This is a genomic window from Uliginosibacterium sp. 31-16 (assembly GCF_030730865.1).
Lineage (GTDB): Bacteria > Pseudomonadota > Gammaproteobacteria > Burkholderiales > Rhodocyclaceae > Uliginosibacterium.
On sequence record NZ_JAVALZ010000001.1, the window covers coordinates 573,251 to 630,921 of the forward strand.

General features: G+C 60.7%; 47 protein-coding genes and 1 riboswitch (1 of these 48 cut by a window edge). Of the genes, 19 read left to right on the forward strand and 28 right to left on the reverse strand.

Features of this window, described 5'->3' with window-relative positions; all coding sequences use genetic code 11:
- Window positions 1-16: 16 nt before the first annotated feature.
- Window positions 17-105: riboswitch (S-adenosyl-L-homocysteine riboswitch) on the reverse strand.
- Between the two features lie 322 nt (window positions 106-427).
- Window positions 428-910 carry an outer membrane protein assembly factor BamE gene (gene bamE, locus Q9Q94_RS02680; RefSeq protein WP_305978474.1) on the reverse strand — a complete coding sequence of 161 codons (483 nt, stop codon included), beginning with the start codon at window positions 908-910 and terminating at the stop codon, window positions 428-430.
- 235 nt (window positions 911-1,145) lie between these two features.
- Here bamE and Q9Q94_RS02685 point away from each other — a divergent pair, with 235 nt between their 5' ends.
- The 5 genes from Q9Q94_RS02685 to Q9Q94_RS02705 all read left to right on the forward strand — a co-directional run bounded on the left by Q9Q94_RS02685 (window position 1,146) and on the right by Q9Q94_RS02705 (window position 6,034).
- On the forward strand, window positions 1,146-2,258 hold the full coding sequence (locus Q9Q94_RS02685) for a branched-chain amino acid ABC transporter substrate-binding protein (protein ID WP_305978475.1): 1,113 nt from the start codon (window positions 1,146-1,148) through the stop codon (window positions 2,256-2,258).
- Window positions 2,259-2,397: 139 nt separating this feature from the next.
- Window positions 2,398-3,399: a branched-chain amino acid ABC transporter permease gene (locus Q9Q94_RS02690; RefSeq protein WP_305978476.1), complete on the forward strand. Its 1,002-nt coding sequence runs from the start codon at window positions 2,398-2,400 to the stop codon at window positions 3,397-3,399.
- Between the two features lie 37 nt (window positions 3,400-3,436).
- Window positions 3,437-4,537, forward strand: a complete 1,101-nt coding sequence (locus Q9Q94_RS02695; RefSeq protein ID WP_305978477.1) for an ABC transporter ATP-binding protein — start codon at window positions 3,437-3,439, stop codon at window positions 4,535-4,537.
- Window positions 4,534-5,307 carry an ABC transporter ATP-binding protein gene (locus Q9Q94_RS02700; RefSeq protein ID WP_305978478.1) on the forward strand — a complete coding sequence of 258 codons (774 nt, stop codon included), beginning with the start codon at window positions 4,534-4,536 and terminating at the stop codon, window positions 5,305-5,307. Before Q9Q94_RS02695 ends, Q9Q94_RS02700 begins: the two co-directional genes overlap by 4 nt.
- A complete protein-coding gene (locus Q9Q94_RS02705; RefSeq protein ID WP_305978479.1) occupies window positions 5,297-6,034 on the forward strand; it encodes an ABC transporter ATP-binding protein in 738 nt (245 codons plus the stop codon). The genes Q9Q94_RS02700 and Q9Q94_RS02705 overlap by 11 nt, the downstream gene beginning before the upstream one ends.
- Window positions 6,035-6,214: 180 nt before the next feature.
- Here Q9Q94_RS02705 and Q9Q94_RS02710 read toward each other — a convergent pair whose 3' ends face one another.
- The 5 genes from Q9Q94_RS02710 to Q9Q94_RS02730 are packed head-to-tail and all read right to left on the reverse strand — an operon-like array spanning window position 6,215 to window position 12,921.
- Window positions 6,215-7,222, reverse strand: a complete 1,008-nt coding sequence (locus Q9Q94_RS02710; protein WP_305978480.1) for a hypothetical protein — start codon at window positions 7,220-7,222, stop codon at window positions 6,215-6,217.
- A gap of 26 nt (window positions 7,223-7,248) precedes the next feature.
- On the reverse strand, window positions 7,249-8,883 hold the full coding sequence (locus Q9Q94_RS02715; protein WP_305978481.1) for a S8 family serine peptidase: 1,635 nt from the start codon (window positions 8,881-8,883) through the stop codon (window positions 7,249-7,251).
- Window positions 8,880-9,482: a sigma-70 family RNA polymerase sigma factor gene (locus Q9Q94_RS02720; RefSeq protein WP_305978482.1), complete on the reverse strand. Its 603-nt coding sequence runs from the start codon at window positions 9,480-9,482 to the stop codon at window positions 8,880-8,882. Before Q9Q94_RS02720 ends, Q9Q94_RS02715 begins: the two co-directional genes overlap by 4 nt.
- Before the next feature lie 8 nt (window positions 9,483-9,490).
- A complete protein-coding gene (locus Q9Q94_RS02725) occupies window positions 9,491-10,000 on the reverse strand; it encodes a hypothetical protein (RefSeq protein WP_305978483.1) in 510 nt (169 codons plus the stop codon).
- Window positions 10,001-10,056: 56 nt separating this feature from the next.
- Window positions 10,057-12,921 (reverse strand): caspase family protein, encoded by a 2,865-nt coding sequence (locus Q9Q94_RS02730; protein ID WP_305978484.1) that lies wholly within the window; start codon window positions 12,919-12,921, stop codon window positions 10,057-10,059.
- Window positions 12,922-13,231: 310 nt separating this feature from the next.
- On the opposite strand from Q9Q94_RS02730, the gene Q9Q94_RS02735 reads away from it, so the two are divergent.
- Entirely contained in the window at window positions 13,232-14,440 is a 1,209-nt protein-coding gene (locus Q9Q94_RS02735) for a glycosyltransferase (protein ID WP_305978485.1), read from the forward strand.
- Between the two features lie 133 nt (window positions 14,441-14,573).
- Here Q9Q94_RS02735 and Q9Q94_RS02740 read toward each other — a convergent pair whose 3' ends face one another.
- On the reverse strand, window positions 14,574-15,086 hold the full coding sequence (locus Q9Q94_RS02740) for a hypothetical protein (protein WP_305978486.1): 513 nt from the start codon (window positions 15,084-15,086) through the stop codon (window positions 14,574-14,576).
- 114 nt (window positions 15,087-15,200) lie between these two features.
- Between Q9Q94_RS02740 and Q9Q94_RS02745 the strand changes: the two genes are divergently transcribed.
- Both Q9Q94_RS02745 and Q9Q94_RS02750 read left to right on the forward strand, forming a co-directional pair.
- Window positions 15,201-16,391 carry a class I SAM-dependent rRNA methyltransferase gene (locus tag Q9Q94_RS02745; RefSeq protein ID WP_305978487.1) on the forward strand — a complete coding sequence of 397 codons (1,191 nt, stop codon included), beginning with the start codon at window positions 15,201-15,203 and terminating at the stop codon, window positions 16,389-16,391.
- 80 nt (window positions 16,392-16,471) lie between these two features.
- Window positions 16,472-17,530, forward strand: a complete 1,059-nt coding sequence (locus Q9Q94_RS02750) for a glycosyltransferase (RefSeq protein ID WP_305978488.1) — start codon at window positions 16,472-16,474, stop codon at window positions 17,528-17,530.
- A 102-nt stretch (window positions 17,531-17,632) separates the two neighbouring features.
- On the opposite strand, the gene Q9Q94_RS02755 is transcribed toward Q9Q94_RS02750, so the two are convergent.
- Both Q9Q94_RS02755 and Q9Q94_RS02760 read right to left on the reverse strand, forming a co-directional pair.
- Complete coding sequence (locus Q9Q94_RS02755) at window positions 17,633-18,688, reverse strand: glycosyltransferase family 9 protein (RefSeq protein ID WP_305978489.1); 1,056 nt, start codon at window positions 18,686-18,688, stop codon at window positions 17,633-17,635.
- The gene (locus Q9Q94_RS02760) at window positions 18,685-20,049 is read right to left on the reverse strand and encodes an O-antigen ligase (RefSeq protein ID WP_305978490.1); all 1,365 of its coding nucleotides are present in this window, start codon (window positions 20,047-20,049) and stop codon (window positions 18,685-18,687) included. Before Q9Q94_RS02760 ends, Q9Q94_RS02755 begins: the two co-directional genes overlap by 4 nt.
- 165 nt (window positions 20,050-20,214) lie before the next feature.
- Here Q9Q94_RS02760 and Q9Q94_RS02765 point away from each other — a divergent pair, with 165 nt between their 5' ends.
- The 7 genes from Q9Q94_RS02765 to Q9Q94_RS02795 all read left to right on the forward strand — a co-directional run bounded on the left by Q9Q94_RS02765 (window position 20,215) and on the right by Q9Q94_RS02795 (window position 26,666).
- Window positions 20,215-21,360: a glycosyltransferase family 4 protein gene (locus tag Q9Q94_RS02765; protein ID WP_305978491.1), complete on the forward strand. Its 1,146-nt coding sequence runs from the start codon at window positions 20,215-20,217 to the stop codon at window positions 21,358-21,360.
- Between the two features lie 79 nt (window positions 21,361-21,439).
- Window positions 21,440-21,808, forward strand: coding sequence for a diacylglycerol kinase (locus tag Q9Q94_RS02770; RefSeq protein ID WP_305978492.1), 369 nt, complete (start codon window positions 21,440-21,442; stop codon window positions 21,806-21,808).
- 127 nt (window positions 21,809-21,935) lie between these two features.
- Window positions 21,936-23,141, forward strand: coding sequence for a glycosyltransferase family 1 protein (locus tag Q9Q94_RS02775; protein ID WP_305978493.1), 1,206 nt, complete (start codon window positions 21,936-21,938; stop codon window positions 23,139-23,141).
- A 223-nt stretch (window positions 23,142-23,364) separates the two neighbouring features.
- Window positions 23,365-24,300: a carbohydrate kinase family protein gene (locus tag Q9Q94_RS02780; protein WP_305978494.1), complete on the forward strand. Its 936-nt coding sequence runs from the start codon at window positions 23,365-23,367 to the stop codon at window positions 24,298-24,300.
- 14 nt (window positions 24,301-24,314) lie between these two features.
- Window positions 24,315-24,875 (forward strand): hypothetical protein, encoded by a 561-nt coding sequence (locus Q9Q94_RS02785; protein WP_305978495.1) that lies wholly within the window; start codon window positions 24,315-24,317, stop codon window positions 24,873-24,875.
- Between the two features lie 130 nt (window positions 24,876-25,005).
- Window positions 25,006-25,764, forward strand: a complete 759-nt coding sequence (locus Q9Q94_RS02790) for a GNAT family N-acetyltransferase (protein WP_305978496.1) — start codon at window positions 25,006-25,008, stop codon at window positions 25,762-25,764.
- A gap of 74 nt (window positions 25,765-25,838) precedes the next feature.
- Window positions 25,839-26,666, forward strand: coding sequence for a 1-acyl-sn-glycerol-3-phosphate acyltransferase (locus tag Q9Q94_RS02795; RefSeq protein ID WP_305978497.1), 828 nt, complete (start codon window positions 25,839-25,841; stop codon window positions 26,664-26,666).
- A gap of 132 nt (window positions 26,667-26,798) precedes the next feature.
- On the opposite strand, the gene Q9Q94_RS02800 is transcribed toward Q9Q94_RS02795, so the two are convergent.
- Window positions 26,799-28,436, reverse strand: a complete 1,638-nt coding sequence (locus tag Q9Q94_RS02800; RefSeq protein WP_305978498.1) for a methyl-accepting chemotaxis protein — start codon at window positions 28,434-28,436, stop codon at window positions 26,799-26,801.
- Between the two features lie 391 nt (window positions 28,437-28,827).
- Between Q9Q94_RS02800 and Q9Q94_RS02805 the strand changes: the two genes are divergently transcribed.
- Together Q9Q94_RS02805 and Q9Q94_RS02810 are read left to right on the forward strand one after the other, a co-directional pair.
- The gene (locus tag Q9Q94_RS02805; RefSeq protein WP_305978499.1) at window positions 28,828-30,084 is read left to right on the forward strand and encodes a D-amino acid dehydrogenase; all 1,257 of its coding nucleotides are present in this window, start codon (window positions 28,828-28,830) and stop codon (window positions 30,082-30,084) included.
- Entirely contained in the window at window positions 30,081-30,413 is a 333-nt protein-coding gene (locus Q9Q94_RS02810) for a TfoX/Sxy family protein (protein ID WP_305978500.1), read from the forward strand. The genes Q9Q94_RS02805 and Q9Q94_RS02810 overlap by 4 nt, the downstream gene beginning before the upstream one ends.
- A gap of 301 nt (window positions 30,414-30,714) precedes the next feature.
- Here Q9Q94_RS02810 and Q9Q94_RS02815 read toward each other — a convergent pair whose 3' ends face one another.
- The 18 genes from Q9Q94_RS02815 to Q9Q94_RS02900 all read right to left on the reverse strand — a co-directional run bounded on the left by Q9Q94_RS02815 (window position 30,715) and on the right by Q9Q94_RS02900 (window position 56,418).
- A complete protein-coding gene (locus Q9Q94_RS02815; RefSeq protein WP_305978501.1) occupies window positions 30,715-31,548 on the reverse strand; it encodes an NAD(P)-dependent oxidoreductase in 834 nt (277 codons plus the stop codon).
- Window positions 31,535-32,500 carry a glycosyltransferase family 2 protein gene (locus Q9Q94_RS02820; RefSeq protein WP_305978502.1) on the reverse strand — a complete coding sequence of 322 codons (966 nt, stop codon included), beginning with the start codon at window positions 32,498-32,500 and terminating at the stop codon, window positions 31,535-31,537. Before Q9Q94_RS02820 ends, Q9Q94_RS02815 begins: the two co-directional genes overlap by 14 nt.
- Window positions 32,501-32,520: 20 nt before the next feature.
- Entirely contained in the window at window positions 32,521-33,495 is a 975-nt protein-coding gene (locus Q9Q94_RS02825) for a glycosyltransferase family 2 protein (protein WP_305978503.1), read from the reverse strand.
- Window positions 33,496-33,885: 390 nt separating this feature from the next.
- Window positions 33,886-34,227 (reverse strand): EamA family transporter, encoded by a 342-nt coding sequence (locus tag Q9Q94_RS02830; protein ID WP_305978504.1) that lies wholly within the window; start codon window positions 34,225-34,227, stop codon window positions 33,886-33,888.
- A 3-nt stretch (window positions 34,228-34,230) separates the two neighbouring features.
- Complete coding sequence (locus tag Q9Q94_RS02835; protein ID WP_305978505.1) at window positions 34,231-34,935, reverse strand: bifunctional 2-polyprenyl-6-hydroxyphenol methylase/3-demethylubiquinol 3-O-methyltransferase UbiG; 705 nt, start codon at window positions 34,933-34,935, stop codon at window positions 34,231-34,233.
- Window positions 34,936-34,943: 8 nt separating this feature from the next.
- The gene (locus Q9Q94_RS02840) at window positions 34,944-35,918 is read right to left on the reverse strand and encodes a glycosyltransferase family 2 protein (RefSeq protein ID WP_305978506.1); all 975 of its coding nucleotides are present in this window, start codon (window positions 35,916-35,918) and stop codon (window positions 34,944-34,946) included.
- Window positions 35,919-36,318: 400 nt separating this feature from the next.
- On the reverse strand, window positions 36,319-39,045 hold the full coding sequence (locus Q9Q94_RS02845) for a hypothetical protein (protein ID WP_305978507.1): 2,727 nt from the start codon (window positions 39,043-39,045) through the stop codon (window positions 36,319-36,321).
- Between the two features lie 247 nt (window positions 39,046-39,292).
- On the reverse strand, window positions 39,293-40,030 hold the full coding sequence (locus Q9Q94_RS02850; protein WP_305978508.1) for a class I SAM-dependent methyltransferase: 738 nt from the start codon (window positions 40,028-40,030) through the stop codon (window positions 39,293-39,295).
- A gap of 102 nt (window positions 40,031-40,132) precedes the next feature.
- Window positions 40,133-41,113, reverse strand: a complete 981-nt coding sequence (locus Q9Q94_RS02855; protein ID WP_305978509.1) for an NAD-dependent epimerase/dehydratase family protein — start codon at window positions 41,111-41,113, stop codon at window positions 40,133-40,135.
- A gap of 39 nt (window positions 41,114-41,152) precedes the next feature.
- A complete protein-coding gene (locus Q9Q94_RS02860) occupies window positions 41,153-43,390 on the reverse strand; it encodes a glycosyltransferase (RefSeq protein ID WP_305978510.1) in 2,238 nt (745 codons plus the stop codon).
- Between the two features lie 35 nt (window positions 43,391-43,425).
- On the reverse strand, window positions 43,426-48,807 hold the full coding sequence (locus tag Q9Q94_RS02865; protein ID WP_305978511.1) for a glycoside hydrolase family 99-like domain-containing protein: 5,382 nt from the start codon (window positions 48,805-48,807) through the stop codon (window positions 43,426-43,428).
- A gap of 22 nt (window positions 48,808-48,829) precedes the next feature.
- Window positions 48,830-49,510 carry a class I SAM-dependent methyltransferase gene (locus Q9Q94_RS02870; protein WP_305978512.1) on the reverse strand — a complete coding sequence of 227 codons (681 nt, stop codon included), beginning with the start codon at window positions 49,508-49,510 and terminating at the stop codon, window positions 48,830-48,832.
- Window positions 49,500-50,918 (reverse strand): ABC transporter ATP-binding protein, encoded by a 1,419-nt coding sequence (locus Q9Q94_RS02875; RefSeq protein ID WP_305978513.1) that lies wholly within the window; start codon window positions 50,916-50,918, stop codon window positions 49,500-49,502. The genes Q9Q94_RS02870 and Q9Q94_RS02875 overlap by 11 nt, the downstream gene beginning before the upstream one ends.
- Window positions 50,908-51,696: an ABC transporter permease gene (locus Q9Q94_RS02880; protein ID WP_305979470.1), complete on the reverse strand. Its 789-nt coding sequence runs from the start codon at window positions 51,694-51,696 to the stop codon at window positions 50,908-50,910. The genes Q9Q94_RS02875 and Q9Q94_RS02880 overlap by 11 nt, the downstream gene beginning before the upstream one ends.
- Window positions 51,697-52,333: 637 nt before the next feature.
- Window positions 52,334-52,531: a DNA gyrase inhibitor YacG gene (locus tag Q9Q94_RS02885; RefSeq protein WP_305978514.1), complete on the reverse strand. Its 198-nt coding sequence runs from the start codon at window positions 52,529-52,531 to the stop codon at window positions 52,334-52,336.
- 28 nt (window positions 52,532-52,559) lie between these two features.
- A complete protein-coding gene (locus Q9Q94_RS02890) occupies window positions 52,560-54,284 on the reverse strand; it encodes a diguanylate cyclase domain-containing protein (protein WP_305978515.1) in 1,725 nt (574 codons plus the stop codon).
- Window positions 54,285-54,295: 11 nt separating this feature from the next.
- Complete coding sequence (argA, locus tag Q9Q94_RS02895; protein ID WP_305979471.1) at window positions 54,296-55,624, reverse strand: amino-acid N-acetyltransferase; 1,329 nt, start codon at window positions 55,622-55,624, stop codon at window positions 54,296-54,298.
- Window positions 55,625-55,695: 71 nt separating this feature from the next.
- Window positions 55,696-56,418, reverse strand: a complete 723-nt coding sequence (locus Q9Q94_RS02900; RefSeq protein WP_305978516.1) for a 16S rRNA (uracil(1498)-N(3))-methyltransferase — start codon at window positions 56,416-56,418, stop codon at window positions 55,696-55,698.
- Between the two features lie 94 nt (window positions 56,419-56,512).
- Between Q9Q94_RS02900 and Q9Q94_RS02905 the strand changes: the two genes are divergently transcribed.
- A complete protein-coding gene (locus Q9Q94_RS02905; protein ID WP_305978517.1) occupies window positions 56,513-57,310 on the forward strand; it encodes an inositol monophosphatase in 798 nt (265 codons plus the stop codon).
- Window positions 57,310-57,671 carry the beginning of a phosphoribulokinase gene (locus Q9Q94_RS02910; protein WP_305978518.1) on the forward strand. The gene runs 514 nt beyond the window's last position, so only the first 362 of its 876 coding nucleotides appear in the window; its start codon is at window positions 57,310-57,312; its stop codon lies beyond the right edge, outside the window. Before Q9Q94_RS02905 ends, Q9Q94_RS02910 begins: the two co-directional genes overlap by 1 nt.

Sequence of the window (57,671 nt, forward strand, 5' to 3'; positions counted from 1 at the left end):
CGCACGATATCTGCTGAAGCGGTGAGCGCCGTTGAATCTGGCCTGAGCAAACCCAGGTTCCGAGCCTGGGGTCGTGGGAATGACCTCGCAGCGCTCCTCGGAAGCCGTGATTATAGCGATTTATCCCGGCCAGGCCAGTCTGGCCGGCAGACTAGGGCGTGTTCATAGTAGGCGAGGGGTTGCGCGTGCACGAAATGGCGGCGTGGCAAGGCACAGTGACGAAGACAGGGTGGCCCCCTGACGAGGAGCTGTAACGCGGCCAGGGCGTCATTTCCTGCGCGCCCTCCGGGTTGAGGCATGGAGCCCGCGCTACGGCGTTACGCTTCTTGTACGGGGGAACCACCCCGTACTGCGGCGCGTGCCTTGTCCCGCAAGCTCCATGCCTCAACGCAATCCCCTCGCCTACTGTGAACACGCCCTAGACAGATCAGGAATGCCTGCGCAGCAGGATCCGGCTGCGCCCGACCCCCAGAACAGTGCCCCCCGCACCAAACTGGACATCCAGCTGGCGCACGGGAGGGTGCACGGCATCCAGCGGCCAATGCCAGGTTTCCACACCCTCGGCATCCAGCGCCGCATCCACATACGCTGGACGTCCCAGCAACTGGCGCACCTGATCACGGGTCATACCACCCCGCAAAGCCGCCACGCTTTCCTCTGTCAGAACCTGGCGCAGACTGATCAGCACACCGTCCGGGCCGATCCGGGCCATGAAGTTCTCATAGCCTGGCGGCACCCGGGCGAATTCCATCAGCAATGCGCCGTTATCACCCGCCCAGACCATGCTGGGCTGCCCCATCTGCGCCAGCACTTGCGGCAGCGCGCTCTTGCCCGGTTCAAGCACCCCGGACGATGGAGCGCAGGCACCGAGCACCCCGGAGAGCAGCAGGACAAAACAACAGCGTTTCATGATGAAGGAGGCCGGGAAGATGCGATGCAGCGTGCCTGAGCGTACGGGAGGAGTACATTGCGGTTATCCCGCCCTGCTCTGGCTCGGATTTTGCATTACTTTGCCATCTCCCACGGTGGCCATACGCCACCGTAGACCAGGTGGAGATTTCCGTAACATCCGCCTTCAGGAGTAGCCCGACCGGCGCGCGCAACGCACCGGATTTCATCTATCGCATCTTGCGGAGACATATCCAATGAAGAAGACTTTGATTGCTGTAGCAGTGCTGGGGCTGATGGCTGGAACTGTCCAAGCCCAGGAAGTCGTCGTGAAGATTGGTCACGTAGGCCCCCTGACAGGCAACATCGCTCACCTTGGCAAGGATAACGAAAACGGCGCACGCTTGGCTGTTGAGGAATACAACGCCAAAGGCGTCAGCATCGGTGGCAAGAAGGTAAAGTTCGAGCTGATCGGCGAAGATGATGCCGCCGATCCGAAAACCGGCAACATCGTGGCTCAGCGCATCGTCGATGCCGGGGTAAAGGGCGTGGTCGGCCACCTGAATTCGGGCACCACCATCCCGGCTTCACGCATTTATAACAGCGCCGGCATTCCGATGATTTCTCCCTCGTCGACCAATGTGACGCTGACCCAACAGGGCTTCCCCTACATCTTCCGCACCATGGCCAACGACGCGCAGCAAGGCAGCGTGATTGGCAAATACGCAGCCACCAAGCTGGGCAAGAAGGTCGCGATCATCGATGACCGCACCGCCTATGGCCAGGGGCTGGCTGACGAAGTCGAAAAGGGTGTGAAGGCCAATGGCGGCACAGTCAGTTCGCGCGAATTCACCAACAATCAGGCCACTGATTTTTCGGCCATCCTCACCAAGATCAAGGCACAGAACCCGGACGTGATCGTGTACACCGGCATGGACGCCCAAGGCGGCCCGATGCTCAAGCAGATCAAGCAACTGGGCATCAAGACCAGGTTCGTGACCGGTGACGGCGGCTGCACGCCGGAATTCATCAAGCTGGCGGGAGACTCGATCAGCGATGCGGCGTACTGCACCCAGGCGGGCCTGCCGCTGGACCAGATAGCGGACAAGGGCTTCAAGGATCGTTTCAAGAAACGCTTTGGCGCCGACGTGCAGATCTACGCACCGTATGCCTACGATGCCGCCGCTGCGCTCATCGAAGGCATGAAGGCCGCCAACTCGTCGGATCCCGCCAAATACCTGCCGGCACTGAAGAAGGTGCAGTTCAAGGGCGTCACGGGCGAAGTGGCCTTTGACGACAAGGGTGACACGAAGTTTGGCGCCATCACCATGTACCAGTTCAAGGCAGGCAACTGGGTCGCCCTGAAGTAAGGCCCGGGCAGCACAGAACGGGGCGCGCCTGAACCTGCGCCCCGTTTTTTGTGCAGTGCACTCTTGATCCAGGTTGTTGACCGCCTTGTTCGCCCCCCGGACAATCCGCCACCTTAACGCTTTCGTACCCCCGCAAACCATGGAAACCTTGCTCCAACAGATCGTCAATGGCCTCGTCGTCGGCAGCGTGTATGCGCTGGTCGCGCTGGGCTACACCATGGTCTACGGCATCCTCGGCCTGATCAACTTCGCCCACGGCGACGTGCTGATGGTCGGCGCCCTGGTGGCGCTGCAGGTCATTGTCTTCGTCCAGAAAACCTGGCCGGCACTGGGCACCATCCCCACGCTGCTGATCGGGCTCAGTGCTGCCATGATCGTGTGCATGGCCCTGGGCTACATCATCGAGCGGACCGCCTACCGGCGCCTGCGCAATGCTCCCCGGCTGGCTCCGCTCATCACCGCGATTGGCGTCTCCTTCCTGTTGCAGACCCTGGCCATGATCATCTGGGGCCGCAACTACCACAGCTTCCCGCAACTGATCTCCACGGCGCCACTGCAGCCGGTGGATGGCGTATTCATCACCCCGGTGCAGATCATCATCCTGATCAGCTCGGCCCTGCTGATGGTGGCGCTGATCCTGCTGGTCAACAAGACCCGGCTGGGGCGAGCCATGCGCGCCACGGCCGAGAATCACCGGGTTGCCAGCCTGATGGGCGTGGATACCAACAAGATCATCGCCATCACCTTCATCATCGGTTCTGGGCTGGCGGCCATTGCTGGCGTGATGTTCTCCTCGAACTACGGGGTGGCGCACTACGCGATGGGCTTCACCCCGGGCATCAAGGCCTTTACCGCGGCAGTACTGGGCGGGATCGGCAATCTGGGTGGAGCCATGGTCGGCGGCATCGTGCTCGGGCTGGTGGAATCCATCGGCGCAGGCTATCTGGGCTCGGCCACCGATCTGTGCCACCTGCCGCTGTGGGCCCAATCGGCCTCACTGCAGGCGACCTGCGCCAACGGGGGTAGTTTTGAGCTGCTCTCCAGCAATTATCAGGACATTTTCGCCTTTGTCATTCTCGGCATTGTGCTGATTTTCCGCCCCACCGGCCTGCTCGGCGAGCGGGTTTCCGACCGTGCATGACGCGGTTGGCCGAGACGAATTTTTCCGGAAGACATAAATGAACGAACTCGCCGTAGCAATCCCCTGGCTGGGCAGCCGCAACCCGAAGGCCGCGCGCAGCGTGGTGCTGGCGCTGATGCTGATTGCCCCGCTGATTGCCGCCCTGTGTGGCAACACCTGGGTGCGCATTCTCGACTTTGCGCTGCTCTATGTAATGCTGGCTCTGGGCCTGAATCTTGTCGTCGGTTTTGCCGGCCTGCTTGATCTGGGCTACATCGCCTTCTATGCCGTGGGCGCCTACACCTGGGCCTTCCTCGCCTCGCCGCACTTTGGCCTGCACCTGCCGTTCTGGCTGGTGCTGCCTGCCGGCGCCGGTTTTGCGGCACTGGCCGGGCTGATCCTCGGCGCCCCCGTGCTGCGTTTGCGTGGCGACTATCTCGCCATCGTGACGCTGGGCTTTGGTGAGATCGTGCGCATCTTCATGAACAACCTGAACTACCCGATCAACATCACCAACGGGCCGCAGGGCGTGAACATGCTGGACTCGCTGAACCTGTTCGGCTGGGATGTTTCGCGCCACATCCCGATCACCGACAACTTCAAGATCAACTCGCTGGTGATGTTCTACTACGTGTTCCTGCTCTTCGTGGTCGGCTCGGTCATCGTCATCCGCCGCCTGCAGGTTTCGCGCATCGGCCGCGGCTGGGCAGCCATCCGTGATGACGAACTGGCCGCCAAGGCCATCGGCATCAACACCCGCAACATGAAACTGCTGGCCTTTGCCATGGGCGCCACTTTCGGCGGCGTAGCCGGCGGTCTGTTCGGCAGCTTCCAGGGCTTCGTGTCGCCGGAATCCTTCTCGCTGATGGAGTCCATTGCGATCCTGACCATGGTGGTGTTCGGTGGCATGGGCAATCTGGGGGGCGTAATCATCGGAGCGATAGCCCTGTCGCTGCTGCCGGAAATCCTGCGCAGCGTGGCCTTGCCGGTGCAGCATGCGATCTTCGGCCATGTGATCCTTGACCCCGAAGTGCTGCGCATGCTGCTGCTGTCGCTGGCCATGATCCTCATGATGCTGATCCGCCCGGCTGGCATGCTGCCCGCCCACGCACGCTACTCACGCCCGGAATTGGCCTCTGCCGGAAAGGGCAAGCAATGAGCATCACCCTTCTCGAAACCCAGAACATCAGTAAACGTTTCGGCGGACTGCAAGCCCTCACCGATGTGTCACTGACCATCAAGAAGGGCGAAATCTACGGCCTGATCGGCCCGAATGGCGCCGGCAAGACCACCTTCTTCAATGTGCTGACTGGCGCCTATACGCCGAATGGTGGCGAATTCATCTTTGCCGGCTCGGAGCTGCCCACCGGTACCCCGCACGTGGTGGTGGAGCGCGGCATCGCGCGCACCTTCCAGAACATCCGCCTGTTCCGCGAAATGACCGCGCTGGAGAACGTGATGGCGGGCCACCACCTGCGCTCGGATTCGAGCCTGTGGGGCATCCTCACCCAGAACCGTCACACCCGCGAGGAAGAGCGCCTAATTACCGAGCGTGCCTTCGAGATGCTGCGCTATGTCGGCATCGAGCATCACGCCACGACCCTGTCGCGCAATCTGTCCTACGGCGACCAGCGCCGTCTGGAAATCGCCCGCGCGCTGGCCACCGAGCCACAGCTGCTGGCGCTGGATGAGCCGGCTGCGGGCATGAATGCCACCGAGACCGCGCAGCTGCGCGAGCTGATCTCGACGATCCGCCACGATGGCGTGACCGTGCTGTTGATCGAACACGATGTAAAACTGGTGATGGGCCTGTGCGACCGCGTCGCCGTACTGAATTTCGGCAAGAAGATCGCCGAAGACGTGCCGGCCGTGGTGCAGAAGAACCCCGATGTGATCGAAGCCTATCTGGGAAGCAGCCATGCCCACTGAAATCAAAGCACCCATTCTGCGTCTGCACGACGTGCAGATCGCCTACGGCCAGATCCAGGCCGTCAAGGGCATCGCCCTCGACGTCTATGCCGGCGAACTCGTCTGCCTAATCGGTGCCAACGGTGCCGGCAAGACCACGACCCTGAACGCCATCTCCGGCACTCTGCCCATCCGCGGCGGCAGCCTGCAATTCCAGGGGCAGGACATCACCTCCCTGCCCGCCCACCTGCGCCTGCGCGCGGGCATCGCGCTGGTGCCGGAAGGTCGCGGCATCTTCACCCGCCTGTCGGTGGAAGAGAACCTGCGCATGGGCGCTTACACCCGCGACGACAAGGACGGCATCGAGGCCGATCTGGAGCGTGTCTACACCATGCTGCCGCGCGTCAAAGAACGTCTGGCGCAAGTCGCCGGCACCCTCTCCGGTGGCGAGCAGCAGATGGTCGCGATCGGCCGCGCTTTGCTGTCGCGCCCCAAACTGCTGCTGCTGGACGAACCTTCGATGGGGCTGGCTCCACTGGTGGTGGAAAAGATTTTCGAAGTCGTGCAGACCGTGGTGAAGGAAGGCATGAGTATCCTGCTGGTCGAGCAGAACGCCAATCTCGCCCTTGAGTTCTCGCAGCGTGGCTACGTCATGGACGGCGGCAAGATCACCCTGGCCGGCAGCGGCGAGGATCTGCTGAACGATCCGAAAGTGCGCAGCGCCTATCTGGGCGAAGAAGCGGCCTGAGCGGCATCTGTTCTGGCAATACCCGAAGAGCCGCTCCCGGCGGACCTCTTCGGGCACCACGCCTGAAGAAGGCCGCCACGAGCGGCTGTCCAGCATGGCCGCCTCAAGACCGCCACCACACGCGGCTTGCGGGCACACGACAAGCGAGCCGGTCGCCCCACAGCAGTTGCTCAGTTTCGCCTACTTCGTTGCCTCATCCGGCGCCAGGGGCTGCTTGAAATCCACGAACACCAGGTCGTCGTCCACCGCGTACAGGCGACATTCGCCCCCATGGTTGATCTTCGTGCACGCGGCCAGCGCTTCGGCATACGGGCGCAGGGACTGGGCCGTCCGATAGGAACAGCCAGCACTACTGCTGATGGCAAAGGCTCGCGGGCTGTCAAAGCGCAGGAACTCCGCGTACAGCCTGTTGCAACCGTCACTCACCTTCGTGCCGGGCGCATCACTGACGCGCCCCTCCACCGCCTTCGGCCGGGCCATGTCGGGCCGCTCCTTGAGCACTTCGCCGTCACGGAACAGTTCGGCACTGGTGATGATGCCCAGTTGCAGGGCGTCCGTATCGGTCACCGCCTCACAGTAAGGCACGGTCTGGCGCTCCCCCCAGCAATGCATCACCGAGCCTTTGGATGTTCTGGCGGCCGGATGAAAGATCATCTTACTTTCCGTCGCCGGACTCGTACTCTGCAGCAGCGGCTGGTGCTGCGGACGCGTCTGTGGATACGACAGCTTCGAGTGATTGCGCCACCAGTCCATCAGGTTCGACCACGATTCACCACGATCCTCGCCTGCCGTATCCGGGAACTCGCCCGCGGCAATGGTCAGGCGCACATACGTGGCCTCGGGGCGGGTTTCACCGCTGAACAGGCGTTCCTTGCCCGCCATGAACATCATCGGGCACACCAGACCGGCGCAAACCCCATGCACCACGGTTCTCACCCCGGCTTTCTCGATGATGCCGGCCAGCTCGCGCCCCCGGCTCCAGCCACCGCCACTCGGGCCGCGCAGGATCACGGTCTGGATCTCCGGAGTCAGCGCCTCCCGCAGGCGTGCTTCATCCCCGCTCGCATAGGCGCTGTGAATGATCATCACCCCCGAGCGCTTGAAGAAAACCATCGCCTCGGCCGGCCCCGCGAACAAGGCACACACCAGCAACAGCAGCCCCATCAATCCCGACAGTCCCGTGTTCATGCGGCCTCCCCTCCTGATCACTGCACTCATCTTGTCATCCCCTCTTTTTCTGCACCGGCCGCGCCTGGCACCCGCCTGCTCCGGGTCAGATCCAGCACACCCCAGCGGGCCGAGGCATCGTCAGCCGGTCTTGCCGCCTGACGCAGTACCTGACGCAAAGCCTCGCCCTGCAAGGCCGGATCAGCCCCCAGCAAGAGCGCGGCAAACCCTGTCACGAGCGGTGCCGCCGCCGAAGTCCCGATGAACCCGCTGACAGGAATCTGCGCCAGCAACTCCGGTTTGGCACGCCCGTCTTCGGTCGGCCCCCGGGCGCTGAAGGGCGCACTGCCCAATCCGTCCGGAGCCGCCGCCCCGACCGTCACGGCCGCCGCAGCGGTGCCCGGCGAGCCCAGACTGCCTTCGCGCTGGAAAGGCCGCATGCGTGCGGCTCCCTGCACGAAAACATGCACATCGCCCGGTGCGGCCAGGCGGGTTGCCCGCAGCCCCAGCAGGTAATGGCCGGGCTGCAGAACGCGCCCCAGCACTTCAACCGGGCGCACCGCACCAGCCGCTTGGACGGTATCGGCTTGCGCCAGCAGTTCGCTGCGGCCATCCGCCGCAACGGCATACAGAAACACATCCAGATCGGCCGCCGAACCGTTCCAGGGCGTCCAGTTCAGATCAATGCTGACGGGCCCGGCCTGGGTCACCTCAAACACCAGCAGATCGCCCTGTCCTGCCACGCCGCCATCCACCCAGCCATTGCGATTGGTGTCCGCAATCCGCCCGCGCCAATGCTGCTGCGCATGATTGCCCGCCGCCACGATGGTGGTGTGTCCTTGTCGTGCCAACCGGGCAATCATCTGGTCCAGTGGCGCCGAGCCATCCAGCGCCGACAGATAGCCACTGGCTGAAATGTTGATGAGCTGTGCGCCCTGCGCCGCCAGCCACTGTGCAGCGGCCAGCACCTGACCTTCACCGGCATTGCGGCCATCACCCACGCTGGCCAGCAGAAGTGAGGCTTCAGGGGCCATCTGCTGGATCAGGCGTGCGCATTCGATGCCGTGAGCGGAGCCCTCGAATACGCTAGCGCCGGGCTTGCCGGCACGCTGTGCCAAAGGCGGCGCGAGGCCTGCCGCGGCATAGCCGGCAAAACCGAAATCGATGATTCCGACACGCACCCCGCGCCCGTTGCGGGCACGTTGCTGCAGCGCCAGCAGGGCCTCAGGCAAGGCAGCAGGCTCCGCCCCGCCCTCCCGGTTCAGCGCCTGCCCGCTGAGAACCGCCTGGGCTTCGATCAGACGGATGCCTTTGCCGGTGCGTGCCAGACGCTCAATCTGGTTGGCGGGCAGACTGGCATACACCATCTTGCCCTGCTGCACCTCCAGCATCCCTCCCATGCGCTGCAGCTCAGCCAGCCATGCCGGCTTCGCCTCGCCTTGCAAGGTAATCCGCACGGCTAGCGGCTCTGCCGCCAGCGCGCCGGTGTATTGGTCCAGAATCTCGGTCAGAGCGGAGCTGACACGCGGCAAAGCCCGGAGCGGCGCACGGCGCAGCAGCGGAGCAGGCGCCTCGATGCTGCGCGCGGCCTGCAATACCGCATCCGGCACCGGCCATGAGGCCTCCTGCCCCCAGGCCAGCGTGCCAAGCAGCACCAGCACGCATGCAATCACGCACTTCATGCCGGAGCCTCGCCCGCGGTGGCCAGTCCGAGCAGGCTTTCGCGGATCTTGCGCACGCCATAGCGCAGACGGCTCTTCACGGTTTCGCGACTGGTTTCGGTGAGATGCGCAATTTCTTCCAGCGTGAGTTCGCCTTCAAAATGCAGCAGCACGGCCTCCCGCTGCGGCCCCGGCAGCGCCTCGATGGCGTCGATCAGGCAGGCGGCATTTTCGCGGCGCAAAGCATGCACTTCGGGCTGCCAGGTTGCCGCTGCGGCGACCTGCAAGGCCTCGCCGGTTTCATCCTCTTCAAGACTCTGCTCGATCCCGGCCAGCTTGCCATGACTGCGCAGGTAGTCGATGACCCGGTTCTGCACGATGCGATACAGCCAGGTCGTGAAGCGTGCACTGACGACGTAGCTCTCCGCCGCCGCGATGATCTTCATCCAGATTTCCTGACACAGCTCTTCTGCCACGCCGGCATGGCGACATTGCCGCAGCGTCATCCGGTATACCGCATTCTTGTGGCGGGTATACAGGAGCTCGAATGCGGCAAAATCACCGGCGCTGAAGGCCAGCATCAGAGTCTCATCGCTCAGTTCCGCGGGGGAAGGAGTCACTGCCGTCCTCATCTGGGCGCCACGCCGGGCAAGCCTGCCAGGGTTGCCGCACAACCAGCCTGCCCAAGTCGCGCAATCTCATCCTGCAGGGCCTGGGCAGAGGCCGTCTCCGGCGTCACACGCAGTCGGCAGGGATCTGTCGCCTGCGTGCTGGCAGGAGCTTGCGCCGGTACTTGCAGCACGGGCAAGGGCGACACATCACCCTGCACCGCGGGCTCGCTCAGGCTTGCCGGCTGCAACAGGTTGGCGTCTGCACCGGTCTGCCCGCGCAAACCGCTCACGTTCATGACCACCAGCAGCAATCCGCTCACCGCCAGCCAGGCGCCACCGATGCGCCAGAAACGCTGTCGCCGGGAATGCTCACGTGCCGCCAGACGCCGGTCGGAGTGCACCCGGGCGGCCGCCAGAACCCGCGCATCCAGCGCCGCCGGACTTCCCACGGCCCGGCACGCCTCCCGATACTGCGCAGCAAATGGAGGCAGTTCAGGGATTTCAGCTTCTGCAGGTTCAACAGCCATGATGCTTCTTTCGTAAGTGCTCTTGCCGGTTCAACGCAGCGTAACGGTCAATGGGGTCAGGGTGTCGCAGGCGGCAGCACGGCAACCGGGAAGTCCGGCACCCCCTGCGGAATGATCGTGACCGGCGTCTGCTTGCCCCCGGTCAGTGCCTTGACTCGCTCGGAGACATAGAAATCCAGCATCTTGTGGGTGATGCGCCCGGTCTTCTGGAAGTCTGCCGCGCCGTTGAGTCCTTCGACCAGCGCCTTGGTGAACGCGCCGTTGCCCCAATCCCGATTCTCCAGCGAATACTGCCGGCCAGTGGAGGCCGAAAATACGATGACACCGTTCTCGGCACTGGCCAGTTCGTTGATCATTGCCGCCATGTCACCGACCCCGGCGCGGCGTGCGCTCCCCAGCACGCTGCCGGCATGGCAGGTGTCGATGAAGAACAGCGCCTTGCCCGGCAAGGCCGCCAGGGTGTTGCGGATTTCGTGATAGATCACCGCGCTGCGCTTGAGGCGCTCCGGGTCGCCTCCCCAAGGCAGGAAGTAGTAGGTGCCATCGTTGTCCGTCACGCCATGACCGGCGAGGAACATCACGCCCACATCTCGGTGCGTGACCTGTCGACGCAGCCATTCAAGGCCATCGAGGATTTCATCGCGCGTAGCCTTTTCATCACTGATCGCCCGCACCTCGACATCCCGGTAAAGCACACCACTTCCGCGCTTGAGGGCCGTCACGAAATCGCGTGCATCCTTGGCCGCAAAATCGAGTTTGAGGGCCGCCTGCGGATAGGCCGAAATACCAACGGCCAGCACGTAAAGCTTGGGGCGAACGGTCTGCTGTGCCCAGGACGGCTCCTGCCAGCGCACCTGCACCGGCGCAGGTGTGGACACGCCATTACGGTTCTCGGCAAACACCAGGATTTCGCTGTCATGCCGCGGCACCGGCACATCGATTTCGTGGATCAGCTCCGGTGTGCGCCCGCTCAGGGTATCGAAACGTGGCAGGGCCACCTCCACCGCCTGCCCCGCCACGCGTACACGCAAACCGGTAGGCGGCGCATCGCCGAGCGAACGGATCGCCAGCCGCAGATGGACCACCGGCAAGGAGGTTTCAACCTGCCGTCCCGGCTCCAGAATGGCGACCACCGGCGGCGCAATCTGCTCGATGCTGGTCGCCGCCGGCGCAACCGGCGGCGTCGGATTCAGAGCCCGCTCAACCTGATCAGCGCGCCGGAATTTGTCGCGAAAGCGGCTGGCCGGGAAAAAATCCGGGGCCACATCACCTTGCGTCGTCAGCAGCCAGCCGAACAGGTTCTCACCCCCTTCACTGGCCTTGTAGTACCCGGCGGGCGTCCACATCACCCAGCGACTGCCATCGGAATGCGGAAACAGGCGCAGCACTTCACGCCCGTCACGCGCCCGCAACCAGTGCAGGGTGCCATCACCATTGGCCGAAACCACCCATTGCCCATCGCCAGACCAGGCTACCTGACGGATCGGGCCAGGAACCGTATTGCTCCACAGGCGCTTGCCCTCGGCATCAAAACTGTACAGACGGGTGTCCGTTCCGATCACCACACGCTGACCATCCTCGCTGACCGCTGCCGCGCGCGCCTCCTCCTGATCAAACAAGGCCAGCGGCTGGCCGTTGAATACCGGCCGGTTCTCGCCGCGCCACTCACCACGCAGACCTGCAACACTGCTGCGTACTTTCTGCAAGTCTGCCGGCAGCTGATCCAGCCGCCCCGCCACCAAGTCAAAGGCCGTCGGTGCAGCACCGGCCTTGAGCGCGATCGCCACCTGGCGTCCATCAGGCGAAACCTGCAAGCCTCCAGCACGGAAATCGGTCAATGGGGAGCGGCGCTCGCCCAGAGTTTTCCCCTCGGCTGACAGCAGCAGCCAGGTCTGATCCATGCCTGCCACCGCCAGGCGCCCATCCGGCAGAGCCTGCAAGGCCACCACGGTATTCGCCGAGGCCGGGATATCGGCAAATCCGCCACGCCCGCCGTGCTCCCAGCAGCGGAGCATGCTGCGCCCGCTGCGCATCCAGCGCCCGCCCGCGCACAGCCGGCCGCCATCGGCCGACCAGGTCACATTCTGCAGATTGCTGGGATCCTGCTTGCTGCGCCGCTCGGCACCCTCGCTATTGGGCACCCAGGCAGTCAGCAGATCCGCAGCCTGCAGCACATACACCATCGCCGTATCCATGAAACCGACGGCAACATGGCGTCCATCCGGCGAGAAGCGCAGATGACCAGGCCGGGCTCCGCCAGGAATCTGGCGCAGGCTGTCACGCTGCAGGCCGCTGTCGGTAAGCCGGTAACGCCGCACCCGGCCGTCCAGACTGGCAGAGGCCAACTGACTGCTGTCCGGGCTGAAATCCAGCCCCGTCACCGTGCCACGATAATCCGCATCGGCCGCAAACCAGGCCCCGCTGCGCATGTCGAACAGCAGCACCCCCCCTTTGGCATTGAGGCCCGCCGCCAGATAGCGACCATCCGGCGACCAGGCCAGCGTCTCCACACCCTGTTCCAGACCGGGTAGAACCTGCTGCAAGCGCGCCGTGCTGCGTTCGAAGATGTAGATGGAGTAGTGTTTTGCCGCCGAAAAACTGCGCCCGGTCAGGCCAGCCAATGCAATCCGCTCGCCGTCCGGCGAGATCGCCACGGCGCGCAAGGCCCCCTCGGTGCCTTCGCGCGCAGGCACCCGCAGGACTGACAGCAAGCGGCTGTCCTCGAGATTCCAGACCCGCGCCGACTTGTCCTCGCCAGCAGTCACCAGCCAGCGCCCCTCGGCATCGGCCGCCGCATCAACAATGCGCGCGCTGTGCATGCTCGCTTCGAGCATCAGTTGGGGCAGCACCTCGGCGCGGCCGAACGGCAGGCCCCCCAGACACAGACAACTCAGCAGGAACAGACGCAGAAAACGGGGCATGGGCAGGGATGACGGTCAGACAAGCACTCGGCGGAACAACGCGAAAACTGTATTGCCGGGGGTCAGGCACCGGAAGAAATTCCGGTGTTTTCGAGAACATCGCAAGGATGTGTAAAGGCCCATACTGCGGCGCAATAAACTGTGATGTAATTCACGCTTTTCTCGTTTCTGGCTAACCCCGCTCACGCTTTCACAGCGTTCAATCGGGCAAGAGCACGCCAGAAAGCACGCCTTTGCTGACTACTATTATTACATCCCCCCCAAGCGTTGCCACCACCTCGGGCCAGAAATCCGGCCAGTGGGAGCACATATGAAAATAGGTCTGCTGATTGACTCCATGATCGGTGGCGGCGCCGAGCGCGTCTCGCTGAATCTGGCCGAAGGCTTCCTGCGTCAGGGTCATGAGCCGCACCTCATTCTTCTGCGCGACCAGATTCAGCATGCCCTGCCGGCAGATCTGCCGGTGCACGCCCTGTCAGGAAGCGAGGCCCCCAGCCGCCATCGTCTGCTCAACAAGCTGCAGATGGCCTGGCGCCTTCGCACGCTGGTCAAGCGTCTGGAGGCAGACGGCGAGCCTTTCGCCTTCTTCATTTCCAGCGCGGAAGAGATGGATCACCTCTCGGCCCTGGCGGGCCTGCACGACGTGTACATCCGCTATCGCAATTCGATGGTCGAGTTCTATCGCAACAAGCTGGCCAGCCGGACAGGCATCAAACGCCTGTTTCGCCGCCTGAAATGGGGCCTGATCCTGCGTCTGTTCTACGACAGGCGACGCCTGATCACGGTCGCCAAGGCACTGCAGCAAGAGATCGTCGGGCAGATGGGGCTGCAGCCTGCCAGCATTGCCACGATCTACAACCCCTTTGATTTCGAGAGCATCCGGGCCCAGGGCGCTGCCTACCCCGTGCCGCTGACCGAGCCCTACGTGGTTTACGCCGCGCGCTTCACGCCGCGCAAGCGTCAGGATCTGTTGCTGCGCGCCTTTGCCCGCAGCCATACACGTCACACGCACAAGCTGGTCCTGCTCGGCGATACCTACAGCCAGCATGAACGCGGCTGGTATGAACAGTTGCTGGCCCTGATCGAGGAACTGGGTCTGCAGGATCGCGTGGTGCTGCCCGGCTTCCAGACCAATCCCTATCCGTGGATCAGGCATGCCGCCCTGTTCGCCATGTCTTCCGACAGCGAAGGCCTGCCGACAGTATTGATCGAAGCACTGATTCTCGGCACACCGGTCGTGAGTACCGATTGCCCGACCGGCCCGCGCGAAATCATGACCGGCGAGCTGGCACGCTTCCTGTGCCCGCGCGACAACCCAGCGGATCTGGCAGATCGCATCGATGCTGCGCTGACCAGTTACCCGGAAATCTCCGACGCGCTGCTGCGCCGCTTTCACTGCGACTACGCCATCAGCCGCTATCTGCAGCACTGCAGCAAGGGCCCGCTACCGCCCGCAAAGCAGGGCCGGGTGCGCGGTATTCCTGGCGGCACACTGATTCCGCCGTATCACCCGCGTTAAATCCTGCCCATCTGCTGAAGAAGCGCCTCCCGCCTGCCTCTGCAGACACCCTGCGGTGAGAGGGCCGCGGGGCGCGGCTCTCCAGACATGCCACACGGAAAGGCCGTCACAGTGCGGCTTTCCAGGCAGGCGTTCAAATCCCTGCGGCGGGCAGGTCGGCGTTGCCCATCACGCACATCCAGGTCATCTGCAGCACGCGGGCATCAGCACTGGCCCGATGGCGCTCAACCTGCAGGCTTTGCTGCACATCGTCGCGGATGTCCTTCCAGCGGCGGGCTTCGATTTCAGGGGTGATCCGTGCCAGATGATCCACCCGATAGGTCGGTGGCACCCGGGCCGCCTCATGCAGGGTGGCCAGCCAGGCGTAGTCATGCGCCCAGGAGTCGGAATAGACGGTCTGGCCATGCAGCAGCGCGTTCAGCCGGATCGCCACCGACAGTGGCGGCAGCCCGTGCTGCGCAAGGGCTTCACGGCTGATCCCGTGCATCGCCTCAGCCGCAGGGTCCCAGTGCGTCCACTCCGCCACCGGCTGGATCAGGGCGCAGTAGCTGCGGCCATCGGCCAGTACGCAACCAATCTCGATGGGGTAACTGCCAGCACCGAAGCCGGAGGCTTCCACATCGATGATGGCAGGCGGCTGGAGCATGAGATTCGCGTTCAGAAAAGGGTGGCAGATGATTGCATGAGGCGGAACACTACCCCCATCAGTGTTTTCCGCTACGATTCGCACCCTTCCAGACACATTCCCCGGACCCCGATCATGGCCGAACTGATTCTCGCCCCCGGCAAGGAGCGCTCCGTGATGCGCCGCCATCCGTGGATCTTCGCCGGCTCGGTAGCCAAGCTGGCGGGCCGATCCAAACCGGGCGACACCGTCGAGGTATACAACGAGCGCGGCCAGCTGATGGGCCGTGCGGCCTACTCGCCGGAATCGCAGATCCGCGCGCGGATGTGGAGCTTCGATGCGGACGAATCCATCGACCACGGCTTCTTCAAGCGCCGCGTGGCGGCCTGCGTGGCGCGCCGCGCCGCCCATCCACATCTCGCCCAACAGGACGGTGTACGCCTGATCCACGGCGAGTCCGACGGTCTGCCCGGCGTGATCGCCGACCGCTTTGGCCCGGTCGTGGTGCTGCAACTGACCAGCGCGGGCGGCGAGAAGTGGCGGGACGCCATCATCGCCGGCCTCGTCCAGGCCACCGGCTGCGAGTGTGTATACGAACGCTCGGATTCCGACGTACGCAAGCTCGAAGGCTTGGAACCGCGCAGCGGCGTGGCTTACGGCACATTGCCTGAGGGCGCGCTGACCATCGTGGAAAACGGCGTACGCATGGAAGTCGACGTGGTGAGCGGCCACAAGACCGGCTTCTACCTCGACCAGCGCGACAACCGCCTGCTCACCGGCGAGCTGAGCCGTGGCCGCAGTGTGCTCAACTGTTTCTGCTACACCGCCGGTTTCTCGCTGCAGGCACTGGCGGGCGGCGCGACCAGCACCCTGTCCATCGACTCCTCCGGCCCGGCGCTGGAAGCCGCCAGGCGCAACCTCGCCCTGAATCCGCAACTCGACGCCGGCCGCGCCGAATGGCGCGAAGACGACGTGTTCGAAGCCCTGCGCGCGCTGCGCAAGGAAGAACGCAAGTTCGACCTGATCATCCTCGACCCGCCCAAGTTCGCGCCCTCGGCGGCCCACGCCCAGCGCGCCGCCCGCGCCTACAAGGACATCAACATCCTCGGCTTCCGCCTGCTCAACCCGGGCGGCATCCTGATGACCTACTCCTGCTCCGGCGGCATCGGCCAGGAGCTGTTTCAGCAGATCGTCGCCGGCTCGGCCGTGGATGCCGGCGTCGATGCGCGCATCATCCATCGCCTCTCGGCCGGACCGGATCATCCGATCGGCCTCGCGGTGCCGGAAGGCGAATACCTCAAGGGTCTGGCTTGCCAGATTGATTGAAAACGAAGAGCGGGAAGCCGGAAAAACATCGCACAACGTACCCGCTCCAGCACCTCACTCACCACGCCTCATACTTCCCCATGTCCCAACCCACGATCCTCATCAGCTTCCCCTTTGTAGAAGGTGGTGGTGCCTGGCACATCCCCCTGGGTGGCGCCTGCGTTGAAGCACTGAAAGGTCTCGGCTTCAATGTCGGGATGTTCAATCCGGTCGTCGAGGCCAGGCGCGGCTTCGGCTGGAAGATGCTGGAGCGCAGCGCCGTACTCGGTGGTCGGCTGATCGGCCGCTCGAAGGCAGACACCAAGTCGCGCCTGCCCTGGCTGGAGGAAGCACAACGCTTCGACGGACTGATAGCCAAAGCACATGCGCTGCGCCCGGACTATCTGCTGGTAATCAGTACCTTCACCTATCCGCAACGCGTTCTGGAAGCCTTGCGGCAGGAGGCTGGCGTGAAGAAAACCATCGGCTGGTGCGTAGAGGGGCCGACCTGGATCGGCAAACCCAATCGCGAAGCCGAACTCTACGACCACTACTTCTGCATCCACCGCAGCGGCATCACTAATCCGAAAATTCGGTACCTGCCGGCGCTGGGCTTCGATGCCTCGGCCTACTCCCGGCTTGAAGGCCAGGCCAAGATGCACGATCTGGTTTTCGTCGGACGCGAAAAGAAGCGCCGGGTGGAATGGCTAATGCCCCTGCGAGAGCTGAGCCTGAAGGTGTACGGACCGGAGTGGGGCCACACTCCGCTGGCCGCACATCAGGTGTCGGAAGGGGTCTTCGGACACGAGCTGAACCTGCTCTACAACCAGGCGAAAATCGTGCTCAACGTCTCCGCCTGGGAAAATGGCGGCACCGGCGGCAGCGCGCTGAACCTGCGCATCTTCGACGTACCGGCCACCGGCAGCCTGCTGCTGACTGACTACGCGCCGGGCATCGAGGAATATCTGGAGCCGGACAAGGAAGTGGTGGTCGCCCATTCGCCCGCAGAAATGCGCGACAAGGCCCTGTATTACCTCGCCCATGACGCCGAACGCGAGCGCATTGCGCGCGCTGGCTGGGAAAAAGTGCGGCAGCTGGAAACCTATCCGCAGAAAATGCGCCGCCTGCTGGAAGCCTGCAATATCCCTCTGCCGGGCTGAGAGCCGCATCTGGCGGGCTTCTTCAGCCCCTCGTCAGAGAGAAGCGCTCCCCGCCTTAGTTTCCAGACAGGCACGCCTGAAATCAAGGCGGGAAGCGGCTCTTCAGCCTGCCCGCCGCGCGGAAATTGCCGGCCATAGCGCATCGAGCGCGGCCAGAGCCTCGGCACAACTCACGTCCGCCACCTCTCGCGACGCCGGTTGCATGACGCGATGCTCCACGCCCCAAGGACGCCAGGTGGTGACATCGGACTGGCCGAAGAAGCAGGCGATCGGCAAACCGAGCGCGGCACCGATGTGCATGGCGCCGCCGTCGCTGCAGAGCATGCCCTCGCACACCGAGAGGCCGCCGATCAGCTCCTGCAGATGGCTGGTAGGCCAGGGCAGCAAGGGGAAATCCGCAGGCAGGCCGGCACGGATGGCGGCCGCCTTGCGGTCGTCGCCGGGATGCATCGGGTTGTGCTCGTCGCCGGGTGACCAGAACAGCATGAATTGCACGTCGCGCTGCGCGGCGAGCGTCTTGAGCACTTCGATAAAATGCTCCACCGGCCAGCGCTGGCTGGGCTTGCGCGCGCTGATATGCACGGCGAGCGTGGGGCGCGTGGCGTACCAGGTCTGGGCCTGCAACAGATCGCATGCGCGCTGTTGCTCGGCCGGATCGGGCCGCAGGACTTCCGGCCCGGCCGGCGGCTGGATATCCAGCGGAGCCAGCAAGCTGAAGAGATGCTCCACCTCGTGCCCGCTGCGCGGCTTGGGCTCGGTGACACGCAGGTCGATCAAATCCGCCCCTGCGACACTGGCGTCGTAAAAGCCGAGCACGTGCTGTGCGCCGATCAGTTTCGCGAGCCGCAGCGGGCGCTTCAGGCACCCCCCATTGGCCAGCACGATCAGGTCGTAGCGGGTGCGGCGCAATTGCCACATCAGGCGCAGGCGTCGCCAGGTCACCCCGATCAGGCTTTCGTCCGCGGCACGATGCTTGGCCTTGGTGTAGGCGCAGGCGAGGTTCAGATCCGGGTTGTGCGCCACCACCGGCAGGTTGTAGCTGTTGACCAGCGCATCGATCTGCGCGGCAGGGTAACGCAGGCGCAGCGCCCGGATCAGCGGGGTGGTGCACACCAGATCGCCAATGTTGTCGCGACGGATGACAAGGATGCGCTTCACGCTTTGGACTCCTGATGGTCGGCCATGCTGGCGGCGCACAGCAGACCGATGACGAACATGGCCTGTTCCAGCATGTGATCCCGCACGATACCATCCACAGCGGCACGCAGCAGGTAGCTCAGCGTGAAGATCGCCAGCGCCAGCCCGGCCGGATCACGCGTGGCGCGCCAGCGCCGCCAGCCATGCAGGCTCAGCCACAGCAGCGCGCCAATGAACATCACACCGCCGGGAATGCCGGTGGCCATGGTGAAATCGAACAGGCCGGCGTGGGCGTGGCCGGTAGCGGTATTGTCAGCACCGTAGTGCTTCATCAGCGCTCGCCGGAATGCGTTGCGGTCATAACCCGTACCCAGCGGGTATTCGGCGATCATGCTGCACACGCCCTTGATCCAGGCGATCCGGTTATAGGCGGAATGATCCACCGGCACGCCCTGCGCATTCACCGGGCGCGGGTTCTTCACCTGATCAATCCACCAGGTGTTGTGCTCGGTATCCCAGGCGATGCGCGCCGAATCGGCAAAATTCGTCCAGCGCTGATCCAGCGCCAGATTCGCTGCCATGGCCCCGGCCACCAGTGCCAGCACCAGTGTCGCCAGAGCTCCGCGACGCAGGCGCTGCCGCCGGGTCGCCGAAGCCCCGATGAGCGCCACAATCGCCAGGCCGACTTCCACGGCCATGACCGGCAGGGCATTGCGGGTCATGGTTGCCACGGTCAAGGCGATGCAGGCCAGCACGCTCACCCACAGCCAGCGTGTGGCCAGAGGCAGCAGGCGCACGCCACCGGCAAAGCGCGCCACGCCATCGGCGAGCAACAGCGCCAGCAAACCGGTGCCGAGATAACTCACCATGTCGCGCGACCCAACCCGGGTTGCCGCCTGCATGACGGTCACCAGCGGCTGCGACCAGTCCTTCAGCAGCACATTCAGGATCAGGTGCAGCGCCCAGGCCGCGGCCACCCCGAGCAGCCAGAACCGCCAGCGCGCCGCCGGCCTGGCCGATCGCGGCGCGCACACCAGCGCGAGCCCCAGCAGCAGGCAGAGCATGGCCTTGAACCACTGCACGGACTCATACCAGGCACGCCCGGCATCCCATGCAAAAAACAGGTTGTGCAGCACGATCCAGAGCGTCAGCATGCCCAGCAGCAGGATCGCTCCATGGCCGAACTCGCGGCGCAGTGCCGGCAGGTCGAGGCGGATGAACGGCAGCATGCTGATCAGCAGCAGCAGCAAGCCATGGCGCAAGGCGATGGTGCCGGTGACCGACCAGACGAACATCAGGGCCGCTTCAAGCAGTGCGGCGCCAAGAAGCAGGCGCCGTTCAGAAGCGCTCAGAGCAGAGAGAAACGACTGAAGACTGGACATGGATACTTGCCGGAAAAGACCGGCATACACAGGAAGGGCGCCAGTATACGCGCAATCCCGACGCGCCCGCGGCACGCCCCGGGCGACGCGATAACAGGTAGCATGCGGGCGCAAGCGGACAGTGCTCATGCCTGTCCGGCAGCCGAATCCTGATGTGAGGCCCTGATGAAAGCAGTCACCTATACCCCCCACGGCGCATTGCCGGATCTGCGCGGTTTCGCCCCGGCCATCGTGGCGGCGGAGATCTCGAAACGCCTGGGCTTCACCCGCAACATCCACGTCACGGCGCGCGAGGCCGGTCTGGGCGAATTTGATCTGCATCCGGAACTGGGCGAGATCCGCCGGATTGCCGAAGGAGCGGCTTACACCCGCATGCGCAAGACCTTCCGCTTCGATCCACAGCCACTGCACGCGCGGCTTGCGCGCCTCTGCCAGGCGAACGAGATCGATCTCGTCCACGCACATCAGATCGAATTCCCGGTGGCAGATTTCCGTCGCCGTGTCGGCCGCGAAATGCCGGTCGTCATCCACGCCCATTCGGTGCGCAGCTGGAGCCCGGAACTGGGGCTGGCGGATCGCTACATCGCGGTGTCGTCGTTCACCCGCGAAAGCCTGATCGAACGCGGCTTCCCGGCCGAGCGCATCGAGGTGATCCCGAACGGTGCCGACACCGACCTGTTCTCGCCGGCCGACCCCACCACGCGCAACGGCCTGCGGATCGCGCTGGGCATCCCGGCGGAGAGCTTTGTGGTCGCTTATGTGGGACGCAAGCAGGCCTCCAAGGGCTTTGTGACCTTCCTGCAGGCCCTGCAGAATCTGGCCGCCCGCGGCCTGCAGGTGCAGGGCGTGTGTGCCGGCCCGACCCCGGCTGACACCCTGAAGGAAGAAGGCTATGCCGAACGCGAAGTGTTGCGCCGCAAGCTGATTGCCGACGGCCTGCTCATCGACCTGCCCGCCCTGCCGCATCACCAGCTGGTGAACGTCTATCGGGTGGCCGACGTGCTGCTGTTCGCCACCCGCTTCAAGGGCGAGCAACACCCGCTGGTGCTGATCGAGGGGCTGGCTACGGGCTGCGCCGTGATCACTTCGCGGCTCGCCGGCATCACCGAAACCGTGACGGACCGGGAACACGCCCTGCTGCTGGACGATGCCAGCGACGCACAGGAAGCCGCAACGCGGATTCTCGACATCGCCGCCCACCCGCAGCAGTACGCGGCCATGCGCGCCGCCGGCCGTGAGCAGGCCCGCAAGCGCTACGACTGGCGCACGATTGCCGGGCAGGTCGAAAAGATCTACTTCGCCCTGGCCTGAAGCAGACGGCCACCACCCGATTCACGTCGCTGCAATATCGACCCGCGATACTTGAACGTTACCCTCCACTGGTGCCCTCATGGAAAGTCCCTTCAAAGGCAAGACCGGCCTCGTCCGCATCTGGAACGCTTTCAACTATTCACTGGCCGGCCTGCGCGCCGCCTTGCAGCATGAGGATGCATTCCGCCAGGAAGTCCTGCTGGCCATTGTGCTGCTGCCGATTGCGGTGCTCTACCCGCACTCCGGCGTCGAGAAAGCCCTGCTGATCGCCTGCGTGCTGCTGGTCCTGATCGTCGAGCTGCTCAACTCGGCCGTGGAAGCCGTGGTCGACCGCGTTTCGCTGGAGCGCCATGAGCTGGCCAAGCGCGCCAAGGACATCGGCAGCGCCGCCGTGCTGCTCACCCTGATCAATCTGGCCGCCGTCTGGGGGCTGATCTTTTTCGGCTGAAAGCCGGCGCAGCGAGTCGTCACACGCCTGTCATGCGGCAGGCGCAGCATCCCGGCGCAGCGGGCTCCGGTGAGTCCGCACAGACCTTCACCGAGGGCCTTTGTCGATGGACACGCCGCGCTTGCTCATGCAGACCCTTGCCCCGGCGCGCCGCCAGCTGCGCATCGCGCTGGTCACCGAAACCTATCCGCCCGAAGTCAATGGCGTGGCGATGACCACTGGCCGCGTGGTGGATGGCTTGCTCGCGCTGGGCCATGAGGTTCACCTGATCCGCCCGCGGCAGAGCGCCGCAGAGCAGCCCGCACACGGCGGCAGCTTCGAGGAGATGCTGGCGCGCGGCATTCCGATCCCGAAATACGAGCATCTGAAGATGGGCATGCCGGCCCGTCAGGCCTTGATCCGGGCCTGGACAGCACGCCGGCCGGATGTCGTGCAGGTTGTCACCGAAGGGCCGCTGGGCTGGTCTGCCGTGGCGGCGGCGCGCAAGCTGAAGCTGCCGGTGATCACCGAATTCCACACCAATTTCCACAGCTACACGCGTTACTACGGCGTGGGCTGGCTCAAGCAGCCGCTGGCCGCCTGGTTGCGGCGCTTCCACAACAAGGGCGACCTGTGCCTTGCCCCCACCGAATCCTTGCGTGCCGAGCTGCAAGGCATCGGCTACAGCAAGGTTGAGGTCGTCGCCCGCGGCGTGGACACCCAGCTCTTCAACCCGCAACGCCGCAGCGCGGCCCTGCGCCAGAGCTGGGGCGCCAGCGACGATACGCTGGTCTGCGCCATCGTCAGCCGCCTCGCCCCGGAGAAGAATCTGGAGCTGGGCATCCGTGCCTTCGAGGCCATCCGCGCCCGGCGCCCCGATGCACGCCTTATCTTCGTCGGTGATGGCCCGGCCCGTGCACCGCTGCAGGCCCGCTACCCCGAACACGTCTATGCCGGCATGCGCAACGGTGAAGACCTGGCGGCGCACTACGCATCGGCCGATTGCTTCATTTTCCCCAGCCTCACCGAGACCTTCGGCAACGTGATCACCGAGGCGCTGGCCAGCGGCCTGCCGGTGCTCGGTTTCAATTACGCCGCGGCGGCCGAACTGCTCAGCGACGGCCACAACGGCCTGCTGGTGCCCTATGGCGACGAAGCTGCTTTCATCGAAGCCGCCAGTGGCCTGGTCCAGACCCCGCAACTGCTCGCCGCCATGCAGGCCCGGGCCCGCACCAGCGTGCTGCAGATCGACTGGCAGGCGGTCGTGCACCGCCTAGTCTGTGTGCTGGAACAGACTCTCAGCGCACACGAAAACCGGGTCAAGCTGCGCAACGATCTGCTGACGCAGGAATAGAGCCCGACAGCCTGCCCGGGGCATCCCCGGGAGCCGCTCCTGACGGGTCTTTCCAGCACGCCAGCCGCGAAAGCCAATACTGGCGGACCTGTGCAGCCGGATGGCCCGCTCAGGCCCGCCACATGCGCCTCTTCAGGCATGCCAACCCGGATCTCATAAGCCGGCCCGGTGCCCGCCCCCTCGGCTACAATGCCGGCTTCCCCAATTCATCCGGTTTCCGACCATGTCAGTTCTGATTTGCGGCTCGATGGCCTACGACACCATCATGGTGTTCCATTCCCAGTTCAAACGTCACATCCTGCCCGAGCAGATTCACATCCTGAATGTGTCTTTCCTCGTGCCGGAGATGCGTCGCGATTTCGGTGGCTGCGCCGGCAACATCGCCTGGTCGCTCAAGCTGCTCGGCGGTGATCCGCAGATCATGGCCACCGTCGGCGACGACGCCGGCCCGTATCTGTCACGCCTCGAGAAACTCGGCATCAGCACACGCTACATCCGAGAAATCGGCGACACCTTCACCGCCCAGGCCTTCATCACCACCGATCTGGACGACAACCAGATCACCGCCTTCCACCCCGGCGCCATGAGCTATTCGCACAAGAACCATGTGCGTGACGCCGACGGCATCAAGCTGGGCATCGTCTCGCCGGACGGCCGCGACGGCATGTTCCAGCACGCCCACGGTTTCGCGGCGGCAGGGCTGCCCTTCATCTTCGATCCGGGTCAGGGGCTGCCGATGTTCTCCGGCCCTGAATTGCTCGAATGCATCGATCTGGCCACGTATTGCACCCTCAACGATTACGAAGCCCGGATGGTCTGCGAAAAGACCGGGCTGAGCCTGGAAGTGCTCGCGGAACGTTTGCAGGGGCTGATTGTCACACTCGGCGCACAGGGTTCGCGCATCTACACTGAAGGCAGGGTGATCGAGGTTGCCACACCGCCGGCCAATGAGATCGTGGACCCGACCGGTTGCGGTGACGCCTACCGCGGCGGCCTGCTCTACGGCCTGTCGCACGGCTGGACGCTGGAGAAATCGGCGCAGCTCGCCTCGGTCATGGGTTCGATCAAAATCGCCCACCGCGGCGGGCAGAACTACAGTCCCTCGCGCGACGACATCGCTGCGCGTTTTGCTGCGGCCTTCGGGGCGCAGCCCTGGTAAAAAGGAAGCACGTCATGAAAAAACTCCTCATCCTTCTCGGCCTGCTGGCCAGCACCCTGGTTGCCACCGGCTGCGCCCGCAGCCTGGCTGGCGATTCGTATTCCCGCGAAGAAGCCCAGCGCCCGATCAGTTTCCGCGAAGGCACTCTCATTGAAATCCGCAAGGTGCGCCTGCAGGGCACCGACTCGAAGATCGGCCTGGGCTCCGGCGCAGTCGTCGGCGGCGTGGCCGGCAGCAGCGTGGGCCAGGGGCGTGGCGCCATCGTTGGCGCGGTGGTGGGCGCGGTGGTCGGTGGCATCGCCGGTGCCGCCGCCGAAGAAGGCCTGACGCGCGAAGACGCCTGGGAACTGACGGTCCGCATGAACAGCGGTGAAGCCATGGTGGTGGTGCAGGAAATCGGCAAGAACGAGAAGTTTGCCGTCGGTGACCGCGTCCGCGTCCTGCAAAGCAGCGGCAAGACCCGCGTTTCGCCGGCCGCGCCGCTGGCTCCGGCTCCCGCCAGTTCGGCCCCGGCAGCCGCCCCGGCCGGTCCGGGCAAGGCGCCGGCAGCCAGCAATGGTGAAGTCCGGCTCTGAGCCACTTCCACCCGCTGGCGGCCCTGCCAGCGGGTGTCACCCCTCTGCAACAAACACGTAACCGACGCGCAATACGCAACTCCTAGAGTGGCGCCAACGGGGATTCCCCCTCGCCACCCAAGGACACGCCATGCTGCACGCTGCCTCACAAGTCGTCGAACAGAAATCCCGCAATCTGTGGGTCGGGCTGGCCAGCTCGGAATCCGAAATCCTTGAAGCCCAGAAGCTGCGCTATCGCGTGTTCGGCGAGGAAATGGGCGCACGCCTGAACCCGCGCACGCCCGGTGTGGATCACGATCATTTCGATGCGCACTGCCAGCATCTGATCGTGCGCGACGAAAATCTCGGCCGCATCGTCGGCACCTACCGCATCCTGACCCCTGAAGCCGCCCGCAGGATCGGCAGCTACTATTCCGAAACCGAATTCGACCTGACCCGCTTCCAGCATCTGCGCGAGCGTCTGGTGGAAGTCGGCCGCTCCTGCATCGACGCGGAATACCGCACCGGCGCAGTGATCACCCTGCTGTGGAACGGCCTGTCGCGCTTCATGCTGGCCAACGGCTATGAATACATGATGGGCTGCGCCAGCATCGGCATGGCCGACGGCGGCCACAACGCCACCAACATCTACAACGCACTGCAGGACAAGCTGGCGCCGGTGGAATATCACGTCTTCCCGCGCAATCCGCTGCCGATCGAGCATCTGGCCACCGAGGTCAAGGCCGAAATCCCGCCGCTGCTCAAGGGCTATCTGCGTGCCGGCGCCCAGATCTGCGGCGCTCCGGCCTGGGATCATGATTTCAACACGGCCGACCTGCTGATCCTGCTGAACATGGCACGCGTGGATTCGCGCTACGCCAGGCACTTCGTCGAACGCCAGGGCGCCTGAAAGCAAATCGTCTGCGCCTGCGCGCACGGCAGCGGGTGTAAACTCGCCCGCTCCTGCGGCTTCTGCATGCTCTCGTGCCCATCTCCGTCTTCCGCGAACTCCGTGCTGTCTGGCGCCTGACCCGTGTGGTCGGGCTGGTGCTGCGCGGCATTTTCATGGTGCGTTTCCGCTTCCAGCACTGGAGCCCGGATCAGCGCCGTGCCCGCAAGCAGGACTGGTCACGCCGGCTGGTTGAAGCACTCGGCGTCAGCTTCGCGACGAACCGCACCGAGCTGCCTGCCGGCATCCTGATCGTGTGCAACCATATTTCCTGGCTGGATGTGTTCGTGATGAACGCGATCACCCCCACCACCTTCGTGTGCAAGGACGATGTGAAGGACTGGCCGGCCATCGGCTGGCTGGTCGAACACTCCGGCACCCTGTTCATCGAGCGCGGCAGCCGCACCGCTGCGGCCCGCTCGGCACAGGCGATGGCCGCACGCATGGCGGGAGAGGAGCGCGTGGCGGTCTTCCCCGAGGGCACCACCACGCAAGGCACATCCATGCTGCCTTTCCGGGCGGCACTGTTCCAGGCGGCGATTGATGCACAGGCACTGGTACAGCCGGCCAGCCTGCGTTACCGCGACGCGAACGGGGCGCCCTGCACCGCGCCGGCCTATGACGGCGATCTGAGTTTCGGCCAGTCGATGCTGAACATCGTGCGCGCCTCGGGCATCCGCGCCGAGCTGCGCTTTCTGGACGCGCTGGCGCCAGCAGACGAGCGCCGCGAACTGGCACGCCTGAGCGAAACGGCCATTGCCCTCGACCTGGGACTGCTGCTGAATCCGGGCGAGCAGGTCATGGACTGCGCGGCGCGCGGCCCCGCAGAAGCCCTGGAGCCCGCACCGGCGCGGATCAGCTGACCCGCTGAAGAGCCGCATGTGGCGGGCTTCTTCAGGCCGCCACCCCGAAGACTAGCGCCTCGTCTGGCTTCGCAGACAGACACCCTAAAGAACAAGGCCGGAAGCGGCTTTTCAGCCCCCCCCCCGCAAACCTCAAACCCGGAAACGTTTCACCGCGCCGGCCAGCTCGTCGGCGAGCTGGTTGAGGCTGTGGGTACTCTGATCCACACCACTCACGGCGCGCTTGTTTTCCTCGCTCATGCCGGCAATCTGCTCGACCTGACGCGCAATCAACTGGCTGGCGGCCGACTGCTCGCGCAGTGCATCGTTGATGCGGGTGCTGGCCTCGCTGGTCTGGTCCGCCGCCTGACGGATCTGCCCGATCGCCCCATCGGCCTGTTGCGCCAGCACCAGCTGCTCGCTGAATTCCCCCACCACACCCTGCACATCGGCGATCGCCCGGGATGCGCTCTCCTGGATCAGCTTGACCAGCTCGTTGATCTGCTCGGTCGAGCGCGTGGTGCTCTCCGCCAGCTTGCGCACCTCGTCGGCCACCACCGCAAAGCCGCGCCCCTGCTCGCCCGCACGCGCCGCTTCGATGGCCGCATTGAGGGCCAGCAGATTGGTCTGATCGGCAATCTCCTTGACGGTCTGCACGATGCCGGAGATGGCATTCGAGCGTGTTCCCAGTTCCTCCAGCGCCTGCGCCGTTTCGTTGATGCGTTCGGAGGTCCGCCGCAACTGGGCGTTGCCCTGCTCCATCGCGTGCTGTCCGGTGTCGGCATTGCGCCGCGATTCGCCAGCCAGCAGCTGCGCTTCCTGCGCCGCCTCGCCGACCTGCCCGACGCTGACCGTCAGCTCTTCGACCGCCGCCGCGACTTCAGTTGCCGAGCTGCTTTGCGCATCCGCCGCATGGCTCACCTGCACCAGTGCACTGGCAATCGATCCGGTCTGCTGTGCCAGCGTTTCGGTTTTGACATGGATCTCCTGCACGATCAGCTGGAAGCGCTCAAGCATCTGGTTCAGCGCCTGACCACACTGGGCCAGTTCGTCACGCCCATGCAGCGGCATCCGCAAGGTCAGATCCCAATCGTGTTCGACATCCAGCACGGTCTGGCGCAACTGCGACACCGACTGCATGATTGATTGCGCCAGCATCCAGCCCGCCCAGATCATCACCACCAGCACCAGCACAACCCCCAGCACCGTCAGCCAGACAGCATTGCGCATCACGGCCGCCGCTTCCGTGGTGTAACCGGTCGCCTGCGTTTCCTGGAACAGGCGGATGGTCTTTTCCAGTTCATCCAGCGCCAGTGCCAGCGAGCGGTCCATCCCGCGCACCGCCACATCCACTTTGCGGCCAGCCTCCGGATCAGCCGGATCGAAAACCTGCAGGGCCGCCCGGTATTTCTGGTCCAGCGTCTTGAGTTCGGCCTGCGCCTTCTGCGCCGGCGCCGGATCAAGCTGCGCTGCCTGCATGCCCTGAACAACCCGGGCAAGCGCCGCATCAGCCTTGCCGGCTTCCTCACCAAACTGCTTGAGGTGCTTGTCGAACAGGGATTTGTCGCTCCCGCGAATCAGGATGTTCTTCCACTCCTGCACCTGGGTCTTGAAACTGATCTGGGCCTGCGACACCGTCATCACCAGTTCGCCGCTCGCCAGCGTCGCCTGCAGGCCTGCGTCGAGCCGGCTAGACAAGCGCTGCATCTGCCACAAACCACACAACCCCTGGCCGAGAATCGTCAGCCCACCGACCAGCAGAAGCAACAGCAGCTTGGTCCTGATTTTCATGTCCACTCCTCCAGGCGCGTACATGCGCTCACCGGGAATTTACGGCCGACACAGGCAAGAGCTTGACCATCAATCCCCTAAAGTCTGTCCATGGTCTTCCAGATGCCTTGAGTAAGGCAGTTATCGAACGCTTTCAACCCCTCCCAACCTCCCCTTGACAGGGGAGGAGCACCCCGGATCCGGCCAGTTTGATCTCCCTCCCCTGTCAAGGGGAGGGGCGGGGAGGGGTTTGAGTGACAAACAAAAGTCATGAACAGCATCCAAGGGTACAAAGCCCCTGATTGGCACAGGTCATCCCGCAGGCACGCGAATCGGAGAATAATCCGCTCTGTACTGCAACAAATGCCTTCCCTCTCCGCTCTGCGCAACACACGCTTCTACGCAAAACACCATGCACATCCTGATTGTTGGCGCCGGTCTGGCCGGTGTAACTGCCGCCTGGTACCTGCGCGCCGCAGGCCACACCGTCACCGTGATCGACCGCAACGCCGGCCCCGCTCTGGAAACCAGCTTCGCCAACGGCGGCCAGATCTCCATCAGCCACCCCGAGCCCTGGGCCAATCCCGGCGCACCGCTAACCGTGCTGAAATGGCTGGGGCGCAACGACGCCCCGCTGCTCTTCCGCTGGCCTGCCGAAGCAGCGCGCATCGCCTGGGGTCTGCAGTTCCTGCGGGAATGCCTGCCGCATCGGACCCGCCGCAACACCCTCGCCATCGCCAATCTGGCTGCCTACAGCGGCGTGCAGCTGCGGGCCCTGCGCGAAGCCACCGACATCCACTACAACAGCCTCTCGCGGGGCGTGCTGCACCTTTACTTCGCCAAGGAAAACTACCTCCACGGCGAAGCCCAGCAGCGCGTGCTGAGCCAGCTCGGCATCGGCTCGCGCATGCTCACGCCATCGCAATGCGTCGATACCGAACCCAGCCTGGCCCATGTGGAAACGCGTCTGGTCGGCGGCATGTTCGGCACCGAAGATGAAAGCGGCGATGCACAACGCTTCGTCACCGAGCTGGCCGGCCGCTGCCGGGACGCCGGGGTTGAATTCCTCTACGACACCTCAGCGGAAAACTTCCTGCGCGACGAACGCCACATCGGCGGCCTGAAAGTCCTGCGCGGCGGGCGACACGAAACCCTGCTTGCAGACCGCTACGTGATCGCCGCCGGCAGCTACAGCACACCACTGATGCGCCCGCTCGGCGAGCGCCTGCCGATTTATCCGGTCAAGGGCTACTCCACCACCCTGAGCCTGCGCAACCCGCAGCGCGCCCCGGCCGTCAGCCTGACCGATGAATCCCGGCGCATCGTCTGCTCGCGTTTGGGCGACAGCCTGCGCATCGCCGGCACCGCCGAACTGAACGGCTACAACACCGATCTGGACCCAGAGCGCTGCGCCGCCCTGCTACGCTGGGCGGAAGATGTCTTCCCCGGTGTCTGCGACACGGCCGAACCCAATTACTGGGCCGGCCTGCGCCCCACCACCCCGAGCAATCTGCCCATCATCGGCCGCAGCAAGTTTGACAATCTCTTCTACAACACTGGCCACGGCACCCTGGGCTGGACGCTCGCCGCCGGCTCGGCGCACGCTCTGGCCGACATCATCGATGGCCGCCAGCCCGCCATCAACTACCCCTTCACGGGCCGCGCATGAGCGCCTCTGCCGAATATCTGGCCTATCTGGCGGAACTGCTCGCCCCGCTCGGGCGCATCCGCACCAAACGCATGTTCGGCGGCGCCGGCATCTATTGCGAGGAACTGTTCTTCGCCATCGTGATTGATGACGTGCTCTACCTGAAGGTGGATGACGAGAGCCGCGCAGCCTTTGAAGCGGAAGGGCTGGAACCTTTCCGCTACGAAGCCAAAGGCAAGCTGATGCAGATGAATTACTACCGCGCACCGGATGAAGCGCTCGAATCCCCCGCGCTGATGCAGCCCTGGGCCCGCGACGCCCTGGCCGCCGCATTGCGCGCGCGCAAGTAGACCCTCCAAGACCCGCACCCGGCAAAGATCTTCAGGCATACATCCCGAAGACAAAGGCCCCTGAAGGCTCTCCGCAGCACCCTCGTGAAGACCTGCTTCACATGCGGCTCTTCAGAGGCTGTTCACGATCTGTAGCGAGAGGCCGTCAGCAGAGTGAAGAGCAGCACAGGAACCGGAGTTTATGTTGATAAATGAGGATTCCGAGCAGCGCATGAGCCCTGATCACGGCCTCGCAGTAAGATCATGAACAGCCTCACAGGCACATCCTCCCCGAAATACCCCTGCCGAACAGAAGCAGCACCTAGGGCATGAAGCTACGTGGCGCAAAGCCCAGATCACGTACGGCCTCGGCATGCTCAAAGGTCTGGTCGTGGTTCATGCGCTCGGCCATTCCCAGACTCCAGTCGCGGCAGCGTGGCAGCACGCGCAGGCCACGCAAACCGAGCCTGAATGCCCAGAGCGGAAGACGCAGCACGCGCGGCCTCAATCCTGCAGCCGCCACCGTACGCCGGACCATATCCTGATAACTCAGGGCTTCAGCCCCGGAGAGGCTGTAAGCCTGCCCTGCAGCTCCCGGAACATCCAGCCCAGCGCAGCACGCCTGCGCCACATCCTCGACATGCACAGGCTGGCGCAGTCCGCACGCAGCACCAAACACGGGGAAGAAGCCATGACGGCGGTGAAACCGGGCAATTTCTGCCACATTGTGATCCCGTCCGCTGCCGTAGATCAGAGTCGGACGCAGGATCACCCATTCAACACCACGCGCGTCAGCCCAGTCCTGCAAGGACTGCTCGGCGGCAATCAAACGTCGGGCGACACGCTGCTCGGCAGGGTCAGCCGAGTCCAGCTTGGCAAAGCGGCTGGTGGAAGAGAGCACCACAATGCGCCGGACACCGCGCTGTTCGAGCCAGGGGAAATACTCCGGCAGCACCCACAACGGCAGCAGACTGATCCAGCCGGCCAGCGACGGCCCCGCAGCACCCGGCTGACTCCAGCAAACGCCAGGCAGCTCCGGACGCGCGCTCTGACGCGAAAACGCATGTACTGACCGGCCCGCAGATCGCAGCCGCGCCACCACACAGGCGCCCACCGGGCTGCTCGCCCCCAGCAGACCAATCTCAGCCGGAGGCACGCCCTGCCCTGAATCGAGACAGCACACCACGCAGCAGGCTGGCCCCCGCCACCATCAAGAACCGGGCCCACACGCCCAACATCACCAGCAGCATCAAAACGCCCGGGTACTGGTGACGGAAGTGGCGCCGATAAAAGCGCACCATACCCTTGTGCTTGTGCCACTCCACAAACACCGGCCGGGCCTGACTGCAAGCCCCCTTGGCATGCACCACGCGGGCATCCGGCACGAACAGCACCTGCCAGCCCGCAGCGCGAAAACGCATGCACCAGTCAATATCCTCGCAGTGCATGAAATAGCCCTCATCCAGCAAACCGACATCTTCCAGTGCAGACTTTCGCACCAGCATGCAGGCCCCCGAAATCGCCTCAACCGGTTCCGGCCCCATCGGCAGTGGCAAAGCATGCAGATCATAGGTCGAGAACAGGCGCGGATAACGCTTTTCAAAACGGACCAAACCAAAGGCCCGTACGAAAGACCGCCAGGGAGTCGGCACCGCCCGCCGTCCGCCCGCCTGCTCGGAGCCATCCGGGTTGAGCAGCAGAGCACCAGCCATGCCTGCGTCCGGGGCGGCGTGCAGGGCCTTGAGCAGCTCGCTCACCGCATGTTCATGCAGCACACAATCCGGGTTCAGGAACAGCAGCCAATCCCCCCGTGCAGCACCCACGCCGATATTGCAGGCCCCAGCAAAGCCAAGATTGGTCAGTTGTGGCAGCAACAGCACTCTTGCGTCGCCGCGATAGATCTCGCGTACGTTCTGTACGCTGCTGTCCGCTGCGTCACTCGCCGAGTTATCGACAATCACCACCTCGCCACATTGCGACAAAAGGCTGCGCACGCAATCAAGCAGACAGGAGCCGGCGTGGTAATTCACCACGATCACCGAAACCGACGACAAACCTGCTGCTGCGGGCATCAGCATCCTTCGGCCAGCCTCATCAGGCGCACTCATTACCATTCCCTGTCATCAAATCAAGTCCGGAACCATAGTCGTTTATCCAGCACGCGCCAGATCTCGCGGCAAGACACCTTTCGTTTTGACTGTATCACCCGGCGTTCACGCCATATCGCCGGAATACCCCTGAGAACATCCCGCTTGGCCCGCAATATATTGAGGCCCTGCCCACGCAAGGCGTACAGACAGACCACCGCCAGATTCATCAGCAGGTGCGCAGGCAAACAAAGCCAGAGCAAGGGGCCAGGCATGTTTTTCACGTAGCACCAGACCATGTTGCGATGCCCGTGATACACCGCAAACGGACTGCGCTTGCCGCCCGTAGTCGCCGAACCGACATGATTCGCTACTGCGGAAGGAATCAGAACACTTGCCCAGCCAGCGAGACGCAAACGAAAGCCCAAATCGACGTCTTCCATATAACAGAAGAAGCGCTCATCGAATCCGCCAACATCAAGCACAGCCTGACGCCGATACAAGGCAGCGGCAGCACAGGGCGAAAAGATTTCTTCTTCGCCCGCCTCGCGAACCAGCTCCCCATGCCCGGTCCGCCACGCTGCCCCGCTGAAGTGAAAAGCGTCGCCCAACCCATCCAGCCGGGACGGATCACCATCCTGGACCAGCTGAGACGCAAAACTGCCCGCCCCCGGGTAACGATTTGCAGCATCCAGCATGCGCTCAAGCCAATCCGCCGCCAGGAAAGCATCCGGATTAATGAGCGCGACGTAATCACAGTCCGCGCACAGACCCAAGCCATGATTGTTCGCCGCAGCAAACCCAAGGTTGGCCTCCATGCGCAAGACCATGAAAGCACTCGCACCTGACCAGATTGGCAGTGGCTCGGCACAGTCAGGGTCATTGTCCACGACCAGCACCCGATCAAACGGTCGCATCTGCCCGGCCAGTGCGGCCAAACAGCGCTGCAGTACTGCCGCACTGCGCCAATTGACAATCAGTGCAGCAACCCGAGGGCTTCGCTGGGTTACAACCATAAATCGAATGCCATGCCTTTAGATATAAAACTGATTGAGTATGAATGCGAACAGACGCCTGATCATCTACATGATCGAGCACTGCTTTGAAAAAGTGAAAATCACTGTGCCTTGGTCATGCAGAAGCAGGCTCTGCTCACCAGGCCCAAGACTCCCTATGCGCTTCGTCGGAAAAGAAATGCTGCAGCACAGGGATAAACTAGTTCGCGCTTGTTTTCACCCCATGCTGAGATTGAACCACCGCACGTGGTAAACCACCGTCAAACCAACACTGAGCAGCAACTTGATTTCGCCCCGCCTAATCATCCGCATCATCACGCTGCGGTCATCGCCAAAACACGTTCACGTTTCCAACGTTCAATAACGGCAGTGACAACCCCGATTTCGTCCTCAAGCCCTTACCGCCACTACAATTCCGATCATGATCAGCGCCACACCCACAAAATATTGCGGCTGAAAACGCTCGCCAAAAACAAAATGGCTGCCTACAGGAACAAGGACAAAAGCGAGCGCCATCAATGGATAAACCCGGCCAAGCTCAATTTTCTGAAGCACCCAGACCCAGGCTAAAGAAGTAATTCCATAAATCGCCATCGCAGCAAAAAGCGTCGTGGCGGTTTTGAGGGCCAGGAAGCTTCCCGTTTCTGACAGCGAAGTAGCACTGACTTTGAAAAGAATTTGGCCTATCGCCAAACCAATAACGCACAGTACCGCAATAATTTGAACCAGCATATTTCAGGCTTCAGTTTTCTTGACAAGCGCGTGGCAGACAAAGAACAGGTTCAAATCCATGGACGGCACGGGCAGCGGCCACCATGCCTCAGTGCGCTCTGGAAAATAATGCCTGAGCAAAGCGATCAGATTGTTGCAGGAATTTACATGCTCTCTCGCCATTACATAGTCGTAAGCAATCCCCTGCGCGATTGCGTTCTTGCGTGGCCCCAGATGTCGACCTAATCGCCACGCCACCCCCGGGTCCGTGGGAATGAGTATGGAAAGAACGCCCCCATTTTTGATCACACGCTGCCACTCTTTAAGCGCCAGGTGAGGCTGGTAGATGTGTTCGAGTACATGAGTTGCAATCAGACGATCAAAGCGGTCGTCGGAATAACTTAATGTCGCACCACTCTGCACTTCAAACTTCAACTTATTGCTGAACTTGTTGTCCGATTTGTTTTTTGCAACATCAAGTGTTTTTGCGTCCAGGTCGGTAAGCACATACTCATCGAACCCATGACGAACAAAACTAAGGTGCTCACCGGTCCCCGCACCAATTTCCAGCACTCTTGCAAAATGGTCGCGCTCATTAAATTTCTTTTCGGTGAGCCTGTGACTAGCTCTCATCACTGCGGATTGCAATGGACTTGCATAGTTAGACTCATCGTACACGTCAGCAAATCTAGCTCGATAATCCAGCCATGCCTTATCTTCATTATTCATCGCGCACCCTACTGATATTTGGTTCGTATCTTTGATAACTGACGCAACTTGTGCAACGGCCTGCGTGGAACACTTGCAATATCGCCACCCAAAAAGGCCAATATAAATTGCGTTCCCATCAGGATAGGTAGCACTGCCAACATAACCGTCCCGACAGGCGTTGCAACCCCCTCATAAAACGACTTGACCCAATGATATAAACCAAAAGCCCCCCCGAAAGCGAACAACAGCAACCCCAGGGGCAACTCTATCGAGGCCAGCGACATGTCGCGCAAATAGTAATTATAAAATATTCTTTTTATGAAATTACGCGCGTGCTTAACAAGGAACTCGCCAACAATTCTAGATATTCTCAGGCTACTCACCTCATCACCATACTTGGCATCCATCGGCACATCCACCACCACCGCACGCAGTGTATTCAGCCTGAACAGCATGTCCGTCTCAAAAAAATACCGGCTGCTGATTTTTTTGAATGGCAGATGCCGTGCAACGTCCGCGTGAATTGCGGTATAGCCGTTGGTGGGATCGAATAAATCCCAGTACCCAGATGAAAGCTTGGTCATGAAGGACAATACCGCATTACCAAAAAGACGTATCTTTGGCATGGCGCGAATTTCCTCAAGATCAAAGAAACGATTGCCCTTCGCATAATCAGCCACTCCCGTCATGACGGGATCGACAAAGGCGGGTATCAAGCGGGGATCCATCTGCCCATCACCATCTATTTTTACAATTACGTCAGCCCCCGCGCCAATCGCCGCGCTATAGCCTGACATAACTGCAGCACCCACGCCTTGATTGATCGAGTGATAAACCACCTTTACCCTTGGGTCAGTACAGGCGCTCTCCACCAGCGCACCGCTCTTCTCTGGACAGCAGTCATCGACAACAAATATGGCGTCCACTTCGGGACCGATGCTTTTAATCACCCCCAGGATATGGGCCGAAACCTTATAGCAGGGTATGACAACGCTAATCATGAATCTCCCCCCACCCCTGTGAGGCAACAAAATCAAAGTAAATCCGGCTCAAGGCTCGTCCCTTCGACAGCAACATTCCATCCTTCCCCGATCGCCCGCCGGGCCAAACCAAAATTCAGCAGGGAACACTAGGATTAAAACACCTTAATGATAAGCAAGCCGTTGTGAATTAATTTCGCCCACAACCCAAAACATATATGCACCATCCGCACAGACAACAACCTGCACCTCTGCCCCAGCGCAGCAGCTTGAGCCCTTCGCACCCACACAGGACAACACTCCGGCCCATTGGGCTGAATCATGAGAGAACCCAAAAGACTGGAAACGGAATTCCTCATGCTCAAGCACCTTGTCTTTAGCCGCCTCATCGTGCTGACGGCGTTCTCGTGTGGATAAAAGATCAGGCCGTATCGCCTTCACACGGGCCTGGCGTCGCGGGAGACGGTGCGGGCGCCAGCATCAACGGCAACAGTAACAACGGTATGACCACCACGGCATACTGATAGCGAAAATCCGGGGCACCGATCAATGGAGCCAGCGACAGCGTATTGAACACTGACGGGGTGGCCAATAACCACCAGCGCCGGTCACGACGCGCGACAGCAAGGCAGCCAACCATGAACAGCGTGAGATAGAGATAAATTGCGGAATTCCAAAACGCCATTGACCATGGGTACTCCATCGTTTTTAGCGCCAAGGCTTTCGTTCTGTCATGAAGGCTCGGAATCAGAGGAAATCTGTCAATCTTGAGTCGCTGAACAAACTCGTCGCTGTAAATTGATAGAGGCGCGGTAACCAGTGGCTGATTCTTGAATTGAATTCGCCAGAGCATGCTGGTCACACACAACTCATGATCAATCGCTATCTGGGGGTCATGCTGGATCTGGCGCCACGTTATATCCATAACCTCTGAGGCATTCTTGGAAAGAGCGGCCCAGTTAATCTGCTTATGCCAGAACAAAGGAACAACGGAAGGGCAATAGTACGCGCTACGCCAATTCTCAAGCGGCAACACAGACAACATTACGGCTGCATCTTTTTCATTAAATTGGGCTCCAGCTGCAGCATAAGCGCCCAATACATGCATTGGGACAATGGCCCGATACCGCTCTGGAATACCAGAGATGCCGAGCGCCGGATACATCACCAGCTTGATGAAAAGCAGTACAACAGTCGAACCCAATGCAATACTCGCAAGCCCACGCACCTGAGGTCGGCGCCAAAAAAATGCCACAGCCATCCCCGCCAGAGCGGGGGCAACAAGCATGCCATTGTGGCGTGCCAGCCCGGTGACCAGCAATCCCATCGCAAGCAAGATGGAAACATCACGCGGCAGTCGAACGTCATCAGCGCGCAGTAGTCGAACGAACGCCACCACAATCAAAATTATTCCAATTGTATAAAACGGGTCTTTAAGGTAAGTCGTTGCCATGACAAAATTGGCAGGACACACGGGAAAGAAAACTGCCAACGCGTAAATAGCCCACCGTGGCACACCGCTGATATCCAGCTCGCGAATAACAAGCATCAGCAGGGCAGTCAACAACAGGTATTGAATGACAATGAGGGATGCGGGGCTGTTCCACAGTTGAACAGATATCCAGGCGAGGCCAGAATGAAAGGCCGACATCAGATCCCGAAAGCCTCCAGTCGTAGCCTCCTGCCAGGTTCCGTCCGAGTCAGACGTCATCTGCGCTGGCCAAAAAGCCAGGTGAGATATCCCGTATGCAATAACACTGGGAAGCGCGAGCAGCGCGTACATCCGTCGCGACAGCGGCGGGCGGGCGACGAAACGGCGACGCATTGACCCCACCAGCACCGATCCCAGAGCCATGTAGAGCATCGTCAAGCCGGCAATAATGGCAAGATTTCTAGCGGCAAGCGGTAGCCATACCCGCTCAGCCTGAACCCCGGAAAAGTCCTGCAATGTGAGCCGCAAGGCCCCCTTCTGCTCACTGTAGAGATCCAGTCGGCGAACACGTCCATTGACGGACACGTCGACTATCCCGGACCACGAGTGACGCACAAATTCAATAACGAAGCCGGGCCCCACATCGCCAGTCCACTGGAGCTTCGCCGCGCCGTCCAGATGACGCAAGACCGAATTCTCTGTCCCCCAGGAGGAGTCAAAATGCGCGCCATCAATCAGTTCCCGGGAATCAAAGCGAGTTGAGTGCGCGCCGAAAACCGTGATCCACACCTGAACGCCACGCGACTGCGGATTTGCCTGACCCGTCGCAGCGATTTCCAGGTTAACTCGGTTCTCCATCCAATTAAGGGGGTACGCCACGGCGGAGATTACGGCGAGAAACAGCGCGAGTATCGCCAGTCGGTGCCAGCTTGTACGGTCAAGTCCAGCGGGGATCATCTTGTAAAACGTCCGCTGCACTGACTGGGCGAGCAGAGCGGACATCCGTCGCAGGATAGACGGGTGTGTGACGGAACGGTGACACATCCATCGCACCAGCACCAGTCCCAAGGTCATGTAGAGCATCGTCAGGCCGGCAATGATGGCAAGATTCCGAGCGACAAGATCCGGCTGTACCCGCTCCGTCTGAACCCCGGCAAAGTCCTGCAAGGTGAGACGCAAGGACGCATTCTGCTCGCTGTAAAGATCCAGGCGGCGAACGCGTCCATTGACCGATACGTCCACGATCCCGGACCAGGGATGACGCACAAATTCAATAACGAAGCCTGGTCCCACGCGGCCAGACCACTGGAGTTTCGCCGGGCCGACCAGATGACGCAAGACCGAACTCTCGGCCCCCCAGCTGGAGTCATAATGCGCTCCATCAATCAGTTCTTTGGCATCAGCGCTTGCAGAATGCGAGCCAAATACCGGAATCCATACCTGAGCGCCGCGCGACTGCGGATTTGTCTGGCCTGTTGCAGCAATTTCCAGGTCAACGCGGTTCTCCACCCAGTTAAGGGGGTATGCCACGGCGGAGATTATGGCCAGGAATAGCGCAAGTATCGCAAGCAGGAGCCAGCCAGAGCGGTCGAGTCCGGCGGGGATCATCTTATAAAGCATCCGCTGCATTGACTGGGAAATTTGATGTTTTGGCATTAAACAGGATGATGCGTATGAAGGATTAAAGAGCGTTTCGGCAAGCGAATTTTCATTCAATGCTCTTGTCAAATAATCGTACTTAAGCAGCTCTGTTCAGGACCATAGCTACATATGCAGCCGATTCGCCGAATACCCTCTGCTTCAGAGAACTCATTAGAAATGAATGTTGCCAGGCTTCTACATTGATCTTTCGGACTAACCGAGGCGCACGCACGACAATCGACTCAATCAGTCGTTCGCTTGCTTTCGCCTTGGCCCAATAACGACAAAGACTCTGCAGTTAATTATTTTTTAGTCCTCGCAATCAAAGCAAATTGTAAGTTCTACCTCGACGAGCTGTCGTAGCCATAACTTCGCCTTCGGTGAGGTTTGACCGGCGAATTTTCAGTAGCTCTCTGGTCACTTGGATATCCAGAATAAGGCCGCTGCGCGTCATATCTTCCATAAGATCTATGATTAGATTGGCCGGAGATGGCACTGAATACCAACCGTTGGCGGGATCTTGAAAATCATCCTGAAATGCCCAGCACCAATCTTCAATAATATACATTCCGCCCGGCCGCACCAAAGGAAAGAGCGTCTTGAATGACGTCTTGGTCTGCTCGTAAAAGTGCGAAGCATCGTCCACTACAAGATCCAAATGACCGTCAAAATCTCGGCCAACAATTTCTCTAAGCTGCTCAACATCATCTTGCGACGTTCCGTAATAAAGACGAGCTCGATCTGAGTTATCCGAAATGTATTTATCTAGAGCTGGAATCGGATTAGTCGATAGCTCAATCGCTGAAATCCTATCTGGCTTTAGAAGTTGATCCAAGAAAACGAACGACCCGCCTTGATAGACACCGAGCTCAAGTATTTTTCTGCATTCTTCAGGAACTAAAGAGGTGTAGTGACCCAAAAAATTCTTTGCTTTCATCATAAGAAAACGCGAATCATTAGACAGCACTTTGCTGCCGCCATGAGCGTAGTCCAAAGCCATCACATACCCGCCAATCTCAAAATCGGTGTCATTCAGCCAGTTCAATGGAGTTGTATTCATCGTCAACGCCCTCTATCAGGTTTGAAAGATCGTTCGAAATATCACCGCCAAAATTGACGGGGATAGCAGTCGGCTCAGGCTATTTCTTTAGGCTCAAATAGCTCAAGCATTCTTCTCAGGATGATTCAGTAGCCACGTCACAAATTTTTCCAGGCCTTCCTCAAAGCCTACTTCAGGCGACCAGCCCAAGCCTTGGCTCGCACGCGCATTGCACAACACATTTGACGGAATATCGAATGCTCGGCCAGGTAAATATCGACAATCAGCCACGCGCCCGGTCACTTTCTCAATAGCACGAATCAGCTCATTCAGACTGTGCCCACGCCCCGACCCGATATTGAATATCCGCTCGCCTTCCGTTTTCACCAAGGCTGCCAGCAAGGCATCGACCACATCCGAGATATAGATGAAGTCGCGAACAACGGAACCGTCGCCCCATATTTCTACCGGCTCTCCGATCAGGATCTTGCCCAGGAATACCGCGACAGCCCCCTGGCTTGCATGCAGACGTTGCCCCTCTCCAAACGGGTTTGCCAACCGCAGGACGGCATAGTCCAAACCATGCAGCTCGTAAAACAGTTGCAGATATTTCTCGATTGCAAGCTTCGTGATCCCGTAGGAGCAGATTGGATCAGTGGGATGATCTTCCGTAACCGGTACGCTCTTCGGAACGCCGTAGACCGTACCACCTGACGAAACAAAGATGACCTTCTTCAAGCCCAGCCGGACGGCATGGGTCAGCAAGCGGACGGACCCGAGCACATTGCTCTCGATATCAAAGACAGGGTCTGCATTCGACGACTTTGGCAGGGTCGTGGACACCAGGTGATAACAGAAATCACACCCCTCCAGAGCGCTTGCGACCTCTGCCTCGCTAACGAAGTCTCCTTCGCAAAGCTCGAAATTCGGGTGTTTCAAATGGCTGCCATGTAACGGAGAGGTCACATTGGGCCGATCAAAACTGCGCACGGAATACCCTTGTGCCAGCAGTGCTTCGACCAGATGAGAGCCAATGAATCCCCTCCCCCCCAGAACCAGACACTTGCCCCGCATGGGCTCACTTTTATTGGCACTATCGATCAATCCCGGCTCTCCCTGAATGCGGCTGAATTGGTGCTTACGTCACAAAACACGGCGATAAACCTCTTCATACCTGTCGATCATTTTTGACGCATCGTATTTCTCGGCGGCACAAGCAACCCTTGCATGCAGCGCCTCATATAGTGACCTGTCATCAGACAGGCGGACGATGATACCCGCAAGAGCGCCGACATCGATTTCCCAGTCCATGACCTGAAACAAATAACCGGCCAATCCGTCCTTGCTCTCGAGCATCTGGCGAACCTCGCCCAGCTCGCTGGCGAGAACGGGTTTCCCAGCGAGCAGGCAGTCGATCAACACCAGCGGCGCGCTTTCGCCCTTGAAGCGCGAGGGCAAAAAACCCATGTCGCAGACCGCAAAATAGTCGCGGATATTCTGGCGAAACCCCAGGAAATGCACCCGGTCCGAGCGTTCGGCGTCGCTCAAGCGATCGAACTCAGGCCCGTCACCGATAAGAAGAAGGTGAATCCGGCGCTCGGAACGGAGATTCGCCATGTTTACCGCCTGAATGGCTTCCGCCCAGCCTTTTTCCGGGATGGCCCGCGCAACCAGGCAGAGCACAAAATCATCCGCCCCGATATGCATGGAGTTTCGGTCCACAGGATTCACCGGCATTGCTGGCAGGGCGTTACTGATTTTTGAAAAATTCTTCAACCGGCGGAATGATTCGGTAAAACAGGCAACATTCTTGTCTGCCGTAAACACAAACTGGTCGATCCGCAGGGTCAGCAAGGGCAGCACAGCATCAAGCTGGCTGGGCGACATCATTTCGTACATCCCGTGCATCGTTACAACCTGCTTGATCGCCTTGTTGGCAATCAGCAGGTTGGCCAAGGTCAGGTCCACCCACGCGTGATGCGAATGCACCAGTTCAATCCCCATGTCTGCCAGAGCAGCACCTGCCAAGTCGAGCCTGGGCAACTCCAGCCGCGGAATCCGGGGGGAGAGCATGTTCAGCACCCCGGGCTCCGTAGGGCGCTCAAGACAATTCAGAAGCGTGACGGCGTACCCTCGCTCATGCAAAAGGTTCGCCAGGAGGATCGGAAAGGTTTCTCCGCCACCTGCGGTCAGTGCGTACACCGCCATGACCACATTAGGGTGTCGGTACTCCGCCTTGCCCCATACACGATCAGGATCGTAAAGACGCCTGAACTCGGCCCGTCGTGAGCTCCCCCGGTGACAACACCAGTGATGGTAAAGCGCACGATCCTGCTTATCGAGAATGCTTCGGTCCAGACGGAAAAGCCCGGTCAGAAAAGAAGCAACGACCTCATGTTCGGCATAGTAGAGATCCGCTTTCTGGGCGCTCTGTGAGGTACTGCCGTCGTGCTGGCGATAGAAATTGGTGGCGCGTGGCGTATAGGCCAGCAATCCGCCACGAACAATCGACAGATAAAAGATCCAGTCTCCGCACATCCGGAGATTGAGCCAGCGCGGGTCCTCAAGAAGCGGCAGGCCGCGCGGATGCCTGAACAATGCGGCACTCACGTTCGGCACGATATTCTTGACAGCCCACCCTGAGCAGACCAGCGCGTGCGCAGAGCCTAGAAACGGACGATTCCAGTCGGCGATGTTCAATTCCGCAAGATACTCGTTGAGGGTCCAGACTTCGGCAGCTGGATCACCCTTCACGAATACTGTATTGCAGAAAGACAGCATGACAGCGGGGTTCTGGAAAGCACTCACCTGCTCGGCGAGAAAGTTGTCCGAACAGAAATCGTCGCTTTCGGCGATCCAGACCAGCTCACCCGTGGCGATTTCGAACCCGGCTTTCCATTGCCGGAAAACGCTGCCGGAGTTTGCATCGTTGAACTTGCAGAGGGTCTGTTCCGGATATCGACGTGAAAACTCCAGGAGCACTTCTGCACTGTCATCGCTGGAGCAATCATCGAGCAGGATGACCTCGAAGTTGCGATACGTCTGCCGGTAAATAGACTCCAGGCGCTGGCGCAGATACGGCGCATGGTTGTAGTTCGGCACAATGACCGAAACTTTTGGGCTGAATCCCGGATTCGCGGCAGGAATATCACCGTAGAGATCGAATCCAGTGAAGCGAGACGCGCCCCCTGAAGCAAGCCCTCCCAGCAGGATGCCGGCTCGGCGCCGAATCCCCCCAATCCCTTCTCGCCGCCAGATGCGAAAGGCGCGCTGAAGCGCCATCACGGGCGAGCCCTGATAAAAAGCAAGCGCCCGCGGAATGGCGCGGAACAGGCCAGAGATTTCAGCGAGCCGCTGGCGCATGGTTTCTGAGTGAATCATTGGATGAAAAGCCCGCGAAGTCGGCCTGCCGGGGATTAATGTTGCACGGCCTCATTCGGCTCGTGGGCAGCCTTGATGGTACGTTCGATGATTGAGATGTATTGCCTGGCGACCACGTCAATCCTGTATCTGTTGGCCGCCTCGGCCACCTTTTCGTTGGCCCGTCGCAAGGCATCCGCGTCCGTTGCGTAAGACGCGATGACCTGAGCCGCCTGCGCTACCGGCACCTCCCAGTCATCCAGTTCAATCACCTCTCCTGCGAGGCCACAGCCCGTGTCAAGCATGTTCCTGATCTCGCCAACGGCGGTCGCAATATACGGCCGGCCCGCAAACAAGCAATCCACAATCGTCAGGGGGAAGCTTTCAGACTTGAACTTCGTCAGCATGATGCCCATGTCGGCCGCCGAATAGAAGCCAACCGAGTTTTCACTGAATCCCGCGAGATACACAAACGCCGGCACCCCGCCTGACCCACAGTATTCGTCATAAACCGGCCCGTTCCCGACAAGGATCAAGCGAATGTCCTTGCCGCTGACGTCACGCGCCAGCGTCACCGCTTCAATCATTTCGGCCCAGCCCTTGTCCGGGATTGCCCGGCTCACGCAGCACAGAACAAAGGCATCTTCAGGCATGCCGATCTCTGCCCGAAGTACCGGCTTTATCACTGGCGGCTGCATCCCGTTCGGCAGCTTCATGAACTTAAGCGAATTTTCTTCGTAGAGCCCATGCTCAATAAAAGGCCCCAGGTTCTTGTCTGCGGTATATGCCCAGGTAGTTACATTTTCATGAGCGATTTTGAGTTGTTCAGCGGTCACGCCAAATGCATCACCATGCTCGATCATTCCATGCAGCGATGCGACATGGGCTTTAAGCTCGCTGAATACATCGGAAACGTAAATCGGGTACTTCTGAACGTGCCACTGGTGGGAGTTGAGAACTTCGATTCCAAACTCATTCACAAGGTGTTTTGTGGCCTCAATATCTGGCGTTTCAATCAAGGGAATATCCTTCCGCAGCATGCGTCGCACACCGTCCTCGCGCTGACCATGCCCGGCGCTCAGAAGAACGACCGAATAGCCCTGTCGTTTGAACTCATTGGCCATCCGTATGGGAAGTATTTCTGCACCGCCAGGATAGAAACCCATCGTAGACACAGCAATACAAGGGGTACGAGAACGACGCGCATCGAGTATTGCCCCTTCATCGCACCAGGCCATGAACTCATCGTCACTCTTCCCGCCATGCCAGTCGTAATACTCTCTGACTTTTTTGCGGAACTTTTCGATCACGCTGCATGGAACATCATAAAGAGACTGAACAGCCCGGGCGGCTACGTTTAGCTCGCGATAAAAAGCCTCTTTCTTGTAGGTATTCGCTGCGGTACTGCCTTCATACCGTCTGAAGTAATTGGTCGTCTCCGCGGAGTAGGCAAGCTTCCCTCCACGCAACTGGTGCAGATAGAAAATCCAGTCCCCCACTACCCGCATCGACAGCCAGGCTTCGTCGTCCAGCAGGGGCATGTCCACCGGCCGCCGGAAAACTGCGCCGCTGGCATTGGGGATGGTGTTGATGATCCCGAGCGCCTCCGAGACCTCGCGATGGGCTGTATTTACGTAAGAATGCGCCCACTTGTCGCGACACGCCAGATCCCGCACATGATGCATGAATTCATCAGGCATGACAGACTCATCGGCACGCACGAATTCGGTTTTCGAATAGGCCAACATCACCGCTTCATCATCGAAGCAGCGAACCAGCTTCGCCAGAAAATCCGGGTCGCAATAGTCGTCACTTTCGGCAATCCAGATCAGATCGCCGGTCGCGGCCTTGATGCCCTTCGCCCACTGGCGGAAGACGCTCCCGGAGTTCTGATGGTTGAACAGCTGCGTGGTGACGTCCGGATACCGGTCCGCATACTCCGTGAGCACGTCACGGCTTTGATCGGTTGAACAATCGTCCAGCAGCAGAACCTCAATATTCGTGTAGGTTTGTTGATAAATGCTGTCAAGGCGACGCCGCAGATACGCGGCATGGTTGTAGTTCGGAACGATCACTGACACCTTGGGCAGGGGCAGCCCTGAAGGCAAGCCGAGCAGCGCGCGACTGATCTCATTCAGCTTGCTGTAGCCGGCAAGCCGGTCCGGCTCCAGCACAGCCCCGCGACTCCAGTCGTTCCAGGCATTGACAAACATCAGTCGCTGCCCCGGAGCGTGTCTGGCTCTCGCGTCAGCGATCGCGGCGTCAAGCCAGCGGCGGCATTCCTTCTGGTTGTACCGCGAATAGCGCAGGGTTACGTCCGGTTTCAGTGGCGCGTCGTCACGCCCCAGCGTAACTGAGCGGTAACACGGAATGGCATATTCATCGCGTGCCCCCATGCGCGCAATGGCCTGGGAAACGATCACGCTGTATGGCACAGAAACAATGCCATTCTTGTGAAGTGGCGTGAAATTTCCGGTCTCTCCGGGAACCGGGGAAACCGGAAAGTCGAGGATGGCATCAAGCTCAATCCCGCTCGCCGCCACGCTCATTCGCTCCGACAAACCATCACGCCGGCCTACCCGGTAGGGCCGGGGGATTCGATCACGCTTCAGCAGGGCATCAAACGTCGCCAGCGCCGCCACGCAATCATGTTCGTCATCAGGCAGAGTCATCACCAGGGCGGGGCGTCCATCCATGCGCAGGTAACGCTCATCCGCCAGTGCGCGCTTCAGAAGAGCGGCGAACAGCTCATCAACCCTTGACGAACGCAGATCGATATCCAGCATGAATTTCATGCCAAGCTCGCGGCTGGCCAGAAAAACACCCAGCGGGTTCTCTTGCGCCGGTTTTTGACTCGCATCCAAAGCGAAACACCATGCCGACACACCGTGGCGCCTGGCCATCAGCGCCTGTTTGGCTAGCGTATCGGAGCTGGACGCCGCATAAAAGCCAAGGTCTTCGTGGGGCATCAGCATTTTTCCGACGCCTTTGGCCGCCTTGCGGGCTTGCTGCACGCCCAGCCAATCCGGACGGGTGTAATAGGCGACCAGCTGAATGTCGCTGTTCAGCTGACCGAAATATACGTCGTCTTCATATCGGCTATTCGAGTCTGGCGTGGCCTGCCTTGATTCTGACGCGCCAGCGACAACGTAGTGCCAGAACGGGTTGAGCGCCGCGTTTTTGATATCGCGGTACGCATCCAGGTAACCACGCGTGTCAAAATCATCCGAAGGGTTGCGCCCCTCACGCCACCCACGTTCGCAGTAATGGCGTATTGGATCTGCAGGTGACGGCTGGATATCCGGATACATCGCCAGGTAATAGGCGACATCAAACATCCCCGATTGGGCAATGGCCTGGACCTCTTCATCGATGCGACGGGGATCAACAACAACAGGTTCGCCCGCCTGTAATGGAGCCTCGGCCGGCGCCATGCCCTTGTCGTCGAGTTGCTCCACGGAGGGGGCAACAAGCACGACGCTACCGGAAGCCTGGCCTGCGCCGCCAGCACAGAATGCCCGCTGAGGCTCATCCGCAGCACGGTGGATCGGCCGGCCTTCGGCCTGACCATGCTCGATGTAATGCAGCAATGGATTGATGTGCGCAGCGGCAACATCAGGATGAAGCTCCAGATAACGACGCGTACTGAAGAGCGCCGACGGATCTCTATGCTCCTTCCATCCGGAAAGACAGTAATGCGTCGCAGGGTCTATCCCCGCAGCGCCAACGTCTGGGTTTTGCTCGGCATAGAATGCTTGATCGAACAGCGGACTCAGCCGGACACGGCGGATGGCGAACTGCCGAAGCAGCGGAATGCGTGCCAAACGACGGCTGAGAATAGCCCGCACTGGCCGGGTGCCCGCCCCCACATGGCTGGAAATGAGCCTCAGGGGCTGGGTGCAGCGCCATGAGTGCGATTGCAGCAACGCCTGAATTCGTTGCTCTTGATAGCTGATCTGCGCGTCACGCCCGGCAAGTGTCTGCTCAAACCGGCCAATCTGTCCATCACGTGCAGCAAGCTCTTGATCCAGCCCCGATATCTGCGCATCGCGTTCCGCGAGCGTCTGGCTGAGACCGGCAATCTGTCCGTCGCGCGCAGCAAGCGCCTGATCCAGCCCAGAGATCTGCGCATCGCGTTCTTCGAGCGTCTGGTTGAGACCGGCAATCTGTCCGTCACGCGCAGCAATCTCTTGGGAAAATCCGGCGATCTGTGCAGCAAACGCCTGCTGGAGCCCGGAAATCTGTCCGTCGCGTGCAGCAAGCTCTTGATCCAGCCCCGATATCTGCGCATCGCGTTCCGCGAGCGTCTGGCTGAGACCGGAAATCTGTCCGTCACGTACTGCAAACTCTTGGGAAAATCCGGCGATCTGTGCGGCAAACGCCTGCTGGAGCCCGGAAATTTGTCCGTCGCGTGCAGCAAATTCTTGCTCCCGCTCCGATATCTGCGCATCGCGTTCCGCGAGCGTCTGGTTGAGGCCAGAAATCTGCCCGTCACGCACGGCAAGCGCCTGATTCAGCCCTGAGACCTGCGCATCGCGCTCAGCCAGGTTCTGGCCAAGCACAGTGATCCGCTCATTACGCTCACCTAGCCGCTGATGCCGTCCCCGAATGAGTTTAATTGCCTTGATAGCGATGTCGAATTGGTCCGCAGAGAATGCGTCTTTAGCCTCAGGTGGCTGCTTGTCATATCCGAATACATCAAAATCATGCGCATACAGCGTGCGAATCAATTCGGCGCTTCGCACCGTGATGAAATCAGAAACGTAAGGAATCAGGCTTTCGTTAGCACGACGCCCTTGAAACGGGCTGGGAATGTAGAAACCCAGCCACTCAACGAGTGCCTGGGTAAGCGTTTCTCTTTCTTCAATTTTGGCTACGCAAGAATAATTGATCAAATCCGGACGTAGCAATTTAGCCTGTGGCGTCCAGTGATGATCCCAAAAGGAAGGTGCCTCATTTTCGGCGAGATGCTCGAGAAAGCATTCAAATGCCATCGCTACATCCGAGATCGTTCGGACCGGATGATTAAAAAACTCTTCCTGAACGTAAGGCGCAGACTGCAAGGGCTCTTGCAGCATAAGCTTGGATTGCCAGGCCGAGAATATCCGCTTGTAGGGATTGCGAACAACGGCGAATCTGAAATAGGCGTCTGACGCAAGGGCCTCAGAAAGGTCGGTCAGTTTCAAACCGGTTACATTTGGCGCAACCCGATGAGACTCGTGAACGACAAGATCGCGATCACTCTCTGCACTGTCAGTAACGTTCCGTAACTCTTCTGCATAACCTTCCATGGCAGCAACCCACCACTTGAGGGTAGTACAGGCCACTTTGGGAGTTGCTACATAAAAAAATCGATGGCACTCAGAACGATAACTGTTCCACTGCAAGTAATTGCCAAGGCTTTTTTTGTCTTCTTCAGACCAATCATTAATATTCAAGGCGCAACCCTATTAGCAAAGACTACAAGCTCAAGGACGGAGGAAACTTATTCAGTGACAGATCACCATACTCTCCTGTCGAATCGCGAAAAGAGAATCCGGATCTTTCGTCCTTCTGAATAAGAAACTGCCCATACCCCAATGCAATGATCGGCACATTCATGGCCTCAGCAAAGTAAACGCTGAAAGGACAAACCATGGTTGGCTCAAACTTCACATCATGCTGCCAAGGCGTGGTTGTAAAGTCATCGCCACCTATAAACCCCCCCGGCTTTACTTTTCCCCATACCTTGATCAGATCAATCGTAATCCCGCGGAGAGTGTGGTCGCCATCGATATATGCAAAATCAAGAGACTTATCCGGTATCTTATCAATGACTTCTTTGGTGCGACCTCTCAAAATCCTTCGTTTATGGGCCGCGAACGCGGTCTTCACATCCATCTCACGATAGATGTCATCAAAGACCTCCGGCCCTACATTGAAAGGTTTGTTCCAATCAGGCAAGTTTGCCCAAGGATCAATCATGTAGTAGATCTCGAGATCAGAGGCCGTCTTCAGTACATCTGCTGCGAAATCGCCTTTCCAGACTCCAATTTCGGCCATCACCCTTGTGCGCTGAATGTGAAGGAATCTATTCCACAACTCGCTCCGCGAGGCGGATTCGCACAAAAATCCAACCACGTCGACACCATCAATCTTCATTCGCTACACCGTCAAATTTAACAACAGGCTCTTCTGACATCAGATCAACACATCCAAATGATTTGATCGCCTTTACCGGATTAACCCTGAACATGATGGCGTCAACAATGCGATGAGCACAGCTAGGCTCGCGGCTCGACCAGACACCGCTTCCAGCAAAATAGGCGCCGGGCAACAAGTCCATCCGGAATGAAAAACTTGTCTTAAACTCCTGGCCTTCAAGCACATTTTCCAAATAGCTCCCTTCTTCAGGGAAGCGCTGCCCGGTAATAACGATGCCTGAAATTGACTTTATGTGAATTCCAAAATAAACGCCTGGAAAGTCCCTAAAAAACCGACCAGACACGACAAATCTGTAGTCTTCACCAGACTGCAGCACGTTAACAATCAACCCGTCTGCATTGATTATCTGGATAGAATCGATGATCGCGCCCTGCGTTGGATAAACAGTGGTTGTCTCAGGGACAAGGCCAGGGTCAAAAGCCTCGTCAGAGACCCCATGCGGCGCGAGCAAAGGTTCGGCCTGACACGAACTGGCGTCAGGGCCCTCAATCACCTCCTCCACTGCACTCGGCTCATCCCGCAGGTTGTGATCGGCCAGATCTTCAGCGAGAAGATCCCGGACCAAGCGCTCCTGCGTATCTGCAGAAGCATAGAGCAGCTTTTGATACGCACGTATTGCGTCAGGGGCCGGTCCAAACATGAGCCGCCTCCCATGATCAAGCAACAGTGTCTTTTCACACAGTTCAACAATACTCCCGGACGAGTGCGACACGAAAAGGATCGCAGCCCCCTCGCTCTTCAGCTCCTCGAGCCTGGCAAAACATTTCCTCTGGAACTTCTCGTCACCAACGGCCAGAGCCTCGTCAACAACAAAAATTTCAGGATCTACCATCGCTTGAACGGCAAAGGCCAATCGAACATACATCCCGCTGGAGTATGTTTTAACCGGCCTTTCAATAAACTCGCCGATATCTGCAAACCCGGCGATGCTGTCAAAGCGTTCGTCGATTTCCGCTCGGCTCAATCCAAGAATCGCACCGTTAAGATATACATTTTCGCACCCGGTAAATTCTGGATTGAATCCCGAGCCCAGCTCCAGCAAGGCAGCAATACGTCCGTTTGTCTGGATACTCCCGTGTGTCGAATTGAGCGTTCCGCAAATCATCTGCAGCAGCGTGGATTTTCCGCTGCCGTTTCGGCCGACAATCCCTACGGTTTCACCCTTTTTGACTTCAAATGAAACATCCCTCAAAGCCCAGAATTCACGGCAATACTGTCTGGGCTGAAGACCGAGGCCTTTTTGCAGCCGTGGCATGACGAACTGTTTGAGTCGATCTCTCGGTTGCGCGTAGATCTGGTAGCACTTGCTGAGATTTTCGACCTTGATTGCAGTATCAGATGACATCCGCAAAACCCTTCCTTGTCTTCTGAAACCAGGCAAAGCCAAGCCATGCGGTCAAACAGCCAACGCCCCAGATAATGCAAAGCATCATCACGTCTGGCGCCTTCCCCCAGTACAGCACATCACGTGTCATCTCAATGACAGGGGTGAGCGGATTCAGGTAGAGCAGGTGACGATAGTTCTCAGGCAGCGCAGTAGCAGGATAGAAAATGGGGCTGAGGAACATGAGCACTGTCGTGACGATCCCAATGAATTGCGCGACGTCCCGCAGGAATACGCCCAGCGAGGCAAGCACCCAGCTCAAGCCGAGGATGAAGAACAGCAAAGGGGTGATCACCAGCGGCAGATAGAGCGCGGTAGCGTGCGGAATGCCGAACAAGGCCAGATACGCTGCAAACCACACGCCAAGACTGATAAGCCCATGAAACAGGGCGGATGCCGTGGCAACTCCGGGCAGGATCTCAAGCGGGAACACGACTTTCTTGACGTAATTCACATTGGCGAGAATCAAGCCTGGCGCGCGGTTGATGCACTCTGCAAAGAGATTGAACACCATCAGCCCCGCAAACAGCACCAGAGCGAATTCGGTTTTCGATTCGCTACCGGCGCTCCAGCGTGCTTTGAAAATTTCGCTGAACACGAATGTGTACACGGCGAGCATCAGCATCGGGTTGAAGAATGACCAGAGGACGCCCAGCATTGCGCCCTTGTAGCGCCCTAGCACTTCCCGGACAGCGAGCGCGCGAATCAGACTGCGATTGCGCCACATGCAGACAAACATCTCGCGCGGCGAGATTGAAAATTCCCTCAACAGCAAACCCTCCGCAATAGTCTAAAGACGCCCCAAGCTGGACCAAGGTGATACACGGGTAACGTAATCAGGAATTATCCGGGCTAAGGGCTGACGTCTCCTTGTGATGAGACAACCTGCCCGAAAGTACGGTACCCGCACAGGGGCGAATGCTTGTACCCGCATCAATCGGATCAGCATCGCTGCCATGATCGGCAGGATCATGGCTTGCACCGTCGGCGCAGCAGGTCAGGAGTTTTTTCCGCCCTTGCACGACACGAAAAAAAACCACAAAACCTCTGGAAACGTAAATTTTGGGCGCGCTGAATTATGCTCTGGCAGGTGGTGTTGGTCGAGAATTTTGTCGAAGCCTCTCTCGCCCGATAAGCCAGGAAAATGCTTCGCATAACAACAAGGGTGGCAGATGCTCGCTCTACACCCAGCAAGCCGAAGACCCTTTCTGGGCGGGCGTTTGCACGCAGGCGCTCCTGAGAGCCACAGCACTCAATGCTTCCCGGGCCGACTACCTGAAGAGCCTCTTCAGAAGCGCCTGTACGGACATGTACGCCCGCAAAAGAAAACGCCGGCAGAGCCGGCGCAACATCCATCCACTTTGACGTCTCGCGCGTTACTCGCGCTCTTCATCCGGCAAGGGCGTTTCCTGCCCTGGCACCACATATGCACCGGACGCCCATGCGCCGATATCGATCAGCTTGCAGCGCTCGGAGCAGAAAGGGCGAAAGCGACTCTCGGGGGTCCAGAGGACGGATTTGCCGCAATGCGGACAGGAAACGAGGCGTGGGGAGGGAGCTTTGGGCGTGGTCACGACAATCTCTTTCAGGGGTGCGGTGGATTCAGGCGCGGGGACTTTGTAGCCCTTTACCTCTGGCCTGACGCATGGCGTGTTCCGCCGCAAGGATAAGGGCTTCGGCATCATAGCCATTGACCGGAGTCATGGCGCTGCCCGCACAGATAGCGACCCGCGCCTTGACCTCTTCGAAACAGAATTCCAGGGCGGCTACCTGAGCCGACACCCGACGGGTCAGATGCGCCAGGTTTTCGACACTGGGCTGGGTCACCAGAATGGCGAACTCTTCGCCGCCCAGGCGAAACAGCAGTTCATTACGACGGATGACTCCGCTGATTTCGCTCGCCACACGGCGCAGCACTTCATCGCCAGAGTGATGACCAAATGCTTCGTTGATTTCCTTGAAACCATCGAGGTCAAACAGGAGCAACCCGAGGTGTTCATTGCGGCGCACGGACTCTGCCAGCTGGCGCCCGAGGTCTTCGTGGAAACGGCGGCGATTGTAGAGGTTGGTGAGCGGGTCACGCTCCGCCATTTCTGCCAGACGCTCTTGTGCCTGCAGGCTGGCGGTGATGTCTTCGTATATCCACACGCGACCAATAGCTCGCCCCCCGTCCGAGGCAGGCACTATCGACGACACTTCACGCACAACCCGGCCATCGCAACAGTGGATGTCGTACTGGGCGCCCTGGCTGCGGTTGGCGATGACGTGTTCGACGTGCTGGTGATAGGCATCTGCATCAATGCGCAGCGCTGCCGTCGCTGCGAGCAGGGCGCTGTCGCGCATGCCAACCACCGCCGCGCGCTCACCCAGTTGCCAGATGTCGGCGCAGCGCTGGTTGATGTAGACCACGCGACGGTCCCGGTCAACGAACAGGATGCCCACGCTCAGGATTTCCAGCAAGGCGCTCAGTCGCATCCTTTCGTCATTGCTGCGATCGAGATAGTGCTCCTTGAGTGCCTGCGCCCGACGCAAGGCGGCCACGGTTTCAAGCAGCTTGAGATCCGTATCCTTGCGCGCCTGGATGTCCTGCGCGGAAAACCGCAGCCCGCTGACCTTGCCGCTTGCATCCCTGAGCGGATAACAACGACAAATCACCCAGAACGTGCGGCCATCCTTGCGCTGCACACGCAGTTCAAGCCCTTCCAGGGCTTCGCCCTGCCGCACCCGCGCCATGCCTTCGCGCAAGGTTGGCCGGTCCTTTGCGTAGATCCACAGTTCGACCGGATCAACCGCCAGACGACTTTCCTCCCGTGAAAACCCGGTCAGTGTCGTTGCGGCCGGATTGATCCAGAGCAGTCGCCCAGTCAGGTCCAGCACCAATTCCAGACCGGGCATGTCTTCTGCCAGCGGCGCGTAGAAATCCAGTTCGTGCTGCAAGGCCGCGATTTTCTCGTCGCGCAGGGTCAGCAGCCGGATCGTGGCGTCGCGGCCACGATCAAACAGCTTCCATCCCAGACTGGGGAGGTTCGGAATACTGCCGTCAATCACCGACTTTTCAAGTGACGAAATCATCCGGCGAGCATTGTTGGTAGCGACTTCGCGTGAGGCCAGAAGGCCACCGACAACAAACAGAAACACGACCACCGCGATCCCGGCACTCACCAGCACAGGCTCCCAACCCATATGCCCATGAAGGACATCGAGAACCAGATCGATCGACCCCGCCGTCAGGCCTGCAACGAGTGCATAGAGCCTGACCATCAGCATCCAGCGGCTAAAGCCCAGCTCTTCGGGGAACAGCCGTCTGCGCAGGCGCTCGCTCAGCACGTCGCGTTCCGTCAGTTGTTTTGCAGGGGCTTGATGAAAATCTTCGACCGGCGCTGGAAGTTGTAGAGATCGCGCTTGCGCTCAGGCAACTCCTCCGGCCCCATTTCGCGGAAACCACGCTCGCGGAACCAGTGCTCGGTACGCGTCGTGAGTACGAACAACTCCTTGAAGCCGGCTTGCCGGGCGCGATCAGAGATGTGCTGCATCAGGCGCTCACCCAGCCCGGCGCGGCGGAATTCCGGAGTCACTGCAAGACAGGCCATCTCCGCCATGCCATCTTCGGCAAACGGATACAGCGCAGCGCAACCCACCACCACGCCATCATGCTCGGCCAGGGTAAAACGGTCGATCTCCATTTCGATCAGCTCGCGGCCACGCCGCACCAGGGTGCCATCCGACTCCAGCGGCCCCAGCAACTGCAGCAGGGTCGCCACGTCGTCAATGGACGCCTGACGCAAACGATACAAGGGCTCCCGGCTGACCATGGTGCCAACCCCCTGACGGGTGAAGAATTCCAGCAGCAGGCCACCGTCCTTGTCGCGGTCGATCAGGTGGGCACGCGCCACCCCCTTGCGCACGGCTTTGATGGCACGCGGCAGGAACAGGTGCAGATCTTCGGTCAGTCCGACTCCGGCATTGAGCTTGCGCTCGGCCTCATCGGCGGTGATGGCTTCGATCAGGCGCCCTTCTTCGTCGAGCAGGCCCGGCGCATCGCACAGGTAAATCAGCTTCTCGGCCTGCAGTGCAGTGGCCACCGCCTCGGCAACCTCTTCCATGACCAGATTGAAAATCTCGCCCGACGGTGACACGCCAAGATTGGAGATAAGCACCACGTTCTGCTGATCCAGATCGGCCTTGATTTCCTCGGCGATCACCTTGCGCACCGTGCCGGTGTACTGGAAGTCGATGCCATCAACCACACCGATCGGCCGCGCCGTGACGAAGTTGCCGCCCGTCACGCGCATGTAGGCACCCGCCATGGGCGTATTCGGCAGGCCTTGTGACAGAGCCGCTTCAAGATTGATGCGGGTCACCCCGACAGCCGCCTTGACACATTCCAGCGCAGCTTCATCGGTAATGCGCAAACCCTTGTGGTAGTGAGACTCCTGACCGCGCCTCGTCAGCTCGGCCTCGATCTGCGGCCGCGCACCATGCACCAGCACCAGGCGCACACCCAGTGCCGCCAGCAGGTTGCAGTCGTGACACAAGTCGTCCATCAACTCGCCGTGAGCCACCTCGCCGCCGAAGGCGAGCACGAAGGTCTTGCCGCGGAACGCGTGGAAATACGGGGCCGCACCGCGCACCCAGTCTACGAAGCGGATCGCCTCGTCATCGCCCATGCGCACGGCGGCCGACAGATTTGCGCTGAGTACCCGGCTGTCCTGATTCATGCTGTCTTTCGTTGTCATCTCTAGTAATCGCCCCACAGGGCCATCATAGCGGCAATCGCCGCCAGACCCGCTGTTTCAGTACGCAAAATACGTGGTCCGAGCCGGACGGGAATGCAGCCTGCAGCCTGCGCGACGGCCAGCTCCTTGTTGCTCCAGCCGCCCTCCGGCCCGACCAGCAGACTCACCGGCCCCGTCGGCCGCGGCATGGCCGACAAAGCCGCGCCTTGCTCCGGCGCCAGAATCCAGCGCTCTCCATTTGCCGGCAGCGCCAGCCAGGCGGCCAGCTTCTGCAACTCGCCAACCTCACTCAGCTGACTGCGGCCGCTCTGCTCCGCAGCGGATACCGCAACTTGTCGCCAGTGCTCGATGCGCTTGCCGATACGATCCCCGGCCAGTTTGAGCACGCAGCGCTCGGCCTCGACGGGCTGCACCGCTGCGGCTCCCAGCTCAACAGCCTTCTGCACGATCCAGTCCATCTTGTCAGCCACAGCCAGGGCCTGCACCAGGGTGATCCGCAACGGCGCTTCGCGCTCCGTTGTCAATCGCTCACGCAGATGTACGCCGGGCTTGCCAGCGATCTCGATCAGTTCGCCCAGATACTCCGCGCCCGCACCATCAAATACCACCACCGCCTCGCCATAGCGCAGGCGCAGTACGCGCACGGCATGGTGCGCCACCTCGACAGGCAAAGGCAGGTCCTGGGCCAGACTCAGCGGCAGGGGGCAATAGAAGCGAGAGGGCATGGTGCTATGATCAGGGCGCGCGACGGAGGCCATTATATGGTGCACAGCCCTGTTGCCGACCCGGCTTTACGTCCTTCATCATCGAGTACCTGCCATGCCCCTGCTTGCCCGCGCTCGCGCCCTGGAATCCGTCGTTCGCGACGTTGCCCGCGAAGCCATCATGCCGTACTTCCTGCGCGCCGTTCGGGAGTACAAGGCTGACGGCAGCTCGCTGACCGATGCCGACCAGGCCTCACAGCAAGCGCTCGTAGCTCGCCTGCCGGAAGTGCTGTCGGCCCCGGTGATCGGTGAGGAGATGACGCCCGAGCAGCAGATGGAGTGCTGGAACGCCGGTCAGGAAGGCGTGTGGTGCATCGACCCCATCGACGGCACGACCAATTTTTCCAATGGCGTGCCGCTGTTCGCCGTTTCCGTGGCGTTCCTTGTGGGCGGCGAAACCCAGTTCGGCGTGGTGTACAACCCCACGACCGACGAATCCTTCTACGCCGCACGCGGCGCCGGTGCCTGGCTCAACGGTCAGCGCCTGCCCCTGCGCTCATCCGCCACCCGTCTGGCCTATTCTGTCGCCGGCATCGACTTCAAACGCATCCCGAACAAGCTTGCGGCCAATCTGGTGATGACGCCGCCGTACTACTCGCAGCGCAATTTCGGTTCTTCCGCGCTGGAGTGGTGCTTCGTCGCCGCCGGCCGGCTCGACGTGTATCTGCATGGCGGTCAGGCCTTGTGGGATTACGCCGCCGGGCGCCTGATCCTGGAAGAGGCAGGCGGCGTGTATGGCGTACTGGATGGCGGCCCGCTGGAAGCGGCCCCGCTGCCCAAGCGCGCGGTGGTCATCGCCTCCAACCCGGCACTGTACGGCGAGTGGCTGGGCTGGCTGCAGGCGCATCGCTGATGAGCGCCCGTCACCCCATCATCGCCGTCACCGGCTCCTCGGGCGCCGGCACCTCGACCATTTCCCGAACCTTCGGCCACATCTTCCGCCGCGAAGGCATCCGTGCGGCCCGCGTCGAAGGCGACGCCTTTCACCGCTACACCCGTGCCGAGATGCGCCAGCTGATTGCCGAAGCCGAGCAGCACGGCCGGCGTGGCCCCAGCCACTTCGGCCCGGACGCCAACCTGTTCGCCGATCTTGAGGCCTTGTTTGCCGAATATGGCGCACAAGGCAGCGGTCGCACCCGCCACTACCTGCATGAAGACGACGAAGCCGCCCTGCATGGTCGCGAGCCCGGCAGCTTTTCGGACTGGCAGGCGCT

Coding starts and splice junctions, on each gene's coding strand:
- bamE (WP_305978474.1), bottom strand. CDS start 910: ATGAAACGCTGTTGTTTTGTCCTGCTGCTCTCCGGGGTGCTCGGTGCC.
- Q9Q94_RS02685 (WP_305978475.1), top strand. CDS start 1,146: ATGAAGAAGACTTTGATTGCTGTAGCAGTGCTGGGGCTGATGGCTGGA.
- Q9Q94_RS02690 (WP_305978476.1), top strand. CDS start 2,398: ATGGAAACCTTGCTCCAACAGATCGTCAATGGCCTCGTCGTCGGCAGC.
- Q9Q94_RS02695 (WP_305978477.1), top strand. CDS start 3,437: ATGAACGAACTCGCCGTAGCAATCCCCTGGCTGGGCAGCCGCAACCCG.
- Q9Q94_RS02700 (WP_305978478.1), top strand. CDS start 4,534: ATGAGCATCACCCTTCTCGAAACCCAGAACATCAGTAAACGTTTCGGC.
- Q9Q94_RS02705 (WP_305978479.1), top strand. CDS start 5,297: ATGCCCACTGAAATCAAAGCACCCATTCTGCGTCTGCACGACGTGCAG.
- Q9Q94_RS02710 (WP_305978480.1), bottom strand. CDS start 7,222: ATGAACACGGGACTGTCGGGATTGATGGGGCTGCTGTTGCTGGTGTGT.
- Q9Q94_RS02715 (WP_305978481.1), bottom strand. CDS start 8,883: ATGAAGTGCGTGATTGCATGCGTGCTGGTGCTGCTTGGCACGCTGGCC.
- Q9Q94_RS02725 (WP_305978483.1), bottom strand. CDS start 10,000: ATGGCTGTTGAACCTGCAGAAGCTGAAATCCCTGAACTGCCTCCATTT.
- Q9Q94_RS02730 (WP_305978484.1), bottom strand. CDS start 12,921: ATGCCCCGTTTTCTGCGTCTGTTCCTGCTGAGTTGTCTGTGTCTGGGG.
- Q9Q94_RS02735 (WP_305978485.1), top strand. CDS start 13,232: ATGAAAATAGGTCTGCTGATTGACTCCATGATCGGTGGCGGCGCCGAG.
- Q9Q94_RS02740 (WP_305978486.1), bottom strand. CDS start 15,086: ATGCTCCAGCCGCCTGCCATCATCGATGTGGAAGCCTCCGGCTTCGGT.
- Q9Q94_RS02745 (WP_305978487.1), top strand. CDS start 15,201: ATGGCCGAACTGATTCTCGCCCCCGGCAAGGAGCGCTCCGTGATGCGC.
- Q9Q94_RS02750 (WP_305978488.1), top strand. CDS start 16,472: ATGTCCCAACCCACGATCCTCATCAGCTTCCCCTTTGTAGAAGGTGGT.
- Q9Q94_RS02760 (WP_305978490.1), bottom strand. CDS start 20,049: ATGTCCAGTCTTCAGTCGTTTCTCTCTGCTCTGAGCGCTTCTGAACGG.
- Q9Q94_RS02765 (WP_305978491.1), top strand. CDS start 20,215: ATGAAAGCAGTCACCTATACCCCCCACGGCGCATTGCCGGATCTGCGC.
- Q9Q94_RS02770 (WP_305978492.1), top strand. CDS start 21,440: ATGGAAAGTCCCTTCAAAGGCAAGACCGGCCTCGTCCGCATCTGGAAC.
- Q9Q94_RS02775 (WP_305978493.1), top strand. CDS start 21,936: ATGCAGACCCTTGCCCCGGCGCGCCGCCAGCTGCGCATCGCGCTGGTC.
- Q9Q94_RS02780 (WP_305978494.1), top strand. CDS start 23,365: ATGTCAGTTCTGATTTGCGGCTCGATGGCCTACGACACCATCATGGTG.
- Q9Q94_RS02785 (WP_305978495.1), top strand. CDS start 24,315: ATGAAAAAACTCCTCATCCTTCTCGGCCTGCTGGCCAGCACCCTGGTT.
- Q9Q94_RS02790 (WP_305978496.1), top strand. CDS start 25,006: ATGCTGCACGCTGCCTCACAAGTCGTCGAACAGAAATCCCGCAATCTG.
- Q9Q94_RS02800 (WP_305978498.1), bottom strand. CDS start 28,436: ATGAAAATCAGGACCAAGCTGCTGTTGCTTCTGCTGGTCGGTGGGCTG.
- Q9Q94_RS02805 (WP_305978499.1), top strand. CDS start 28,828: ATGCACATCCTGATTGTTGGCGCCGGTCTGGCCGGTGTAACTGCCGCC.
- Q9Q94_RS02810 (WP_305978500.1), top strand. CDS start 30,081: ATGAGCGCCTCTGCCGAATATCTGGCCTATCTGGCGGAACTGCTCGCC.
- Q9Q94_RS02820 (WP_305978502.1), bottom strand. CDS start 32,500: ATGAGTGCGCCTGATGAGGCTGGCCGAAGGATGCTGATGCCCGCAGCA.
- Q9Q94_RS02825 (WP_305978503.1), bottom strand. CDS start 33,495: ATGGTTGTAACCCAGCGAAGCCCTCGGGTTGCTGCACTGATTGTCAAT.
- Q9Q94_RS02830 (WP_305978504.1), bottom strand. CDS start 34,227: ATGCTGGTTCAAATTATTGCGGTACTGTGCGTTATTGGTTTGGCGATA.
- Q9Q94_RS02835 (WP_305978505.1), bottom strand. CDS start 34,935: ATGAATAATGAAGATAAGGCATGGCTGGATTATCGAGCTAGATTTGCT.
- Q9Q94_RS02840 (WP_305978506.1), bottom strand. CDS start 35,918: ATGATTAGCGTTGTCATACCCTGCTATAAGGTTTCGGCCCATATCCTG.
- Q9Q94_RS02850 (WP_305978508.1), bottom strand. CDS start 40,030: ATGAATACAACTCCATTGAACTGGCTGAATGACACCGATTTTGAGATT.
- Q9Q94_RS02860 (WP_305978510.1), bottom strand. CDS start 43,390: ATGATTCACTCAGAAACCATGCGCCAGCGGCTCGCTGAAATCTCTGGC.
- Q9Q94_RS02870 (WP_305978512.1), bottom strand. CDS start 49,510: ATGAAGATTGATGGTGTCGACGTGGTTGGATTTTTGTGCGAATCCGCC.
- Q9Q94_RS02875 (WP_305978513.1), bottom strand. CDS start 50,918: ATGTCATCTGATACTGCAATCAAGGTCGAAAATCTCAGCAAGTGCTAC.
- Q9Q94_RS02880 (WP_305979470.1), bottom strand. CDS start 51,696: ATGTTTGTCTGCATGTGGCGCAATCGCAGTCTGATTCGCGCGCTCGCT.
- argA (WP_305979471.1), bottom strand. CDS start 55,624: ATGGGCGATGACGAGGCGATCCGCTTCGTAGACTGGGTGCGCGGTGCG.
- Q9Q94_RS02900 (WP_305978516.1), bottom strand. CDS start 56,418: ATGCCCTCTCGCTTCTATTGCCCCCTGCCGCTGAGTCTGGCCCAGGAC.
- Q9Q94_RS02905 (WP_305978517.1), top strand. CDS start 56,513: ATGCCCCTGCTTGCCCGCGCTCGCGCCCTGGAATCCGTCGTTCGCGAC.